This window comes from uncultured Roseibium sp. (assembly GCF_947494555.1).
Lineage (GTDB): Bacteria > Pseudomonadota > Alphaproteobacteria > Rhizobiales > Stappiaceae > Roseibium.
In genome coordinates, this window is the sequence record NZ_CANLVF010000003.1 from 1 (window position 1) to 57,671 (window position 57,671).

The following is a 57,671-nucleotide window of genomic DNA, read 5'->3' on the forward strand; positions in this document are numbered from 1 at the left end:
CCAATATTGAACTTTGCAATCGGTTGCCTAGCGCATCGCCTGCATGACGGAGACGAAGTTGGCGACGGTGGCGCCGCCCATGTTGAAGATGCCACAGGTCACTGCTCGCGCCGCGTTTTACTGTGAAGACGGCCGTGAATGTTCCTCTCACGGCAATCCAGTTGTCATCCCTGCGCAGGCAGGGATCTAGTAGCCACCGGTTTCAAAGTAGTGCCCATAACTTCAAGTCACAGACCACTGGATCCCGGTTTTGCCGCTGGTGCGTCAAACCGGGATGACAACAAAGGCTCAGTCATAAAGCGCAGGGAAATCGCCAATATTGAACTTTGCAATCGGTTGCCTAGCGCATCGCCTGCATGACGGAGACGAAGTTGGCGACGGTGGCGCCGCAAAATTGAAGACGCCACAGGTCACTGCTCGCGCTTCGCTTGGCCGGGATGACGGTGGATGTTTTTCGTCTCACGGCAACCCAATTGTCATCCCTGCGCAGGCAGGGATCCAGTAGTCACCGGTTTCAAAGTAGTGCCCATAACTTCAAGTCACAGACCACTGGATCCCGGTCTTGGCTAGCACCAAACCGGGATGACAAGGAAAACGGGTCTGACACAAAAAAGCCGGCGCAAACCGCCGGCTCTTCAATCGGAAAGACTTGTCGCTACCGCATCGCCTGCATGACGGAGACGAAGTTGGCGACGGCGGCGCCGCCCATGTTGAAGATGCCGCCGATTTCGGCGTCCTTGACCTGAATGTCGCCGGCCGTGCCGGTAAGCTGCATGGCGGTGAGGACATGCATGGAAACGCCTGTTGCACCGATCGGATGCCCCTTGGACTTTAGGCCGCCGGACGGATTGACCGGCAGCTTGCCGCCCATTTCGGTCCAGCCTTCCAGGATCGCCTTCGCTCCCTCGCCTTCCGACGCAAGGCCCATGGCCTCGTATTCCAGGAGTTCGGCGATGGTGAAGCAGTCGTGGGTTTCGACAAACGAAAGGTCTTCCAGCGCGAGATTGGCATCGCCAAGCGCCTCACCCCAGGCTTTCGAGCAGCCTTCGAATTTCAGAATGTCGCGGCGCGACATCGGCAGGAAGTCCTGGACATGAGCCATGCCGCGGAAGGCAACGGCCTTTTTCATGCCGAGCGCCGTTGCCGGGTCGGTGAGCACCAGCGCCGCCGCGCCGTCGGACACAAGCGAGCAATCGGTGCGTTTGAGCGGTCCGGCGACGTAAGGGTTCTTTTCGCTCTCCGCGCGGCAGAACTCGAACCCGAGATCCTTGCGCATCTGGGCGTAAGGATTGCCGGTGCCGTTTTTGTGGTTTTTGGCTGCAATCTTTGCAAGGGCGTCTGACTGGTCGCCATATTTCTGGAAATAGGAGTCCGCAATCTGGCCGAAGACGCCCGCAAACCCGGCAGGAATGTCGCCCTCTTCCTTCAGATAGGAAGCTTTCAAAAGGTTCTTGCCGATTTCCGGACCTGGCGTTGTGGTCATCTGTTCAACCCCGACGACCAGTACAATGCGGGCATCACCCGAAGCGATCGCACGCACGCCCTGATGGACTGCGGCAGAACCGGTGGCGCAGGCGTTTTCCACGCGCGTTGCCGGTTTGAAACGCAGGGCAGGATCGGCCTGCAAAACCAGCGAAGCGGTGAAATCCTGAACCGAAAATCCCGCGTTGAAGTGGCCAAGCAGGATCTCATCGACGTCTTCCGGTGCGATACCGGCATCATGAATGGCATCGACCGCCACCTTGACGATCATGCTTTCGACCGTTTCTTCCGCGTGCTTTCCGAAGGGCATATGAGCCCATCCCACCATCGCTGCCGTCATGAGATTTCCTCCAATTGCATCCAGTGTCCGGCAAGGGCGCGATAACGCGAACCGCATGCGCTGCGACCAACCTACCCTGACACTATGGAACCTTATCTGGTCCGGACAGTCCCAGCTTCCAAGAGTTATTGCAAGAAGAAATTGACCTAAACGTCATTATGCGTCTTTTTCTTGTTTTTTATCAAAGATATAATCGAAAAATAATTTCTCTCAATATTCTCTCGTAGCGATTTGGCACAACGTTCTTTTTTTTCGCGATTACAGGCTGCGTAGTTTTGTTCATACCCCTGTCATGTTTGGCGATTATCGGGAAAGCCGTTCAGAACAAATTCGTTTTTTGAGCTGTTTTATTGGCAATGCCGGTCCTGTTTTCGCAGGGCCGGTTTTTTCGTTTCAGAGCGGCTGATCGCACGCACTTTCAATCAATTTTGGTCATACGCACTGCTTTTTGTGCGTTGTAACTTGACCTCATGATCCGCGGCATATAGCCATTCAAAGCGCTTTGAGTACAACCCCGCTGCATATCGCGGAACGGAGACCGGCAATGTTTGAGGAAGCCGACACCGGCCACGAGGCCGTAATGCCTGAAAAGATCATCAAGGACCCGGACTGGTGGCGTGGAGCCGTTATTTACCAGATCTACCCGCGTTCCTTTAATGATTCCGATGGAGACGGCATCGGTGACCTCAACGGTATTACCGAACGCATGGACTACATCGCGTCGCTTGGTGTCGACGCGATCTGGCTTTCCCCGTTCTTCACTTCGCCGATGGCGGATTTCGGTTACGATGTTTCCGACTATGAGGACGTCGACCCGATGTTCGGGACACTCGCCGACTTCGACCGCATGGCCAAGGCCGCGCATGAGCGTGGCCTCAAAGTCATGATCGATCTGGTGATCTCGCACACGTCCGACCAGCATCCCTGGTTCAGGGAAAGCCGTTCCTCTAAGGACAATGCAAAGGCGGACTGGTTCGTTTGGGCGGATTCCAAACCGGACGGAACGCCGCCGAACAATTGGCTTTCGCTTTTCGGCGGCCCGGCATGGGAGTGGGACAGCCGGCGTTGCCAGTACTACATGCACAATTTCCTGACGAGCCAACCGGACCTCAACTTCCACAATCCGGACGTCCAGGACGCCGTTCTGGATGTGGCCCGGTTCTGGCTCGACCGCGGGGTCGACGGTTTCCGTCTGGATACGGTGAACTTCTATTTTCACGACGCGGAGTTGAGAGACAATCCGCCCTTGAGCGCCGACGAAGCACCTTCAACGGTTGACCCGACCAACCCGTATGGGTTCCAGGATCATGTCTACGACAAGACCCGTCCAGAGAACCTGGATTTCCTTGAGCGCTTCCGGGCGCTTCTGGACAAGTACCCGGGGTCGACATCGGTCGGTGAGATCGGTGCGGACGGCCAGGCGGTGGAGCTGACAGCGTCCTACACGGATGCGGACAAACGTATCCACATGGCCTACAGCTTCGATCTGCTTACGCCGCAACATTCGGCCGCCTATATCCGGCGGATCGTCGAAGAGATGAATTCCGGCATAGGCTCGGGCTGGGCCAGCTGGGCGCTGTCCAACCACGACGTCAAACGCGTCGGCAGCCGGTGGGGAGACGGCAAGGATCTTGCCCGCTTCGCGCCGCTCGAAACCGCGCTGTGTGCCTCCCTGCGCGGAACCCCGTGCCTTTATCAGGGGGAAGAACTCGGTCTGACGCAGGCTGAAGTCCCATTCGAGAAGCTTCAGGACCCCTACGGCATCCGGTTCTGGCCCGAATACAAGGGCCGGGATGGGTGCCGCACGCCGATGCCGTGGGTAAAAGACAATGGAAACGGCGGCTTTTCGGACGGTGACCCCTGGCTGCCGGTTGCCGCCGAACATCTGCAACTTGCCGCGTTCGAGCAGGACAAGGATGCCGGTTCCATCCTGAATCGTAACCGGACCTTTTATGCCTGGCGCCAGAGTGTTGCCCCGCTCAAGAAAGGAGACATGGTTTTCCTTGAGAGCGAAGGCGAAACCCTTGTCTTCACCCGCAGCTACGAGAATGAGACCGTCCTTTGCGCGTTCAATCTCGCCGAAACGCCGGCGACTTTGATCCTGGAAGGACTTGAGCTTGAAAATCTCAACGCTCCGGGCTTTTCCGGGACCGTTCACAAGGGCACTCTGGCCCTTGAAGGCCTGGACGCTGTGTTTGCCCGCGTAAAATCCTGATTTCTCTGCTTCAAAACACTTCCCGGTGCGGCTAAAAAGGCGCACCGGGCCCCTGCCGGCCCTTTCCATAACCAGCCGGACCCTGAATGACCGACCGCCTGCCCCTGTCCGCATTCATAATCTCCAAAAACGAGGCCGACCGGATCGCCCGCCCGATCCAAAGCGTCGTCGATTGGGTTGACGAGGTCATCGTCGTCGATAGCGGGTCCACCGACGACACGATCGCGGTGGCCGAAGGGCTTGGTGCCAGGGTCGTTCACAAGGAGTGGGAAGGTTATGGTCCGCAGAAGCGCTATGGCGAGGACCAGTGCCGCAACGACTGGCTCATAAACCTGGATGCAGACGAAGAAGTCACACCGGAACTTGCCGACGAGATAATGACAAAATTCGCGGATCGCAGTTATGCGAATGCCGACGGCTGGCGCATCATGATCCGGGACATGTATGCCCATGAAACGGCGCCTGCGCCGTGGGCCTATGGCTATCACCAGATCCGCCTTTACGACCGGCGCAAGGGTCGGTTTTCGGACTCAACGGTGCATGACACAGTCAGGCCACAGGAGGATGCCCGGATCGATAACCTTTCCGGCATCATGGCGCACCGTTCGATCCGCTCGCTTGATTTTCAGGTTGGCAAATACAATCGCTATTCCGGAATGCAGGTTGAGGACATGCGCGCCCGCGGCCGTTCATTGCCGCGTTCCCGCCTGTTGACAGAATTTCCGGTGAGTTTTTTCAAGGCCTATTTCGTCCGCAAGTACCGGAAGTACGGCTGGTGGGGTTTCATTCTTTCAGTGAACTACGCGCACGCACGTTTCCTGCGGGTCGCGAAGGCTTATGAAGCAGACTTGCTGGACAAGACTTCCAAGCGATAGCGCCGGTGGACCGGTCAGGTTCGCCCATTTTCTCACTCCGATCAGCTGACACGTATGACAAGCAATGGCCACTTTGATTGTGCATTCAGTGGTGGCGTGATCGGCCGATGTCGCCTTATAAGGCCTCATGCTTGACGTGCTTATCATTGGCGCAGGTCCCGCCGGGCTTTATGCGGCCGACCAACTCTCCGCCACGGGATACTCGGTGACTGTTGTCGACCGGATGCCGTCGCCCGCCCGCAAGTTTCTGATGGCCGGACGCGGCGGTCTCAACCTCACGCACAGTGAGGATCTACAGACGTTCGTTACGCGGTACCGCAACGCTGCCCCCTTTCTTGCCCCACTGATCGAGTGCTTTCCACCGGATGCCCTGGCCGCATGGTGCCATGAGCTCGGTCAGACGACATTTGTCGGCTCGAGCGGCCGGGTATTCCCAACCTCCATGAAAGCCTCGCCCCTGCTGCGCGCGCTGCTGCGCCGATTGCAAACCAACGGTGTCGAATTGCTGACGCGTCACAGGTTCGCCGGGCTGAGTTCATCCGGAGAAGCTCTGGTGCAATCCGGAGACGAAGATCCACACCCCTTTCCAGCGCGCGCCATGCTGCTTGCACTCGGTGGCGCGAGCTGGCCGAAGCTTGGTTCCACCGCGGAATGGGTTCCTATCCTCAAAGAACACGGTGTCGGCATCGCACCGTTTCAGCCGGCAAATTGCGGCTTTCACGTTTCATGGAGCCCTTATCTCAAGGAACGGTTCGCAGGTCATCCGTTAAAACGGGTCGAATTCAGGATGGGTGAGACAAGCCGGTTCGGCGAAGCGATTTTGTCGGAAAAGGGTCTTGAGGGAGGCGTTGTCTATGCCTTGTCTGCGGATATCCGCGAGACCATCAACACGGCCGGTTCCGCACGGCTTTTGCTCGACCTGCGCCCGGCCATGGATGCAAGCGTCATAACCGAAAAGCTCTCGCGCCCGCGGGGCAAGCAGTCTCTCTCCACTTTCCTGAAAAAGTGCCTCAAGGGGACACCGTTTGAGATGGCGCTGCTGCGGGAAGCAGGCCCCTTGCCCGAAACCCCCACGGGTCTTGCCGGCCTGATCAAGTCCGTGCCGATAACTTGCACGGCGCCCTACTCGATCGACCGCGCTATCTCATCGGCAGGCGGCATCACTCTCACTGAACTGACCCCGGATTTGATGCTCAAGAAACTGCCCGGTGTTTTTGCCGCCGGAGAAATGCTCGACTGGGAAGCCCCGACGGGCGGCTACCTCTTGCAGGCCTGTTTTGCAACGAGCCACCGCGCCGCTGAGGGCATCAAACGTTATCTCGAACAAAAAAGCTGTGTAACGAGCTCATGACGATCCTTTATGTAGATGCCGATGCATGCCCGGTGAAAAACGAGGCGATACGCGTTGGAGAACGTCACAATGTGACAATCACATTCGTCTCCAACAGCTGGATGCGGTTGCCCGACGGCGACCTTATCGAGCGCGTTGTCGTTCCCGAAGGTCCGGATGAAGCCGATAACTGGATTGCGGAACGGGCAAAGGCAGGCGACGTCGTTGTAACGGCCGATGTGCCACTTGCGTCGCGCTGTGTTAATGCCGGTGCACTGGTGATCGGCCCGACCGGCAAGCCCTTTCGCGAAGACGCAATGGGCATGCGGCTTGCGATGCGCGACCTGAACACGCATTTGCGGGAAACCGGTGAAATCCGTGAAAGCGGACCTTCCTTTACGAAGGCCGACAGGTCGCGGTTTCTCAATCAGCTGGAAACGATCATGCGGGCTGCCAAACGAATTTCCGGCGGCTAAACGAAAACTCCCTGCAAGGCTGGGAGGAGAACCTTGCAGGGAGAACGCCGGAAACACACGCGGGTGTCGTTTTCTTGCCGGCTTTGTTGCATTGTCATTTAACTGGCCGGAACCGGATGCCCGGTTCCTGAAAACCCGAAGCGCTTAGCGGCAGAACTTGTACTGACCGGAATACGCCAGGAAGTAGCCTGTGTTCGGGTTGAACGAACGGTATTTGGCGCGGCAATAGTTGTACCAGGCCGGGGACCACGGTGCCGGACGATAGGTCACGACCGGAGCTGGTGCCGGATAATATGCAGGCGGCGGAGCGTAGTAACGCGGTGCCACGTAACGGGGGCGGGACAGAGCAGAACCGATGATTGCACCTGCTGCGAGGCCACCGGCGATGCCGGCACCGACGCGCCAGCCATTGTTGCCGGCTTGAGCGGTTGTCGTCTGGGAGGTAAGCATGACACCGGCGACAAGAGCCAGCGCAGTGGATGTGGTTGCGATTTTCTTGAACATTCCGTGTCCCTTCATGGTTGCGAGGCAATCACTGTCTCTCCGCCTCACCTCATGAAAGGACAATAGCCGCACCGAATATTCCTCTCTGTGACTGGGGTCACAAGAGGTCACTTTACGGAAATTTGGTCGTCAGGGCCGAAAAACAGCGTCAGGGTGACACTCCTGCGACGCCATGTTTTCCTGGCATTCGCTGACGCGTGACAGGTAAGCCCGAAGATAGTCAACGTTTTCGTTTTTCGCATCCATGGCGTCGGTCAAAGACGCGGCGCGGGCCAACCACTCATCAGCAAGTTCGGTTTCGTCCGCAAGAGCAAGCGCATATCCCGTGATCGCCGCGACAAACGGCTTTTCTTTATCGACCCGGCCAAATTCACCCTCGGCCTCTACGACGAATTCCTTGAACAGGTCCCGATTTTTCAAAAGCTGTTCGTTCTCGAACCAAAAGGCCTGCAACAAAATCAGGAAAGCACTTTTCGTGCGCGTATGCTGCAAAACCTCTGCGAGCTTGTAAGCGCGCTGCCAAGGGGGCAGTTTCCGGATAACCTGATAATCCTCGGTCTCGACAAACGTCTTCAGCTGCTCAAGTTCCTGCTCCGAAAACTCCTGATAAAGGGGCAGGCCGTTTGAAGGACACACCGGCAATCTCGTAACGAAGTCACAAGATGTCACCTGTCGAAATGACATGGTTCTGCCCATGGTGGTGCAAGACACAGTCTCGACGATGTTAAACTTTTCGCCGCCGACGGGGCAGGTCTTCTCGGCTTGGACCGGACTTCCAGACATCGCCGGGCCGATCGAGACAGTCCACAAAACAGCCAAAAAAGCTAACCTGATCAATGCTTGTCCACCCTACATGAGCTGCAACCAGAAGCTTTGAACCGCAGCTTGTCAAAAAGATGGTGGGAACCGGACGACATTAAGAAATCTGCATTTCGCACAAACTAAGCGAAATCTCACACTTGTTTCACTTGCCACGCCACGGCCTCAGACCTACATTGTCGCGCATCGGCGCGCGTTGCGTCGTACGGGACATGACGAAAGACCCGGTGAGACTGACTTCGGCAGCGCTCCATCAAGCACTGCTCTGAATACCCAAGCTTTCCGTTTCTTGTTGACTTCTCGTATATCCGCGTTCTGCCGGGAACGGGCAGGCGCACACACTAACGGAAAGGTTTCTCCATGCGTGAGAACGGCACCATTAAGTTTTTCAACCACGACCGCGGTTTCGGCTTTATCACACCGGACAGCGGCGGCAAGGACGTTTTCGTCCACGTGACCGCATTCGAGCAGGCCGGTATCGGTACGCCAGTTGAAGGTGCGAAGATTTCTTTCGTCGCCGAAGACGACCGGCGCGGCCGCGGCAAGCAGGCAGCACAGCTCGAGCTGCTCTGAACCAGTTTCGCGGGACTTCATTCGAGTCCGCTTGAGACAAACGAAAACGGGGCCAAAAGGCCCCGTTTTTTGCGTGTCGTACTTCTTTCCCATGCAAACGGTCACTTGCTACAATGCAGTCAGCTTTGGGAAGAGAGAAAATATGACATTAAACATTTCAGATTCGCCACTCCCCCTGCAGATTGTGTCCATCGCCCTTCTTGTAGGTTTCATAATCGGATTCGTCATAGCGTTTACAGTTCTCGCAACGCTGATAATTAAAAGCATCTTTTTGTCAGACTACCCTCGTGCGAACTTCGCTGAGCGGGCAAAACACTCCAATGAATTTATGAATGACCTTATGCTTTCACCCAAAATGAAACGCACGAGGCTTTTTTTGTTCGGATCGTTTTCAATGTGCCTTCTCTGCCTATTGTCACTATTTTTGCTCACAGTCCTTTTCGGCACACAAAATACGAATTGAGCAAATTGTCCTTCTTCCTGAAGACTCGCCCACTTAAGCATTGACCGCACTTATTGGCTCACTCGAAATAAATTCAGAACAGCTTCAGACACTGAAAGCTTTCGATTTGTGCCGTATCGCCGGAATATCACAGACTGCAAAGACGAAAGCAGAGATACCTCTGGTCACTGGAGACCGCACCAGAGTACCTTCATTGGCAACCAATTGTTGCGTTGTAGTCCCGGTTTGGCAACGCCACAACCGTCGTCATCCCGGCCAAACGAAGTGCGAGCCGGGACCGGTGAGCCCAAACATGCATGATCATTACCCAGCCAGGGCCGTTTGTGGTTCTCCGATCCCGGATCTTCGCTACGCTGCGTCCGGGATGACGAAGGTGAGGCATTGCCAAAACATCGCTCGCGTTGATCTCGCATTCGGCCGCCACTTTGCTCCATATGCCACTCCAGATGATGGAATGGTTTCCATGCAACGCCACCATCGTCGTCATCCCGGCCAAACGGAGTGCGAGCAGGGAACGGTGAGCCCCAATATGCGTGATCATTACCCAGCCAGGGCCGTTTGTGGTTCTCCGATCCCGGATCTTCGCTACGCTGCGTCCGGGATGACGAAGGTGAGGCATTGCCAAAACATCGCTCGCGTTGATCTCGCATTCGGCCAACACTTTGCTCTGTTTGCCACTCCAGTTGATGGAATGGTTTCCATGCAACGCCACCATCGTCGTCATCCCGGCCAAACGGAGTGCGCGCCGGGAACGGTGAGCCCCAATATGCGTGATCATTACCCAGCCAGGGCCGTTTGTGGCTCGCCGGTCCCGGATCTCCGCTGCGCTGCGTCCGGGATGACGAAGGTGAAGTAGTCGAAATCAAGCAAGGCGACGCGAAGGCGTTCTTACCTGGCGTGCGTTTCCGCAGCGCCCTCCAGGCTCACCTTATGCTAGCGCAGCATCCACGCTTGCATCTTTCTTGGCCCATCCTTCGAGACAGCGCCTTTGCGCTTCCTCAAGATGAGGTCTTTAGATTTGGCAACTTCTTGTCCGAGGTTTGTTCTCAGCAACCTCATCCTGAGGAGGACCGGGAGGTCCGTCTCGAAGGATGGGCTGCGAATTTCCGGCGTATCGAACCATTCACAAGGAATTTGATCAGCGCCATGGCGTTGGTAGTCAATGCGTTGATGAGAGCGTTGGCGCCATGAAGAAGCGCCATGCGATCACACTCAGAGGCCGTTGAGCTGTTTCACATGACGAACGACGTCCAACATACGGGCCTCGCCAGGGTTCGATCTCTTGCGGTGACCCAAGTTGAATGTCGCAGCCGTCTTCCCATACCATCCTTGCCCTATCAGCATTGAACATGGGCGTTACAGGTGTTTCCTTGCCACTACCACCTGTGATAGCGTCGGAGTTGCAATGCTCAAGATTTATGAATTTTATCAAAGTCTAATGTTGCCCTATGAGGCCAAACTCAAGAAGGGTGGACTTCACAGACTAACGCTTCGCGTATTGACGATCGGCCCGCTGATCGTATTGGTATTTTTCCTCAATCGGGATTTCGTAAGCCATTCCGTGAATGACCTGCTTTTCGCGATCGGCTTTGGATATGCCGCCCTAACTGCGCCTTTTCTCTGGGTACTGTTCCAGGATCTCGTGAGCGGTGAAGGTGATTCATCGTTCGGCTTTTCGTTCGGCGACGACTCCGGCCATCTGGATAACAACGATTCCAGCGCATGCGAACCCGCCCAAGATCATACAGCAGACTTCGACACCGGTGGGTCTTGCGGCGACTCTGACTAGCGAAAGCCGCCGCACTCCTCACTTCAACATGCAATCCAGCAGTTCTTTCTCGCCGATGACGCCCACGATCGCTCCGTCATTGTGAACGACAACGGGTTCGGAGCTGGATTTCTTGAGCTTGGCGACTTCGCGCACGGGCGTGCCGCTTTCGCAGGTCGGACCATTGGCAAGAGATCCCGGAAGGCTTCCCGGAGGCACCATGATGTCGCGCGCGCGCAGCACATTGAGCGGGTTCATGTGGCTGACAAAGTCCGACACGTAGTCATCTGCAGGGTTCTTGACGATTTCCTGCGGTGTCCCGAGCTGAATGACACGGCCGCCTTCCATGATCGCGATGCGCGAGCCGATCTTGGCGGCCTCATCGAGGTCGTGGCTGACAAAGATGATCGTCCGGTTCAGTTCCTTTTGCAGATCCAGCAACTCGTCCTGAAGCTTGTCGCGGATAAGGGGATCAAGGGCCGAAAACGGTTCGTCCATCAGCAGGATCGGTGCGTCCGTGGCAAAAGCACGGGCAAGACCAACACGCTGCTGCATGCCGCCCGACAATTCGTGGACGTATTTCTCACCCCAACCGGACAGGCCGACGAGCTTGAGCTGAGTCTCTACCTTGGCCGCGCGGTCCTTGACCGACATTCCGGCAAGTTCGAGACCGAAGCCGACATTTTCAGCGACCGTGCGCCAGGGCAGCAGTCCGAATTGCTGGAACACCATGGCGATCCGGTGCCGCCGCAATTCACGCAGCTCATTGGATGAACAGGTTTCCGGATTCACATAGCGGCTATCATCGTAGACCTGTACTTCGCCGCGGATCACCGGGTTGAGACCGTTGACCGCGCGCAGCAAAGTCGACTTGCCGGAACCGGAAAGGCCCATCAACACCAGAACTTCGCCCTCGTGAATATCGAGGCTCGCTCCCGCAACACCGAGGATCTGACCTGTTTCAGCCTGGATTTCCTGGCGCGTCTTGCCGGCGTCAATCAGGGGCAATGCGGATTTTGGATCCTCGCCAAAGACGATGTCGACATCCTTGAAAGTAACAATCGGGGTTCCGGACATGTCGGTCATCGCTTGGCCCCCTCTTCTTTCCTGAAGAACCTGTCGAGCACGATGGCGATCAGAACGATACAGACCCCGACCTCAAACCCTTGCGCAATATTCACCGTGTTCAAGGCACGCAGCGTCGGCACACCAAGACCGTCGGCGCCAACCAATGCCGCAATGACGACCATCGACAGCGACAGCATGATTGTCTGGGTAAGGCCTGCCATGATCTGAGGCAGCGCATAGGGCAGTTCCACCTTCCACAGAAGCTGGGACTTGGTGGCACCAAATGCCTCCCCCGCTTCCAAAAGCGCCTTCGGGGTTGAGGATACGCCCAACTGCGTCAGGCGTATGGGTGCAGGGATTGCAAAGATAACCGTCGCGATCAACCCGGGCACCATGCCCAACCCGAAGAGGATCAACGCAGGGATCAGATAAACGAATGTCGGAATGGTTTGCATCAGGTCGAGCACCGGACGCATGACCGCGTAAAAGCGCGGGTTATGGGCTCCCAAGACGCCCACTGGCACGCCGACGACCATGCAGACAACAGCGGCTGCAAGAACAAGAGCAAGCGTTTCGGTCGTTTCTTCCCAATAGCCCTGATTTAAAATGAGCAGCAGCGCGATCGCGACAAATGCCGCAAACGCAATTTTCCGGTGGACAGCATAGCCGAGTGCAACCGCCAGGACGACAATGATCAATGGCGGCGGTGTTTGGAGAAGCCACAATATTCCGTCGATCAACGTCTCCAGAAAGATCGCAATGCCATCGAACACCCATGCGGCGTTATCGGTCAGCCAATCGAAAAAGGCCTTCGCCCATGGTCCGATCGGCAATTTGTTTTCTGTCAACCAGTCCAACCCGCTGCTCCGGTATTTTTGTTTTCCCAAAAGAAAAGCGCCGGGCAGATGATCCGCACCGGCGCCAGATTAGGCCTTACTCAACGCCAAGGGCGCCTTTCACTGCAGCGAAGCTATCGCCGCCATCGAAGGTTTTGACGCCGACCAGCCAGTTTTCAAACGTTGCCGGGTGTACCTTCAGCCACGCGGCGGCCGCCTTGTTCGGGTCTTCGCCATCATTGAGGATTGCACCCATGATCTCGTTTTCCATTGCCAGCGAGAACTCGAGGTTTTCAAGAAACTTGCCGACGTTGGGGCACTCTGTGGTGTAGCCCGCGCGGACGTTCGTGTAGACCGTCGCGCCACCGAAGTTCGGGCCGAATATGTCGTCGCCACCTTCTAGATAGGCCATCTCGAAATTGGCGTTCATCGGGTGCGGTTCCCAGCCGAGGAAAACAATGTCGTTGTCACGCTTTCCAGCGCGGGCGACCTGCGCCAACATGCCCTGCTCGGAGGATTCGACCACTTCGAAACCTTCCAGACCATAAAGGTTTTCGTCGATCATGCCGATAATCAGGCGATTGCCGTCATTGCCGGCCTCAATGCCGTAGATCTTGCCATCAAGATCGTCCCGGAACTTGGCAATGTCCTGGAAGCTCTTCAGACCCTTGTCATAGGTGTATTTCGGAACCGCGAGCGTGTACTTGGCTCCTTCCAGGTTGGCGCGAACGGTCTCGACCGACCCGTCTTCCCGATAAGCCTTGATGTCGCCTTCCATTGTCGGCATCCAGTTGCCGAGGAAGATGTCGATGTCCTTGTTCTTCAAGGATGCATAGGTCACGGGAACCGAGAGGATCTTCACTTCCGGCTCGTAGCCGAGGGCTTCGAGAACCACGGATGTGGCTGCCGTCGTCGCCGTGATATCCGTCCAGCCGACGTCCGAGAACCGAACCGTCTTGCAGGCCTCCGGGTCGCTGGCAAGTGCCGTGCCGGACAGCATCAGGCTAAGTGCCAGACCTCCAGCGAGTTTCGCTGCAATGTTCATGAGTATACCTCCTTCGGAAAGCTGACTTATCTATTTTACAGGGTGCGTGGTCCTGCGCGGCGCAAAGCGCCAGAACCCGCGAAGGACGGACATTTGAAGTGTCCGCGACAATCCTCCAAGACCCTGCCCCGGGGCAATCCAAACATCCACTGCAAAATTTTGCAAGTTTTCATTGATTGAACGTTCAATTAAAAATAATACTCGTGAAAGCCCGGAGATTGCGATGCCCAAAGTCGGAATGGAAGCGGAACGTCGGAAAAGCCTGATCGATGCGACCGTCGACGCAATTCACGAACGTGGTTACAGCGACATCACGATGGCCCAGATCGCCAAGCGCGCTGGCGTCTCCGGCGGATTGGTTCACCACTATTTCGGATCGAAAGATCAATTGCTTGCAGCGACAATGCGACATCTGTTGACCGAACTCGGCCGTGCAATCCGCAAGGACCTTGCCCGCGCGGAAACACCGCGTGAGCGCATTTCGGCAATCATCACCGGCAACTTTGCGACCGACCAGTTCCAGCCCGCCGTGATAGCCGCGTGGCTCGCTTTTTACGTGCAATCGCGCACGACGGAGAGCAACAGCCGGCTGTTGCGCGTTTATGCGGCACGGCTGGCTTCAAACCTGACATTCAATCTGCGCTCCTTCATGCCACGTGCCGAGGCGCAGCGAGTTGCAGAGGGAACGGCTTCGCTGATCGATGGTGTCTGGATCCGACAGGCCTTGAGTGATGCCCGTCCGGACCGGCAGGCAGCGATCGCTATCGTTGAAGACTATGTTGAAACCAAAATCGCCGCTTACACGAACCGTGCCGACAACGGCTGAGCCGGAGCTCCATCATGCTTGACCAGTTTGATTTCATTATCGTGGGCGCCGGCTCCGCAGGATGCGCCATGGCGAACCGCTTGTCGGAAGACCCGACCAACCGGGTGCTGGTTCTGGAATTCGGCGGAACCGATGTCGGCCCGCTGATCCAGATGCCGGCGGCGCTTTCCTACCCCATGAACCTGCCGATTTACGACTGGGGTTTTGAAAGCGAGCCAGAGCCCCACCTTGGCGGACGCCGGCTTGCGACACCGCGCGGCAAGGTGATCGGCGGATCGTCCTCCATCAACGGGATGGTCTATGTGCGCGGCCACGCCTGCGACTTCGACACCTGGGAAGAGATGGGGGCAAGCGGCTGGGGCTACCGGCATGTCCTGCCCTACTACAAGCGGCTTGAACAGAACCCGCACGGACAAAATGGCTGGCGCGGGACCGACGGCCCCTTGCATGTTCAGCGCGGCACAAAGTGGAACCCCCTGTTTCATGCCTTCCGAGACGCTGGCCAACAGGCGGGCTATGGCGTCACGGAAGACTATAACGGCGAAAAGCAGGAAGGCTTCGGCGACATGGAGATGACGGTCCACAAGGGCCGCCGCTGGTCTGCCGCCAACGCCTATCTGAAGCCTGCCCTCAAGCGCGGCAATCTGGAATTGATCAAGGGCGCACTTGTCCGCAAGGTTCTGATCGAAAACAACCGCGCCGTTGGTGTCGAATTCGAGACTGGCGGCGAAATCCGCGAAGCCAGAGCCGCGCGAGAAGTCGTTCTTGCCGCTTCGTCCATCAACTCACCCAAGATACTGATGCTCTCCGGCATCGGCCCTGCCGACCAGCTGTCCGAGTTGGGCATCGAAGTCGTTGCGGACCGCCCCGGCGTCGGCGCTAACCTGCAGGACCATCTGGAACTCTACATCCAGCAGGCATGTACGCAGCCGATCACACTCTACAAGCACTGGAACCTCTTCTCCAAGGCGATGATCGGTGCCCAGTGGCTGTTCTTCAAAAATGGCCTTGGCGCGTCCAACCAGTTCGAGAGCTGCGCCTTTATAAGGACGAAGCCGGGCATCAAATATCCGGACGTTCAGTATCACTTCCTGCCTTTTGCCGTGCGTTACGACGGCCAGGCGGCGGCGGAAGGACATGGGTTTCAGGCACATGTCGGCCCGATGCGGTCAAAGTCGCGCGGCCGCGTTTCGCTGAAATCCGGTGACCCGAAGGACAAACCGTCGATCCTCTTCAACTACATGTCGCATGAAGAGGACTGGAAGGATTTCAGAACCTGTATCCGTCTGACGCGGGAAATATTCGGTCAGGAGGCATTCGCGCCGTATCGCGGCAAGGAAATCCAGCCGGGAGACAATGTGCAAAGCGATGAAGCGCTTAACGACTTCATCCGCGAGCATGTGGAAAGCGCCTATCATCCTTGCGGAACCTGCAAGATGGGCGCAGTGGACGATGCGACAGCTGTTGTCGACCCGCAATGCCGTGTGATCGGCGTCGAAGGGTTGCGTGTTGCAGACAGCTCCATTTTCCCGCAAATCACCAACGGCAATCTCAATGCCCCTTCGATCATGGTCGGTGAGAAGGCCTCCGACCATATCCTGGGCAAAGACCCGCTTCCGGCCTCGAACCAGCAGCCCTGGATCCACCCGGACTGGGAAAACAGCCAACGCTAACGCCAGGCCGGATCAGCGGCCCAAGATCAATTTCAGGAGCACCTCATGCGCGCCCAACCGAAAGCCTCGCACTATGTCGGCGGTTCCTATCTGGAAAGCCAGTCCGGAACGCCTTTTGACTCTCTCTATCCGGCGACGGGTGAGGTGATTGCCCAAATCCAGTCGGCAGACGATGCGGTCATTGAAGCTGCTGTTTCAGCAGCGAAGGAAGGCCAGAAGATCTGGGCGGCAACATCCCCTGCCGAACGTGGCCGGGTTCTGCGGCGCGCCGCTGAGCTGCTGCGTGCGCAGAATCACGACCTTTCGGTGCTGGAGACACTCGACACAGGCAAACCCTTACAGGAAACGCTCATCGCCGACGCAGCATCAGGCGCAGACTGTCTTGAATACTATGGTGGTCTTGCCGCGACGCTTACCGGTGAGCACATCGATCTTGGCGGGTCCTTTGCCTACACGAAACGCGAGCCTCTCGGCGTCTGTTTCGGTATCGGTGCCTGGAACTATCCGATCCAGATCGCCTGCTGGAAAGCATCTCCGGCGCTGGTCTGCGGCAATGCCATGATTTTCAAGCCCTCCGAGGTTACCCCTCTCAGCGCGCTGAAACTGGCCGAGGCGCTCACGGAGGCCGGATTGCCAGATGGTGTCTTCAACGTGATCCAGGGCTTCGGCGACGTCGGCGCGAAGATGGTTGCGCATCCCGATATTGCAAAGGTCTCGCTGACCGGTTCGGTCCCGACCGGCGCAAAAGTCGCCTCGCTTGCCGGTGAATACCTGAAAAAAACAACGCTTGAACTCGGCGGCAAGTCGCCGCTTATCATCTTCGACGACGCCGACATTGAGAACGCGGTTTCTGCTGCCATAAACGCAAACTTCTATTCGACCGGTCAGATCTGTTCGAACGGAACGCGTGTTTTCGTTCACACGGCGATCAAGGAAGAATTTCTGGCCCGACTCGCCGAGCGTACAGGCAACGCGGTCCTTGGGGATCCGCTGGATGAAGCGACGAATATCGGCCCGCTGGTTTCCAGACAGCAATTCGACAAGGTCATGCACTACATGCAGATAGGTCAACGGGAGGGCGCCCGACTGGTATGCGGCGGCGGTGCTGCCAGTGTCGACAGTTTTCCAGATGGTTACTTCGTCCAGCCAACGGTTTTTGCCGATGTCAAAGACGACATGACCATCGCCAGGGAAGAGATTTTCGGGCCGGTGCTGAGCGTACTCGACTTTGACGATGAAGATGACGTCGTTACACGAGCGAACGCTACCGAATTCGGTCTGGCCGCTGGTGTTTTCACGCGAGACATTCAGCGTGCGCACCGCGTGATCGACAGGCTTCAGGCCGGAACATGCTGGATCAACACTTACAATCTCACGCCGATTGAAATGCCTTTTGGCGGCTACAAGAAATCCGGCATGGGCCGCGAAAACGGTCATGCTGCGATTGAGTATTACAGCCAGATCAAGAGTGTTTACGTCGAAATGGATGGCGTCGAAGCCGCGTTTTGATCTGCTCTTTTCGAATTCAAGCGAAAAATCCCCGGTTAATTAGCCGGGGATTTTTTGTTTTATTACGTTTCAAGCAGATTGAAGTTTGAACGGCTGAGACCAATTTAGCAGTGAACCGGGATTACGAGGAAACCGAATGACCCGAAACGTGCTCGACCCCGCGCCGCGCAGCTACGCCCCGCATGTCTATCTTCTCAACCGTTCCCAGCGCGGTGCCTCCTGTGCGCCCGCGCGGCAAACGCTCAGCGACGTTCATGACTGGCTGCTGCACCAGGCAACACGCATCGACAACGTCATGCTGATGTTCGAGGAGTTCATGTGGCGCTGCACCGCCGCTGATCTCGGCATCGATCGCTGCACGCTGCATATCGGGACGCTTCATCCCAGGATGATCGGGTTTTCCTGGTTCTGGAGCCGCCTCGATGAAATCTGTGATGAAATCGCAGCAGATGCGGGCGCTATTACGCAGACCGCCTTCACCCGCAATCCGCTTTACAAAGTCATCATCGAAGGACAAACGATCAAGGTAGACCTTGAGACCGAAGAAGGGCGCACGTCTGCTCCCCTGATGCAGGAACTGGCCGAGCAGGGTTTTACCGCCTATGCAGCCATGCCCCTCAGCGCTTCCGGCGAGACGTTCAATGGGATGACCTTCGCAACCACGCGCCCGGGCGGTTTTGAGACCAAGGACAAGGAACAGATCAAGCGGCTGATCGATCTCCTTGCCCTCCATGTGGAACGTCACATCGTGACCCGCATCGCGCGTAATGTCGCCGAAACGTATCTCGGCCCAATCGCAGGACGACGTGTCCTGGACGGTGAAATCCGGCGCGGTGACGGCGAGGCCATCGAAGCGGTGGTCTTCATGTCGGACATGCGCGGCTTCACTCAACTGGCGGACCGGCTCAGCGGACCTGAGGTCACTGCGATACTCAATGCCTATTTCGACCGGGTGTCCGTCGCGATCCTCAACCATGGCGGGGATATTCTGAAATTCATGGGGGACGGCATTCTAGCCGTGTTCGACCAGAAGGTTCTTGGCGAGGGTGCGGCAGCCTCCGCAGCAGTGAATGCCGCCAGAGCAGCACTTACGGCCATCGAGGACCTTAATGAAAACGCGCCCGAAGATCTTCCATCAGTGGACCTTTGGCATCCGCTCAAGATTGGAATTGGGCTCCACAGAGGCGAAGTTTTCTTCGGCAATGTCGGTGGAGAAGAACGGCTCGATTTCACCGTTATCGGACGGGCAGTCAACGAGACCAGCAGGGTGGAATCCCTGTGCAAACCGCTTGGCCGTGAGCTCCTGTTGACCGAACCTGTCCGCGCTGCTCTCACAGGTGAGCTTCAGACAGGTCTTAATGAAATGGGCGAGCATGCCCTGCGCGGTGTCGGCAAACCGGTCGCGATCTTCGCGGCTTGAAAGTCTGTCGTGCTGCCGGTCGTTCTTTTTAGCCTCCCTGTCATCCCGGCACGAACCGGGATGACACGAAAGACAATCATTCGTTCACTTCGTCAGGATCAACTTGCCCTGCTTTGTGATCGACAGGCGATATGTGTCCTCGTTGTGCTGGATCTGGATCTGACGCAGCCCGCTGAATAGTTCGCGCGAATCGAACTCGGTTTTCGGCTGCACCGCATTTGCGGCCAAGGCGCGTCGTGAGCTGCCTGGCACGCTTATCGAAAGGCGGCGCTTCTGGCTGTTGGCGGTAAGTGTCATTGGCGCGATTGGTCCCTGGCCTTTGTTTGTCCGCTTCGCGAAAAAGGTTCGCGAGAGCGTCCAGATGAGAACAATTAAAAGGTGAGTTTCTCACTCAACTTTATACTTGACACTCATACTCAAGTTTTCCTATCAAGGCAATGCCTGATCGAAACGGAACTGGAAATCGCGTCCTCCGGTTTTGTAAAGAACAGGGTCTGCGGGTAACCGGAGACGAAAAATGCCAGGCCAGCCAACCGCCCTCTCCTCTCCCTCAGCGGCCAGCCAGCCCGGCCTTTTCTTATTGGCGCACGTTCGAAGCGTCCTTTCACTCAAACGAAAAAAGCGCCAGCCAAATGGCGGCGCTTTCCAATGATCGTGGATTTGGATGCCTATGCGTTCGCCGCTATCGGCGCATCCGAAGAGTCGATTTTCAGCAGGTTGCGCATACCGAACCGGTCCTCGGAAAGATCCGCAATCGATTTTGCATCGAGCACTTCCATGAAGGCTTCCAGAGCTTCGTGCAGCAGCCCGTTAAAGCCACACGATACGATTAGCGGGCAATCTTTCCGCCCCGAATCGAAACACTCTGCCAGCAGAAAACTTTCTTCCGCAGCCCGGACGACCTCGCCAACCGTGATCTGTTCCGCAGGACGGCCAAGCATGACCCCTCCATTGCGGCCGCGAATGGTCCTGATCAGATTTGCATCAACCAGCACCTTCATGATCTTGAAGAGATGGGTTTCCGACATGTCGAAACTGGCTGCGATATCGGCAACCTTGCTCGGTTTGTCAGGGTTCACGGCGCAATACATGAGAGCGCGCACGGCGTAATTGGTCTGTTGTGTCAGGCGCATGAGTTAGATATGCGGCGCGTGACGTCAAAGGTCAATGTAAAAATTTGAGTGTACGAGTGGACTTTATCTGTTTCAGACACGTTCAAGACTGTGACGGCAGATTGTCCTTGAGAAAAACATCAATGCCAATGCGCTCCTGACCGTCAATAATCGGCGCGCCATCGCAAAGGGCCTTTAGAACCCTTATGGCGCTTCGGATTTCGTGACCGGGATCTTGTGCAATCACGGCGTCCATCACGTTGTTTCTAAGCGCATCGCTCGTATAAGGCGTCAATTCATGACCGATAAAGACGATCTTTTCCGCCCGCCTGGAGGCCGACAATGCGGCGATTGCTCCGCGGTTCCCCGCACCAATATTGTATAGACCTGCAAGGTCCGGAACGTCCTTGAGCAGCTTCGTCACCAGGTCCGCATTCTTGGCGTTGTCGTCCCGGCCCTCACGAACCTTGAGCAATTCCAGATGCGGAAACTCGGTTTCGATGACCTGCCGGCAGCCTTCATAACGCTCGGCATGATCCCGCAAGCCAAGCGAGCCCGCGATCAGGCCGATCTTGCCCGCTTTTTCGGGCAGGAACCGGCCCAGCAATCGACCCGCCGTGCGCCCGGCGGCCAGATTGTCGATCCCGACAAAGTGCTGGCGCGCCGAAGACGGATGATCCGATACAAGTGTCACCACCGGCACGCCGCGATCCTGAAGGCGATCGATGCTAGCCCTGACTTCCGGGAAGGCCGGTGCCACGACCGCAACGCCATCGCAAACGGATCCGTCCAGGATCGCCAGTGTCCCTGCAACGCGATGCCCGTCAAAGGCGTCGATCGGCTCCACATGTATGGTCATCCGGTCACCGCTCATCGTTTCGGCATGCGAGGCGGCTTCACGAGTGAGATCCTCCATGAAGGCGTTCGGGCCATTGGGGATGAGAAAGTGAAGCCGGTAGACACGTTTCTTCGCAAGCCCGGCGGCAAAGACATCGGGTTTGTAATTCAGGTTGTCGACGGCAAGCCTGACTTTTTCGATCGTTGCCTTGCGCACGCCCGGGCGGCCGTTGAGCACCCGGTCAACCGTCGCCAGACTGACACCGGCCGTCTCAGCCACATCATGAATTGTCACGCGCTTCATTCAAACCTCTCGAATGGAGACAGTATACAAGCGAATGAGGAACGGTCATCAAAAAATGCTGCAGCGCATTAAGATGCACCCTGCAAAGGCCTTTTCACACGAATTGACCTGCCGCGTGACCGGACGACCAGGCCCATTGGAAATTGAAGCCTCCGAGGTGGCCGGTCACATCCACCGCTTCACCTATGAAATAGAGACCCGGCACGCTCGTCGTTTCCATGGTCTTCGAAGAGAGTTCTTTAGTGTCGACCCCGCCGAGGGTCACTTCCGCCGTCCGGTAGCCTTCGGTACCGACCGGGGTCAATTGCCATCGATTGAGCTGTTCGGCAGCCCGGCGCAGGGCCTTGTCCGATTGATCAGCGAGCCGTCCCTTCAGCCGGAACGCCTGGGAGAGAGCGTCTGCGAGCCGGTTCGGCAAAAGCTGGCCGAGCGCTGTTTTCAAGTCCTGTTTCGGCGCTTCCTGCCGAGCCGCGCGCAGCGTTTCAAAGACGTCGGCTTCCGGAGCCAGATTCACCGAAATCGGCTTGCCCTCCTGCCAGTAGGAGGAAATTTGCAGGATTGACGGACCCGACAAGCCGCGATGGGTGAAGAGCAGACCTTCCTGAAACGTCGTTTTCTGAAATGACACCTTGGCGTCTACTGCGACACCGGAGAGAGAGCTGCACAGTTCCTTGTTGGCATCTGAAAAGGTCAGCGGCACCAGGGCGGCCCGTGGCGGGACGATCTTCAGATCGAATTGTTTGGCGAGGTCATAAGCAAACCCTGTCGCACCCATTTTCGGGATCGACGGTCCACCCGTCGCAACCACCAGCGTCTGCGCTCTTATGGGCCCTTTCGACGTTGCCACCGAGAAGCGATCATCAGGTTTGCTGACCGCCTTGATCCCGGTTTCCAATTGCAATGAGCCACCGGCCGCTTCAAGTTCGGTGAGCAGCATCCGGATGATGTCCTTGGCGCTCTCGTCACAAAAGAGTTGACCGAGTGTCTTTTCGTGCCAGGCAATGCGGTGCTTTTCCACCAGCTTGAGAAAATTCTGCTGGGTATAGCGCTTCAGGGCGGAGACGCAGAAACGCGGGTTCTGCGACAGAAAGTTCTCGGGCGAGCAATGCAGATTGGTGAAATTGCAACGGCCGCCGCCAGAGATACGGATCTTGTCCGCCGGCCGCCTGGCATGGTCGATGACCAGCACCTTGCGCCCGCGCTTTGCCGCCTCAATCGCACACATCAGACCGGCGGCACCACCACCAAGCACAAGAACATCCAGATCACGCATGGGCGGGCTTATAGCGGGTTTGGACCGGGTGAGTAAGGGCCATTTTGCTCTGTTTGCAGGCGTGGCAGGCGTGAGTTGTGCTGACCGATCCCCGGATATGAAATTCTCTTTTCGGCCAGGCGCAGCGCGCGCTTGAACAGAGGAGCCGCAAGCGATGCAGGACGATTGAGACTATAAGAGCGCACCGATCCCGGATCTCCGCTGCGCTGCGTCCGGGATGACGAAGGAAAACAGATGTCGCTGAAAGTCCCTCGTTCTGAGAGACCTCATTGGTGGCTGGTCACACTTTGCTTAGCGAAGACGGATGCGAGATCCGTACCAGCATGTCTGCAGCCAACCTTTGTTGTCATCCCGGACGTAGCGAAGCGCAGGTCCGGGATCCAGTAACCACAACTCTATTCTCCGAACTGTCACACATGCGTTTACTGGATCCCGGTCTCGGTGCCACCGAACCGGGATGACAAGGAATACGGGCTTATGCCCCAAGCCAAACAAAAAACCGGCAGTCCTTTCGGGCCGCCGGTCTCGTTGATTTCTTCCTCGAAGGAAAAAACTTACTTCATTTCGGTGATGACTTCGAAGCCGTTGGAGCCGACCTCAAAGAGGGCGTAGGTGCCCGGAACGTCGCCTTTTTCGTCGAAGTTGTGGTCGCCAGCCGCGCCCTTGTAGTCGATGGCGGTGCCGGCTGCGATCAGCTCTTTCGCCTTTTTCCACTCGCCCGGACGGATCGCTTCGCCTTCACCGTTGGAAACGTCGACGACTGCCGCCGCAACGTCGGCCTTGTTGCCGCCGGCCTTTTCAATGGCGAGCGCCAGCACGAAAGCCGCATCGTAGGAGGTGTTGGCAAAGATCGCGTCCGGATCGCCGCCAACGCCCTTGAAGGCTTCGTTGAACATATCGAGCGACTCGGACTGCTCACCAACCGGAGACGAAGACACGAAATTGGCCAGGTTTTCCGCACCCAGTTCGTTGATCACAGCGTCGGACTTCATGCCGTCGCCGCCGACAAACTTGTCGAAGAAGCCGTTCTCAAGTGCCTGGCGCAAAATGGTGAGGCCGGTGCCGTCGCCATAATCGAAGATGACCAGCGTGTCGGCGCCACCCTTGGCGAGTTCAGCCAGGTTGGAGCGGTAAGAAGCCTTGCCTTCTTCATGTGCGGCAAACTGGGTGATTTCGCCGCCGAGTTCATCGGCATATTCGGCTTTGAACGCATTGGCGAGACCAGTGCCGTAGTCATTGTTGAGGTAAGCAACCGCGACCTTGCCGTAACCCATCTCTTTCATGGTGCGTGCAAGCGCACGGCCCTGATAGTCGTCCGACGGAACGGTGCGGAACACGGTGCCCTTGTCTTCCAGACCAGAGATTTCGGGCGATGTGCCGGACGGCGTGATCAGCGCGATGCCAGCCGGAATGGTGACGGAACCGGCAGCTGCGAGGACTGCGCCCGAGCAATGCGGACCGACGATGCCGACGACACCTTCGATGTTGACCGCTTTGGTGGCAGCGTCCGTACCGCCTTGCGGGTTACAAGCACTGTCGCCGACGACGCCGACGAGGTTCTCGCCGTCACCGATACCGCCCTGTTCGTTGACCTGCTGAACGGCCAGCTGTGCGGCATCGATCATGGCAGGTGCCATTGCAGCGATCGGGCCGGAAACGCCGCCGATCAGACCGATTTTCACGTCGGCCTGCGCAGGTGCGGATGCCAGTGCTGTTGCGGCCAGCATGCCGGCAGCGAGTGCAATAAACTTGGTTTTCATAAGAGTACCTCCTCAATTATCCGGTCTTTGCCGGGTCTTTAGGAATTTCGGTTCCCGCACCTGAAAACAAATGCGATCCCCAAGGGAGCGGGCCTAGCGCGGGTCCGCCCCGGATTTTGTTGCCCGCTGGTCTCCCCTCAATGGCTCGGGAAGCAATCCTTCCGGCCGGAAGCGCAGAACAAGCTGCAGCATCAGGCCGATCAGGAACAAGCGGATGTATTTCGCCTGGACCGCATATTCATGCGGAAGGCGGTCAGTTGCAATCTCTGATACGGACCAAATGATCCAAACCACCGCAGCACCCAGGATCGCGCCGCGATTGTTGCCGGATCCACCGAGGATCAGCATGATCCAGATCAGGAACGTCGCGACCATCGGATCGATGGCCTCCGGTGTGATCGACCGGTTGAAATGGGCAAACAGGGCGCCGCCCAGGCCCATCAGTGCCGCCCCGAAGATAAAGGCTTCCAGCCGGCGGAACTCAACATCCTTGCCCATGGCTTTTGCCGCGTCCTCATTGTCGCGGATCGCCCGCATCATACGGCCCCAGGGCGCATTGAACTGGCGCTCGACGAGAACATAGGCGGCGATCAGAACGGCCAGCACTATGATCAGGTAGGCGATCTGCGATTCCATATAGGCTAGGTCGCCGGCCGGGCGCGGAATGCTGGAAATGCCTCGTGCGCCATTGGTCAGAACCGGCTCGGACTTGATCACCAGGCGAATAATCTCGGCGATGCCGATCGAGGCAATCGCCAGGTAATCGGACCGGAACCGCAGACAGATCTTGCCAATCGGCCAGGCCACCAGTGCCGCCGCGAGCATGGCCGCGATCCAGCCAAAGACAAAATGCAGATCGAAACCGCCTAGCCGGCCGTCTGCGGGCGGCGTCGAAACGATTGCCGAAGTGTAGGCGCCGACGGCGAAGAAACCGGCGATACCGGCATTAAAGAGCCCCGCAAAGCCCCACTGGATGTTCAGGCCCAGCGCCAGCAGCGCATAGATGCAGATAAAGATCCCCATGAAGAGGGCGTAGTTGACAAGACCCAGAAACTCCATCCTGCTCCCTCCTCCTAAAGAACCTTGCCCTTGAGCAGCCCGGTCGGGCGCACAAGCAGCATGAACAACAATATGGCAAATGCCATGGCGGCCTTGTATTCGCTTGGAATAACCAGAACCGAGAGTTCCTCCGCGATACCGACGATCAGGCCGCCTAACACCGCCCCCTCAACCCGCCCGACACCGCCGAGAATGGCGGCCGCGAACATGGGAAGCAGCATGTGCCAGCCCATCATGGATTTCAGTTCCGTATTGATGCCCAGGAAAAAACCGGAAGCGGCACACAGACCGCCGGCAATCACCCAGGTCAGCATCACGACTTTCTTGTTGTCGATGCCGGAAAGCAGGGCGAGGTTCGGATTGTCCGACATAGCCCGCATTGCCTTGCCCCACTTGGACCGGGTCAGGAACACATGCAGGACGCCGACCAGTGCCACCATTGCAAGGATCGTGTAAATCTCCCGGTCGCGGATGCGTATGCCGAAATAGTCTTCCGGGCGTACGATGCCGCGCGTATAGGTCTGCGTATCCACGCCCCAGACGACCTGAACCACCGCTCTGATCATCAGCGCGATACCGAGCGAGGCCATCACGGTCACGATCTTGGGTCGCTCGCGCAGATGCTCGTAAAAGACCTTGTCGATCCCCACCGCAACGGCTGCAGTTCCAAGGATGGCGATCGGAAGCGCAACATAGGGAGAGACCCCGAGGCTCGTGACGACCGCCAGGGCGATGAAGGCACCCAGAGTTGCCATGTCACCATGAGCCAGGTGGGCATAGCGCAGAATTGCGAAGATGAGCGTGATGCCAACGGCACCCAGAGCGTAGATCGACCCGAGCACGATGCCCGGCACAACGTAAAAATTGAGAAGTTCGAACAGATTCATACCGATCACCCACCCAGAAACATTTCGGCGACTTCACGGTCAGCCAGAAGGTCCGCACCGGTCCCTTCATGACGGTTTTTACCCGCAGCGAGAACATAACCACGGTCGGCAAAGGCGAGTGCCTGCTTGGCGTGCTGCTCAACCAGAAGGATGGCAACCCCAGTATCGCGCACGTCGCGGCAGATCTGGAAAATCTGCTCCATGTATTTCGGCGAGAGGCCGGCGGTCGGTTCGTCCAGAAGAAGCAGTTTCGGATCCAGCATCAAGGCCCGACCCATGGCAACCATCTGACGCTGACCGCCCGACAGGCTGCCGGCCAGCGTCTTGCGACGTTCCTTCAGATCCGGAAACAACTCGTAGACCCGGTCATAGGCAGCCGTCAGGTCTCCAGTCTTCAGAAAGCCGCCCATCTCGAGATTTTCCTGGATCGACATTTCCCGGAAGATGTTGTCGACCTGCGGCACATAACAAATACCGCGCTGCACGATCCTGTTCGGCGCCCAGCCGGTGATGTCGTCACCGTCGAAGAGGATCTTGCCGCCGCGTATCGTCAGCAGGCCGAAGACGGATTTCATCGCGGTGGATTTGCCCGCACCGTTCGGGCCGACAATCACGACGATTTCGTCCTGCGCGACGCTCAGCGAAACCGTTTGAAGAATGTCCGCCTCGCCATAGCCACCGGTCAGGCTTTCCATCGACAGAAGCGCGGTCATGCAGCATCTCCCGTGGTTTCGCCGAGATAGGCTTCAAGCACCTGCGGATCGGAACGCACGGTCTGGAAATCACCTTCGATCAACACCCTGCCCTCTGCCATGCACACAACCGGATCGCACAGTTTTTCGATCATCTCCATGTCGTGCTCAATCAGGACGAAGGTATAGCCGCGCTCCTTGTTGAGGATGTCGATCTTGGTCTCCAGTTTGCGCAACAGGGTGCGGTTGACACCCGCCGCCGGTTCATCGAGCAAGACCAACTTGGCGTCGGTCATCATGGTTCGCCCGAGTTCCAGAAGCTTTTTCTGGCCACCGGACAGATTGCCGGCCCGCTCGTGCGCGACGTGGCTCAGTTCCAGAAAATCGAGCGTTTCATAGGCTTTACGCTCAACGTCGTTTTCCGAGGTCTTCACGCGGCCCCACGCCACCCAGTTTGCGAACAGGCTTTCGCCCGGCTGTGATGGGGGCACCATCATCAGGTTTTCCAGCGCTGTCAGCTTGTGGAATTCATGGGGGATCTGGAACGTGCGCACCAGCCCCTTGTGAAACAGCTGATGACTGGCAAGGCTCGTCACGTCCTCGCCCTGGAAACGGATGGCACCACTTGTTGGATGAAGCGCTCCGGCGATCAGATTGAAGAGCGTTGTTTTCCCGGCGCCATTGGGTCCTATAAGTCCTGTGATGCTGTTTGCTTCGACGCGAAAGGTGCAGCCGTTGACTGCTTTGAAACCGCCAAAATCCATAACGAGCTGATCAAGCTCTAGCATTCAAGCTCCTCGCCGCCCCCCAAAAGCGGTCTTTCTTCTTTCATCTTGGCTGCGCCCCGCCTTTCCGGCTCTTTTGACAAACGTTTGACGCCTGCCCGTCGCAACAAGATGACCTTCTAACTTCATTGGCTCAGCAATCAACCGATAATCACCCGCTTACACAGCAGAAAGGGCAAGATATTCCAGAATTTGCCCGTCCGTGAAACGTGTAATTCTGAAACCTGCCAAATCTGCTAGGGGTTTCTTTAAAGCGCGTCGGGCAAATGCCGGTTTTCGCCTAACCCATGACTTTGACAGCGTACTTCGATGACCCGCCGACGCCCAAAAAATCGCTTTTCCTGCCAAGTGTGGCACCAAACGGGTCATATTGCGCCAGCTTATACGTATTTCTGCCAATAAATTTCAGACTTTTCCTCAACGAATTCAATTTGAAGGAATATTCTTAGGTCCACTTCAGGGTTTCTCGATTACAGTCGAACTTCTGTTTTGTGCTTCGCCATTAATACTGCGAGCACGCATGCAATAGAACTACAGGCAGGTGAGCCGACGGCCCGCAAAGCCCTTAAACGGAGTTTGGAGGAAAAACTGGCAAGCCAACCCGATCCGTCCCCGGATAGACATGACGTGACACCTCTTTTTCCGGTCACCATTGCCGACGGCAAAGTTGATATGGACCTTGTCCTCCAGTTGTACGACAGGCTCGATACGGCAGTCTGGATCTTCGATTTTGACCACAAAAGATACTTGTGGGCCAACAAAAAGACGCTTGAAATCACCGAGGCGGAATCCCTTGAGGAATTGCAATCGCGCGACCTTGCGGCCGACATGTCGCCGGCAGTCGAGCAGCGCCTCAGACAGTATCAGCAAGACTTCAAGAAAAGCGATACGAGCTTCTCCGAAATCTGGACACTTTATCCGAAGGGCAAACCAAAGGTATTGCAGATCGCCATGAGCGGCGTCCGGCTGAGAGATGGTCGGATGGGTTTGCTGTGCGAAGGTCGCGAACATCACGAACAGCAACCCGAAACGCTGCGAAGCGCCGAAGCCCTTCTGCACACGACGGTGATGATTTCGCTGTTTTCAAGACAAGGCGAGCCGCTCTACAGGAACACCGCCTCGCGCGCGGCCTGTGTCTCGCTTGAAACACAGTTCCAAGACCAGTTTGTGCATCCGGAGGATGTTCAGAGCATATTCGATGTGGTTGATCGCGAACGATCGCTGAAATTCGTCGCGCAAATGAAAACGAATGCCGGAGCGAAGTGGCACGAACTGACCATTCGCGCCTGCCACGATGCGGTTTCCGGACAAGATGCCTATCTCGTCAGCGAAATCGACGTTACCGAACTCCACGAGACCAAGGAACGTGCGCAGTATCTTGCGAGCCACGACACGCTCACGGGCCTTTCGAACAGGACCTATCTCCAGGAACGGCTGACGCAGATTCTCGACGTGGCGAAACGGAATGACCAGACAGCCACACTTTACCTCTTGGATCTGGACGATTTTAAGCTGGTGAACGATTCCCTCGGTCACGCGGCAGGTGACGTCCTGCTCCAACTGGTGGCCGAAGAACTCAAGGCTCTTGCCGGACCGGACGATGTCATCGCCCGGCTCGGCGGTGACGAGTTCCTCATGTGTCACCTGGAGAAACCCGGCGAAGAGGAACCCGGCTGGTTTGGGCGCGCGCTCCTCGATTCATTTTCAAAGCCACGCATGATCGAAGGCAAACAACGCCAGATCGGTCTCAGCCTTGGGTACGCGCACTTTCCCGATGATGGCGAGACGGTCGATGAACTCATGCGGCATGCCGATCTTGCGCTCTATCAGGCCAAGTCGGATCCCAACAACAAGTGCATTCAGTTCCGTGACCGAATGCGGCGCCTCCGGGACGAACACCGGGCGATAAAGAAAGATCTCGAGCGTGCGCTGAAGGAAGACCAGTTCGTTCTCTACTACCAGCCGATCGCCTGCACGCGCACCGACAGAGTGGTGTCGGGCGAGGCGCTGTTACGCTGGCAGCATCCAGAGCGAGGTCTCATTGGTCCGGACGAGTTCATTCAGATTGCAGAAGACACCGGTCTGATAAATGACATTGGGACCTGGGTCGCCGAGCAAGTCGCTAATTTACAGCGGCGCATGCACAATCTCCAAAACAGCGTGCCGCTGGCTCTTAACGTATCGCCGCGCCAACTCTCCGACTCTGCGTTTCTCACCCTGATGCAGTCGCTACCGTTTGAAACGGGATGCACGCCGGGCAGAATCTCGCTTGAAATTACCGAGTCCGTCATTCTCGGTGATATTCCGAACGCGCGCGAGACGCTGACTTCGCTGAAAAATTGCGGCTACCAGATCGTTATCGACGATTTCGGCACCGGCTATTCGAACCTTGCGTATCTGCACAACTATCCGATCGACGGCATCAAGATCGACCGCATGTTCATGGAGGACGTGGAGTCCGGCGGCGAAATCGTCAAATTGATCCTGTCGCTCGCGAACGCACTCGGAGCCAACGTCGTTGCCGAAGGCGTCGAAAGCATCGAGCAACGCTCGTGGCTTTCACAGAACGGCTGCAACCGGTACCAGGGGTATCTCTACTCAAAGCCGGTCCCGGAAGAGCGTTTCCTGTCCATGCTGGAAACGCAGAGCAAGATCGCTGCTATGTGACCTTTGCCCGCGTTTTGTATTCCGGCCGATCCCAACTGCGGGTCTTCAGGATCTCCGCCAGAATATCGACTGCATCAACCACGTCCTGATGCGAAAGATACAGCGGTGTGAAGCCGAAACGCATCACATCGGGCGCCCGGAAATCGCCTATCACGCCGCGCGCAATCAGGGCCTGCATGGCGGCATAGCCTTCGTCGAAACGGAACGAAACCTGGCTGCCGCGCTGCTGTGGGTCTCTGGGGCTGGCCAGCGTCAAGTCGGGACATTTCGTTTCAACCTGCGAAATGAAAAGCTCGCTCAGCGAGATCGACTTGGCGCGCAGATCGGCCATATCTACGTCTTCAAAAACGTCCAGTGCCGCGTGGAGACTTGAAAGCGCCAGAATGGCTGGCGTCCCGACCGTCATGCGCATGATCCCGTTCACCGGTCTGTAGTCCAGGTCAAAGGCAAACGGTGCCTCGTGGCCCATCCATCCTGTGAGGGGCGAACTGACGTGGTCAAGATGCTCCGGAGCCACATACAGAAAAGCCGGGGCACCGGGGCCGCCATTCAGATATTTGTAGCCGCACCCGATTGCGAAATCCGCCTTGGCCCCAACAAGATCGACCTCGATGGCCCCTGCAGAATGCGCCAGGTCCCAGACGGCGAGCGCACCGGCCTCATGCGCCTTGCGTGTTAGTTCTTTCATGTCGTGAAGGCGGCCGGTCCGGTAATCGACCTGCGTCAGCATCATGACCGCGACTTCGTCTCCAAGGGCCGCTTCAACGTCCTCGGGAGCTACGATTTTCAGTTCGTGTCCTTTGGAGAGCAGTTCCTTCAAACCTGAGGCCACGTATAGGTCAGTCGGGAAATTTCCGCTGTCGGACAGGATTACCTTACGCTCCGGGCGCAGGGAGAGCGCCGCAGAAAGAACCTTGAACACGTTGACCGACGTGCTGTCGCAGGCAACGACGGTTCCCTTTGGCGCTCCGACAAGCCTGCCGATGCGATCACCCGTGCGAAGTGGAAGATCAATCCAGCTGTGAGCATTCCAGGCCCGGATCAGGCTGCTGCCCCACTCGTCCCTGACAACTTCGGACAGCCTGTCCGGGACATGTCTTGGCAAGACGCCCAGTGAGTTTCCATCAAGATAGATGACACCTTCCGGGATCAGGAAGGCATCTTTCTTGTGCCTTGGATCATCATTCAAATCGGTCACGTTTTGTGAGGTCATTGCAGGCTCGTTCCGGAAACGCATTTGAAGAAGAGGCCGCACGCTATCAAAGGCCTCCCTTTCAAACAACACCGCCTGTCTTCCCAAATCAGTATTGAAAGATGCCGTTTGAGAAAGGTTGCCAAATCCGATGTCGCAATCAGCACAGAATTGCCCGCTTCAGCGCCGGATTACCGAAACACATCTGGTAGCTTGAGCCTCACGGATGCCCCGTTCAGCAGCGCGTCAAATTTGGTGTTAGTCCATGTTCATCAGCGTCTTCGACATATTCAAGATCGGTATTGGTCCTTCCAGTTCGCATACTGTCGGACCGATGGTGGCCGTTCACCGTTACCTGGACAGGGTGCGTGGCCTTGCCGGAGCTCAGATGGATGCGGTGCGCCTCACCGTTACCCTGCACGGCTCGCTTGCTTTCACCGGCAGGGGTCACGCAACCGACAAGGCAGTCTGTCTCGGACTTCTGGGTGCAAAACCCGACACGCTCGATCCAGACCGGGTGGAGCCGATGCTTCAGGGATTGCAGCAGGCTCAAAGACTCGCCATTCCAGGTTTGCCGGAGATCGGTTTTAGTCCGGACAAAGACGTGATTTTCGACTACGGCCCATCGTTGCCGCTGCACGCGAACGGGATGACATTCAACCTTCTCGACGCGTCCGGAGCACTGATCGACACGTTCGTCTATTTTTCAATCGGCGGAGGTTTCGTCGTCAGCGAAGACGAACTGCGCAAGACAACGAACGCACCTGTCAACGAACTGGCCGTGCAGCCTGTGCCGTTTCCGTTTTCGTCTGCCCGCGAAATGCTGGACATGGGTCGGGACGCCGGTCTTTCCATTGCCGAAATGAAACTTCAAAACGAGTGCTGTGACAGCCTGCGTGAGGATGTCGAAAAACGTATCGATACGCTTTGGGCAGCCATGGACTCCTGCATCAACAGAGGGATAACCCAGGCCGGGATCCTTCCCGGTGGCCTGAAGGTCAAGCGACGTGCGGCCGACATATACCAGCAGCTTATTCGCGAAGGGCGCAGCAATCCGCCATTCGAACATAGCGTGGTCGATTGGCTCGGCGTTTACGCCATGGCCGTCAATGAGGAAAATGCCGCCGGCGGACGCGTCGTGACCGCTCCGACCAATGGCGCTGCAGGCGTCATTCCAGCCGTTACGCGTTATTATCTGGATCATTGCCCGGGAGCTGACCAGGCAGGGGTACGTGTGTTTCTCCTGACGGCTGCAGCAGTTGGCGGCATCATCAAGGCCAACGCGTCGATCTCAGGCGCTGAAGTGGGCTGCCAGGGCGAAGTCGGCTCTGCATCGGCGATGGCGGCTGCGGGTCTATGCGCCGCACTTGGCGGCACCAACGAGCAAGTCGAAAATGCTGCCGAAATCGCTCTGGAACATCATCTGGGAATGACCTGCGATCCGATTGCTGGTCTGGTGCAGGTCCCTTGCATCGAACGCAATGCGCTTGGCGCGGTCAAGGCGGTCACGGCCACGTCGCTCGCTTTGCGGGGCGACGGTACTCATTTCGTGCCGCTGGATGGTTGCATCGAGACAATGCGCCAGACAGGCATGGATATGATGGAGCAATACAAGGAAACCTCGCGAGGTGGCCTGGCCGTCAATATCGTCGAATGCTAAACCATTGATAATTTTTACGATTTACTGAAATCAATTGCCGCCACGCTGAAAAGAGGTAATAGTCACCCGCAAAACTGGTGCATCCATTGGTTGCGCCATTCGCGGGGGATGCGCATGGAAATTCTCAAGTGGCTGGCGACGCAGTCTTCGCTGGTGTTTCTGTTTGTCGCCGTTGCGCTCGGATATTTCGCCGGAAAACTGAAGATCGGCAATTTTGTTCTCGGCGGCATCGCCGGGACGCTGATCATGGGTGTTATTCTCGGTCAGGTGGGCGTCACGATAGACAGCGCCGTGAAGGACATCTTTTTCGCGCTCTTCATCTACGCAGTCGGTTATCAGGGCGGCCCTCAATTCTTCCGGGCGCTTTCTCTGAAGTCGCTCAATCAACTGCTATCGGCGGCCGTCATGTGCCTGCTCGGGCTGTTTACCGTCCTGGCCTTTGCCTGGGGCTTCGGTCTTGACCGGGGAACGGCTGCTGGTCTTGCCGCCGGCGGACTGACCCAGTCCGCGATCATCGGCACCGCGGGCGAGACAATTCAGAAACTGAGCGTGTCGGCGGACCTCAAGCAGGTCATGGAGACCAATATCGCAGTCGGCTATGCGGTCTGCTACATATTCGGCTCAATCGGTCCGATCATCATGGTCACCTGGTTTTTTCCCACCGTCATGCGCTGGGATATCCGCAAGGAGGCACTGAAACTCGCAGAGAAAATGTCCGGTGGCGCGGCAGAATTGGAGCCCGGTCAGTTCAACGCCGCCCGCCGTATCGACACGCGCTTTTTCCAGCTGAATGCGGGCAGCGACTGGTTGGGAAAATCAGCGCAGGATCTCGATAATTCCATTGACGATGCGGCGCTCGAAGCCGTCCTGCGCTCCGGAAGCGAAATTCATCTTGATGATGCGAAGGCCTTCCAGGAAGGCGACGTGATCGCCCTGACAGGACTTGTCTCCGCGCTGGACAGTCAAGCGGCTCAGCTTGGCGTAGAAACAGAGGCCCCGGACGGCTACAGGCTCGTCCTGGAAAATAGGCACCTTGTCCTGACGAACCCGGACTTTGCGGGCAACAGGCTCAAGGGAATACACGACCACACGAAGTCGAATGCGCTGCGCGATGTGTTCGTGACGGGCGTGAACCGGATGGGACGTGATCTGCCGCTCTTGCCCGATCTTGAGATACACAAGGGCGACGAGCTGCAGCTGACGGGAAGCCCGCGCGACCTGAACAAAGTTCAGAAGTCGCTCGGCTATCCGATCAGCTCCGCCGCGGTTACCGACTTCATCTTCTTTGGCATGGGCATGACGCTCGGCCTGTTGCTCGGCCTTATCGAATTCAAGATTGGCGGCGTTCCGGTCTCTGTCGGAAGTGGTGGCGGCTGCCTGCTTTCAGGCCTACTGTTTGGCTGGCTGCGCAGCACGCATCCGCGCTATGCGGCCCTGCCGACTGGCGCAGTCAACTTCCTGCGAGACTTCGGACTGGCCGTTTTTGTCGGTGTTGTCGGGATCAGCGCCGGACCACAGGTGCTCACGACCCTTCAGCAGCAGGGCATGAGCATCTTCCTGTTCGGGATCGGTGTCACCCTGATCCCTCAGTTCATCGGCTTTTTCTTCTCCTACTATGTGCTGCGGATCCAGAACCCGATCGAGGCACTGGCTTGCGTGGCGGGTGGACGCAGTGCCAATCCGGCCTTCGCCGCTCTGCTGGGCAAGGCTCAAAACGCCACGCCTGTGGTCACATTCACTGTGACCTACGCTGTTGCAAATGTTCTGCTGACCCTTTGGGGACCTCTCATTGTCGGCCTCGTTTCAACCAATCCCGCTCAATAGCGTCACGGGAGACTTCAGATGAGCAAGCAAGACTATTCCGAATTCCAGGATCTCAGCCCGTTTGAACTCAAGGACAAGCTTATCGAAATTGCATCGTCCGCCGCACAGCGCATCATGCTGAATGCGGGACGTGGCAATCCGAACTTTCTGGCGACGCATCCACGGCGCGGTTTTCTACGGCTCGGCGACTTTTCGGTCGAAGAGGCCGAACGGTCCTATTCCTATCTGGACAGCGGCTTTGGCGGTCTTCCCGACAAGGAAGGGCTGTTGCTGCGTTTTGAGGATTTTCTTCATCGCCATGAGGACCGGGAGGGAACAACATTCTTGCGCGCGGCCCTGTCCTTTGCCAAAGACCAGCTCGGAATTCACCGGCATGAGCTTCTTCACGAAATGGTCGAAGGATTTTTGGGATGCAACTATCCGGTTCCCCCGCGCATGCTGACGAATGCGGAGAAAATTGTCGGGGCCTATCTTGGCAAGGAGATGTTCGGCAACGAACCTCAGCACGGCCCCTATTCCGTTTTCGCGACCGAGGGCGGAACGGCGGCAATGACCTACATCTTCCAGACCCTGAAGTTCAACGGACTGGTCAAGCCGGGAGACAAGGTCGCACTAGGCACACCGATTTTTTCGCCCTATCTGGAGATCCCTCCTCTGCCAGAATACGATATGCCAATCGTCGACATCCGCATGGAAGAAGGGGCCGACTGGCAATTCAGTGACGCTGAGCTGGCAAAGCTCGAAGACCCTGATATCAAGGTTTTCTGCATCGTCAATCCGAGCAATCCGCCGTCCGTCAAGCTCTCGCCCGATGACCTCGACAGAGTCGCGGCGGTGATCAACGAAAAGCGTCCGGACCTGTTTGTCGTCACCGACGACGTCTACGGGACCTTCGCGGACGATTTCGTATCGCTGTTTGCAAAGTGCCCGCGCAATACCTTGTGCGTCTACTCCTTTTCGAAATACTTCGGAGCGACTGGCTGGCGTCTTGGCGTGATCGCGCTTCATGAAGACAATGTCTTTGACGAAGCGCTCGCTGCGCTCTCACAAGACACAAAAGTGGCTCTGGACAGGCGTTACTCGTCGCTCACCACCACCCCACGGGATATCAGGTTCATCGACCGTCTTGTTGCCGACAGCCGCGCCGTTGCGCTCAATCATACGGCCGGCGCATCGACCCCGCAGCAGATCCAGATGATGCTGTTTGCCCTTGCCGGATTGCTGGATCGCGACGACCGCTACAAGGACGCAGCAAAGAGCCTCATTCGCAAACGTTTCAATACGCTGGAACTCAACATGGGCGTCAAACCGCATCGCGAACCTGAGGACGTCAATTACTACACCCTGATCAACCTCCAGCATCTGAGCGGACGTCTTTACGGCGATGCATTTGCCGACTGGTTCGTCGCGCAGAAGAAGGGATACGATTTTCTGTTCCGCCTTGCGGAAGAAACAAGCGTCGTCCTGCTTCCCGGCAAAGGATTTGAAGTGGTTGATGCGTCCGCGCGCGTGTCCCTCGCCAACCTGACTGAAGCGGAATATGCGAAGATAGGTGCTTTCGCGCGCAAAGTGATCGCCGAGTATCACGACGAGTACATGAAAAAGTAGAGCTTTCCCGACTTCGAAAGAATTTTCGGACATTTAAACTCTATTACGCTGAACTGTGTATTACGGTTCGGCGTACTTTTTATGTGAAGACTACGTGGGTCCGCCACTCTTTGAACTCGGTCCTTGGGCTTTGGAGGCAATCGTGAACATCGTCATTACGCCACTCGTTGCAAGTCTCCTGGCATTTTTGTATCTCGCCCTCAGCATGCGCGTAATCCGCGCGCGCAACACCGAGCGCATCAGCATTGGCGACAAGGGCAACGATCTGCTGCTCAGGCGCATGCGCGTGCACAGTAACTTTGCTGAATACACGCCGCTCGCCCTTGTCCTTCTGCTCACGCTCGAGCTTATGGGCGGAGCCCACTGGCTGCTTTACGGCCTCGGCCTGTTTCTTCTGGTCGGGCGCGCCGTGCATGCCTATGGAGTCAGCTGTGTACCCGAACCGATGAGCTTCCGGGTCTCGGGCATGCTGCTTACGTTCACCGTGATCGGAGTTGCTGCTTTGGCGAACCTGGTTCTCGCCGTGAACGCGGCTTTTGTCACATAGGGACTTGCTCCGACGCTGTTGCGCCCATCTTGTCCGAACGTTGTCTTGGGGGGCACTGGCTGCCAATCTGTCCCCGCTCTCTGATGATTTTCGCATGCGAATATGATCTAACGGGTTCAATCGCCTTTCCCGTTGTTGGTTTGCGGGCAGACGTTTGACCGGAAATACGCATTCTATTCGTACATTTAAGGTCCTCGTGAAGATCACGCTGATCTCAGCGGGGATCGGCGCGATGATCGGACTTTTACGCGCCGACGCGAACGGCTTTGCCGTTGAGGCATTGCTCGGCGCCCTGGTCGGAACCGTCATCGGCTTTGGCTGTTCGTTGAGTGAAATTCTCGTTTTTTCAAACGCGCAGCTGCGAACAGTCCGCCGGCTCCCCCCTGTCAGTCTCGGAGTGCTTCGCGCTGTTGCTTTTGGCGGTATTATCGTCCTGGGCTTATGCGTGCCATCGCTACTGACGGCCCATGCACCGCCGTGGCGGCATCCCGACTTCACGGAGGTTTTCGCGATTTCCGCAGGTGTTGCGATCGTCATGTCTATCGGCGTGGAGATCATGAGGTTTCTTGGTGCCGAGGCAGCACTTTCCCTTGTCTCAGGCCGCTATAATCGGCCTCGCTTGGAAGAACGGGTCGTGCTTTTCGCCGATCTGATCGGATCAACGGCCCTGGCGGAACGTATCGGGGAACTCGAGTTTCATGTCTTTCTTCAAAATGTCGCGCTTGATCTCGCCGCTCCGATCGAAAAGGCGCGTGGCAACGTCCACCGTTATGTCGGCGACGCGGTGATTGTGACCTGGCCGATTGACCGGGGGATCGAAGACGCTGCCTGTCTTGTCTGTGCCAAGGAGATGCACAAGGTGCTCAATCGACATGCGCCAAACTACCGAGAGCGTTTCAACACAGAACCGATGCTCAGGATCGCGTTGCATTGCGGCCCCGTTGCCGCAGGTGAAATTGGTGACTGGAAAAAGGAAATCGCCCTGCTTGGCGACACGATGAACACGGCCGCCAGACTGGAAACAGCTGCCAAGGTCCTGAATGAAACCACCGTGCTTTCCGATGCGCTCGTCGAACGACTACCGGCCGGGATGTCTGCAGGGCTGCGGCAACTGCCGCCTTATTCAGCGCATGGCAAACGAGAAGACCTGATGCTCTGGGCGCTCAAAAAGTCGCATTAACGCCATCTTAGATCTGTTGCGCGCAGCCCGCGAGACAATGCCGTGTTGAATTTAGTATATACATAAAGTCTTTTTTTGTATAAAAAGTCTAGATGAAGTTCTCTTCCGAGCTCTCCAGTTTCAAACCAGTTTGCAAGGCGATCACGCTGTTGTTTCCTGACATGGTCGAGGTCGTGCTGCACGATCTTGCCACAGGAAGGATCGCCTGGATTGAAAACGGATTTTCAGCGCGTGCTGTTGGTGACGATTCCCTTATGGAAACCGAAAATTATGCATCCGATCTGCGCGCAGACGGAACGATCGGTCCCTATCGAAAATCCGGACCGGACGGTGCCAGGCTAAAATCCGTTTCAGCCATCATTCGCAACGATGATGGGGATCCCGTGGGCCTTATTTGCATCAACTTCAAAACGGGTGATCTCGAGCTTGCCGGAACGTTGTTGCGGAAAATGACGGACTTCGAAGCGGGGCCAGAAGTGACGCTCCTCAAGAATGACTGGCGCGAACTGACCAATACGATCATCGAGGACACGCTCAAGGATCTGAAGATTTCGTTCAATCAGCTGCGCAGGCCGGGCCGTGTGGAAATCATCAAACGGCTTTTACGCGCCGATATACTGTCCGCCAGGGGGGCCGGTGACTATGTGGCCCAGGCGCTCGGGATCTCGCGCGCAAGTTTCTATGCAATGCTGCGCGAGGCGCGGGATCAGGAAAGGCACGGCTTGCAATGAGCCAGACTGTAGCATCACCCAGGAAAATGCGGGACTTTGGTCTGGAGGTGTTTTTCTCCGAATGGGAGTTTACCGCCAAACACCACATGACGGCATCCGATCTTGAAAGCGTGTCGCTGGCGGAGTTGCTGGCGCTGGCGTCGGACGAGGACCGTTCCGCCTTCGAAGAGCTCTGGCTTGGCTATACCGAAACCTGGGGCGCGCCGGCGCTGCGCGATGAAATCGCACGCACCTACGAGCGCATGACAAGAGACAACATTCTTTGCCTCGCAGGCGCGGGTGAGGGTCTCTTCGCGGCTCCGAATGTCCTTCTCACAAAAGACGATCACGCCATCGTCCCCACGCCCAACTACCAGGGCGCCGAAACGATCCCGCTTTCGATCTGCGAAGTGACGGGTGTTCCGATGAGCTATTCGTCGCCGGATGGGCCCGGTTCAAACTCAGGCAAAGGTGGATGGCGGATCGATCTGGATCGGCTGCGGGACGCAATCAGACCGAACACGAAACTGATTTCCCTCAATTTTCCGCACAATCCGACGGGTTATCTCATGACTGGCGAAGACTTGACCGAGCTCGTTGCTTTCGCAAGGGAAAGGGGAATTTACATATTGAGCGACGAAGTCTATCGCGGCGTCGAACTTGACCCGAATGACCGGATGCCTCAGATCGCTGATGTTTACGAACGCGGTATTTCGCTGAACGTGATGTCGAAAGCCTATGGCCTGCCGGGTCTTCGCATCGGGTGGATTGCGTCTCAGGACCATGCCCTTCTTCAGAAAGTGGAGCGGTTCAAGCATTACCTTTCCATCTGCAATTCAGGGCCGTCGGAAGTCCTGGCGCTCATTGCACTGAAGTCGCGTCATAAAATCCTGTCGCGCAATCACGCCATCATGCTTAAAAATGCAGAGGCGCTGGAACAAGTGTTCAACGATTTTCCATCGCTTTTCGAATGGCAAAGGCCAATGGGCGGCTGCGTGGCGTTTCCCAAGTACCTCGGACCCGACGGGGTCGAACAGTTTTCACGGATGCTTCTGCAGGAGAGCGGGGTCATGATCCTGCCCTCTTCAATCTACGCCAGCGAACTCGGCACAGTTCCCCAAGATCACTTCCGGATCGGGTTCGGAAGAGATCAGGTCTTCAAGGACGGTCTCAAGGCAATGCGGCACCACCTGGAAAAGCACTATGCCGAATTCACTGTGGAACGTGCCTGAAACGCGTGTTTTCCTCACAAAGCAAACCGCCGAACTTGACGCAAAGGACCTCGCGTGCCGGAGAGCCTCACAACAATCGAAGAAGACGCCTGGAGCGCTCTTCATGACGCAACGACGGGCCGCGACAGGCCCTACCGGTATCTGACACTGGCTTCCCTTGGCCGGTGTGACTTTCCCGAGGCACGCACAATCGTGCTGCGGTCCGTCGATCGCACGACCCGCACACTTGAGTTTCATACCGACACGCGCAGTCCCAAATGGCTGGAGCTGCAGCAAAACGGCAATGCGACCGTTCTGGGATATTCCGATCAGACCCGCGTGCAATTACGCCTGCGAGGCAGCGTGCGGCTTGCGTTCCCCGGATCAGAGCAGGCCGAACGGGCCTGGAACACGCTGCCATCGCATACGCGCGCGACCTATACCGGCGGACCACCCGGGGATGCGTTACCAGATGAAACTGCGGTTTCTGATACCGAAGGCCTCCATCCAGTAGACGCGAGCGGAAAAACGTCTTTCGGAGTACTCTTCTTCAAAACTTTGGCGCTCGACTGGTGCCGCCTGGAGCGGCAAAACAACCTGCGCGCAAAATTCAGCTACGACGACGAAGGCAAGCTGGAAAGCCTCGGCTGGATCGCGCCTTAGACACCCGGTCTCTGGTGGTATGCACAAGCGTCAGATTTGCTGAAGGCGCGTCTTGTGGGCATGCGCGATATGCTGCCGGGCCGCGGCCTCGGCTGCGTCGCTGTCTCCCCGGGCAATCGCTTCCACCACGGCAGCATGCTCCTCCACCGCCGTTTCCCGGCGCTCGGGCGTATCCAGCGTCGTACCGGCCATAAGAATGAGCGACAGGCGAAGGTGTTCGATGAGGTCGACGAGATAACGGTTGTGGGAGGCCAGACACAGCCGCCGATGAAAATCCCTGTTCGAGCGGACGAGACTGTCCTTGTCGGCAATGCGCTGTCTGTCTGATTTGACCAGATCCTGCAGGATCTCGATTTCGGGCTGCGAGGCATGTTTTGCGGCAAGTCCGGCCGCCGTTCCCTCCAGGACCTCGCGCATGAAATAAACCTCGTTGATCTGACCGTGGTCCAAGGTCGGCACGACCATGCCGCGATTGGGTTCATGGACGGCGAGACCTTGTGCCTCAAGCCGCTTGAGCCCTTCGCGTATCGGCGTTCTGGAGACACCGAACTCTTCGGCGAGATCCGCTTCTCTCAGCCGATCCCCGGGCTTCAGCACGCGTTCCTCGATAAGCCCGATCAGGCGCTTGTAGATTTCAGATCCGTTCATGCTCTCTGGTTAGCCGCAAGACACCATGTAAGCAAGTGAAGGTACCGGGAAGGAGGTTCATAAACCTCCTTCCCCAAACCGTTAGACACCTGCTTTCAGATCACTGAACGCAAGTCCGTCTGCGCCCTCATCGGTCTCGAAAACACGCGTTACGGACCATGTTGAGGTGTCGATCTCCGCGACCCTTGCGCCATCCTGCGCTCCGGTGAACAGCGACTTGCCATCCGGAGAGAACAACAGCGATGCGGGTCCGTGTGCGCCATGTGGGGCAAGATCTACCGCCGACACAACCTCAAAGGAAGACGGGTCATAAACGACGATCCGGTCTCCGTTCAGATCTGCGACCGCAACGACCGTTCCAGCAGGATCGAACTGCGCACGGATCGGAAGGTAACCCGTCTCGATCACTTGCTGACGCTCCATTGTCGCAGTATCGAGCACAATGATGGTTTCAGACTGGTTGTTACCAACCCAAAGCGTCTTTCCGTCAGGACTGACATCAACGGCCTCCGGGCCGGTATCCGCCTTCACCGTGTTCAAAATGTCCATCGTTTCCACGTCGATCACCGAGACCTTGTCCGACCCGCGGCTGGTGACGTAAGCCGTTGCATCATCAGGTGACATTGCAAGCAGATGTGTCCCAATCAGACCCGGGGCAACGTGACCTGTCACCTCTCCCGTGACGACATCGACCTTGATCACGTCACGCGTTTCCTCGGTTGTCACGATCACGCTGTCCGTGTCGCCGAGCCAGGCAATTCCGTGCGGCGCCATGTGAGGCGAAATGTCGATTGTCTTCAGGTGTTCGGCTGTCGCGACATCGAACACGTTAAGCTCGCGGCCGATGTAACCGTCTTCCAGATAAGACACGACAACCACCTTGTCTCCGTCCGGCGAAACGGCCAACTCGTGAGGTGATCCACCCGTGATCGGCCGCTGGACTTCCTGGCCCGTGTCCAGGTCGACAAAGCTGACGGTGCCAGCATATTTGTTGCCGACCATCAGTGTCGCCGCGCTTGCAGAAAGCGTGGTGCCTGCGAGAAGGCACATTGCTATGGACGTGCGAGACACAAATTTCGTGAATGACATTTTTAACCTCCAGTCTGTTTCAGTTTATCGACAGACACCCCTCGTCTTCTCAAAGCAAAGAAACGTCCTGGAGGTTATTTGATTTCGATTTCAGTATTTTCAAATTAAACTTCAGTAATAAATCCATTCCCGCTCATGCTGAATAAATTTAACAACAATAATAAAATTATTATTCTTTTATCCATACAGCGTTTTCATGATTTATACATGCTGCAAACACTGCTTTCATTTGAGGCTTTGTCTTATTTTGACAGATCCTGCGCCAGCATGAGGGCATTGCCGTCCGGGTCGTAAAAGGTTGCCGTGCTGACCATGCCTTCGATGGTTTCGGTTTCCCCATCAAACTTCACGCCTTCGCCTTCGAGCGCCGTGCGAGCGACTGCGATATCCGCCACCCCGAATACGGGAACGGTGTTTCCAGGCGAAGGCTCTGCCTGTTCGCCCAGCCCCAGCGTGACACCTTCTGTTTTGGTCTGCAGTTCGCTCCAGCCGGCTTCGTCCGCATGATAGAGAACTTCAAATCCAAGGTTCTTCTCGTACCACGCGGCACTGGCGTGCCTGTCACGCACCGACAGGGCCAAAGTGATTGTGTTTTCCAATGAAACGACCGGCATCACGCTTTCCTTTGTATCAAAAATATATTAAATATACTTTATGGATTTAGACCTGCTTGTCAAGCTCACATCCAAAGCCTGGTCGCTAAAGATACTGGCGCTTCTCAATGATGGCGTTCCCGGACGGCAGGCGCCTTTGATCGCGGCAACGGGAGCCAGCCGGACATCGTTCGCAAACAGCCTGGAGCACTTGATACGGCTTGGAATGATCGAGAAAAACCCCGGACACGGACACCCATTGCGGCCGGAATTCCGATTGACGCCACAAGGTACCGTCGTCGCGGCCATGGCGCAGAGGATCTTGCGCAGCGTGCCGGGAGACGACGCTTTTTCGGTTCTCAAACGGAGTTGGGCAGTCCCTATCCTGGCCGTCACACAGAGACCGACGCGCTATTCGGTGATCAAATCGGAACTCGGCAGGATAACGGACCGTGCGTTGTCCCAATCCCTCGGCGTTCTGGAGGACCGGGACTGGCTCAAACGCGACTTCGACCTCTCCCAGCGCTCCCCGTTTCCGACTTATCACGCCGTCAACGATGGTCTGAAAGTCAATCAGGCCGTCAGTCTGAATGATCTGCCCGGCGTCAATCTCTAGGCGGTTTGTGGCCTGCGAAAGGCCTGCGTTTCAATGAACGGAATCGTGCGAAAATCAGTGAAGGCGGACACCCTGGCGCTTCAACTCCTGTTGCAGGCGTTGAACATCCATCTGCTCAAGCTCCAGGCCGTGTTTAACGGCAAGCGCTGCTGCAACACCAGCCCCCTGTCCCGTCACCGTGCAGCACATCATGTTGCGCGTGGCGGCATGGCTGACCTTGTCGCCGCCCGTTGCCCGGCCCGCAACGAGCAGGTTCCGGACACTTCTTGGCAGCATCGTCCGGTAAGGCAGCTGGAAATAGCGGCCGGTCGTTGGCAGGATCAAGATGCCGTATCCGTCGATGAACTCCGGGAAGATTCCGACACTGTCTTCAAAGCGTCCTTCTTCGCGGACATCCAATTCGGTCATGTCATAGGCCGACAGGATCTTGCGCGTATCGCGGATGCCGATGGTCATGCCGAAATTTCTGAGCTTGGCGCCGCCGCAGCCGGGGTGAAAGCGCTTCAGCGCCTCAACCGCCATCATCGCCTGACGCCGGCCCTCGATTTCGTTTTTCGTCATGGACGCCGGGTCGGTGCCGTCGCATTCGGGAAGATGCACGAGGTTCAGATAGGTGAGATCACCGCTGTCATAGACGGCGCCCCAGGTTCCGGAAATGGTCGACAGTGCGCGCGGGATGATGCCCGCTTCCATCGCCTTTTCAAAGGGCTTGCGCAGGAAGGGCGAGAACATCTGGTCTTCCTTGCCTGTGGTCTCGACGGACCACTCGCCGCTTTCCCAATCCTTGTAGGTCTGCGGATCGGCCTTGACCGCCTCGATGAACTTCGACTTGTCGACGCCGTTCATGGAAAACATCACGGATGCCGCCTGCATTTCCTCGACAGGCGTCTTTTTGGTGGCCGCGCCTGCGCGATGGGCAACATCTGCGTCACCGGTCGCGTCGATCACCTTCTTCGCCAGGATCGCCTCGCGGCCCGCCTTGCTCTCTGTGATGATGCCGCGAATTTCGTCACCCTCCATGATGGGGGCAGCGAAAGCCCGGTGCAGCATCGGATGAATGCCGGCTTCTTCGACCAGCGTATCGGCGACCAGCTTGAAGCCTTCGGCATCGATCGCATCGCTGTCGGACTGCGGTTCAGGTGTCGTCGCACCGGCATCGCGGGCGCGCGCTTCAAACTCGCGGCCAACGCCTTCCGTATCGATGGTTTTCTCGTGCCGGTACCAGGCGAAGCCTTCAACGCCGACCGCCGTGATATTGCCGCCAAAACAGCCAAAGCGCTCGACGAGCGTGACTTCGACACCGGTGCGGGCCGCGCCGAGAGCAGCGGACAAACCGCCGGGTCCGGATCCCACCACAAGCACATCGGTCTCGTGGATGACGTCAATTTCGCGGGCGGGCTCTAGGATTTTTTTCACGCTCACTCACATGGTTGGAGGCTACTCAACGGTTGGGCTTCTGGAGATATCCGACGATGAAGGCTGACTAGCACCAGTTGCTGTAGTGTTTTCGGCGATCCAGCCTTTTGTCTCGCGCTCGAAAACGTCATCAAATACGCTTCTAACGTAATGTTTATGAAACTTAAGTGATTACGAGCTTCAGACTGAAGCACTGGATTACAAAATCTTCTTTAGAAAGGGAAGAAAACCACCGAAAAACAAAGCGCTCAATACGACCGCACCAATAATTAACACGATTATCATTCCAATAAATCTACGCCGCCCACGCGAAGGCAATTCTGCGGCATGATCTCCGTCATAAATTTCTACAGATTCCTTTCTTATTTGGTTTAGATCCCATCCATTTTTCGCATAAAAAACAACATCTTTAGCAAATTCATACAGAAAATAAGAAAAGCAACATCCAAAAAATAAGAATAAAATCGAAACAACTAATTCTTCAATAATCATCTCAACAATTCGCAACCATCTTTTTCAACTTCAATACTTTTTGTTGTCAATTTCACTCTTTCAAAGACCATAAAAATTCTTAATTCCAATCAGGCTATCTCCTTTCGCGCGCGCGGCAAATACATGTTGCCACCCGTCACGGGACGAGCGGCGCCGGTTGTTTCGGGAAACGTTGTCGGCAATCCAGCTTTCAGCCGAGCGCCTAAAAACGCCATTGCCTGTGCTTCAAGCGCATCCCCATCGATTTTGTAGTCATCTGCCGAAACGACGTCGCCGGAAAGCCTGTCGGCAAGCGCCCGCATCAAGACCGGATTGCGGCGCCCTCCTCCGCAGACAAGCCAGAAGCGGGGCGCAACGGGCAAAAGTGCCTCCGCCTTCGCAATTGCGTCCGCCGTGAACCTCAACAGCGTTGCTGCGCCGTCCTCAAGACTCATTCCCCTTACGAATTCGCCGGAGAAGCTGTAGCGGTCGAGCGACTTCGGCCCCGGCTCTGAGAGGAAAGAATGCGTTAGCGCTTCGGCCAGCTTTGCCTCGTCAACCTGCCCCCTTGCCGAGATTTCGCCGCCTGCGTCGTAGTCACCCGCGCCGTGCGAGCGGACCCAGTCATCCAGCAGTGCATTGCCCGGACCGATGTCGAAGGCCAGCAGATGATCGCCGTCGATAAATGTGAGGTTGGAGACACCGCCGATATTCAAAAAACAGAGCGGTTCCCTGTCGGCACCAACCAGCGTCTTTGCAAGGGCCTGATGGTAAACCGGCACGAGCGGAGCCCCCTCACCGCCCGCTTCCATATCCGCGAGGCGAACATCGCCAATCACCGGAAGAGCCAGCTCGTCCGCCAGTGCCTGCGGATTGCCGAGTTGCACGGTTTCCCCGGCTTTCGGATCGTGCCACACCGTCTGACCGTGAAAAACGACGGCGTCCGGCGTCAAATTGTGCCGTCGCATGAATGCGCGGATGGCAGACGTATGATCCGAGGTCACAAGCCGCGCAATCTCCGGCCAGCTTCCCCGGTTCCCGCCCTTGTGACCAGCCGCTTCCAGAACCCTCGCTCTTGTGTCTGCCCGGTAATCTGTCGTTTCACTCGGTCCGAAATGGCTGACCGTCGCACCATCCGTCTTGATCTCGGCAATATCGATCCCGTCGGCGGAAGTACCGCTGATGGTACCGACAATCGACCACCCAGTCATTGGGTGTCGGCCACTTTCTTCAGGCTTTCCTGCGCGATGTCGAACATCTCATGGATCTGCTGCTCTTTGATTATCAGAGGAGGGCAGAATGCCATGGCGTCCAGCATGGCGCGTGAAATCAGTCCATTTTCGTGGAAAATCACATTCGCGGCCGCGCCGAGAGAACCGGGCGTATCGGAATGGGCCGGATGATGCAGTTCTGCCGCGCCGATCAGACCGATACCGCGGGTTTCAACAACAAGCGGGTTTTCGGCAAGACCCGCCAAACGGGACTGGAAGGTGGGCGCGATGTCGCGCACGTGGCCGACAAGGCCCTTTTCTTCAATGATCTTCAGATTTTCCAGGGCAACAGCTGCCGCAACCGGGTGCCCGCTGCCGGTATAGCCATGCCCGAGTACCCCGATCCGATGAGACTCGTCTGCTATCGGTTCGTAGACGTTATCGTTGATCAAAAGCGCTGAAATCGGTTGATAGGACGACGACAACGCTTTCGACAGGGTCATCATGTCCGGCTGCAGATTGTAGGTCTGCGTCCCGAACATATTGCCGGTCCGTCCAAACCCGCAAATCACTTCGTCGGCCACGAACAGGATGCCATATTTCTTGAGGATTGGTTGAACGGCCTCCCAATAGCCTTCGGGCGGTACCACGACACCGCCGGCCCCCATGACGGGTTCAGCGAAAAAGGCAGCAATCGTCTCCGGACCTTCGGCAAGGATCAGATCTTCCAGATCCTGCGCGCATCGTCTGGCGAAGTCCGCTTCGCTCTCGCCGTCCTGCTTCATGGTGCGGTAATGCGGACTTGTCGTGTGCAGGATCTGCGGCAGGGGCAGATCGAAGGACTTGTGGTTGTTGGGCAGGCCCGTCAGGCTTGCCGAGGCGACGGTGACGCCGTGATAACCGCGCATGCGGGAAATGATTTTCTTGCGTTCCGGTTGGCCCAGCGCGTTGGAGCGGTACCAGATCAGCTTGATCGCCGTGTCGTTAGCTTCCGAACCTGAGTTGGTGAAATAGACTTTCGACATCGGCACGGGCGCCATCTCGATCAGCTTTTCAGCGAGTTCGATCGATGGTCCGTGGGTCTTGTACGTGAAGGTGTGATAGTAGGGCAGCTTTTCCATCTGGCGCGCGGCCGCCTCGACCAGACGTTTTTCACCGAAGCCGACGGCAACACTCCATAGACCCGCCATGCCTTCGATATAGCGCTTGCCGTTGATATCCTCGACATAAATCCCGTCTCCCTTCTCAATGACAAGAGAGCCGGTGTCTTCCTGGCGCCGGGCGTCCGCATAGGAATGGAGTTGAACAGCGATATCGCGGGCTTCGAGTGAGTTCGGCAACTGCGCCATGAAACGCCTCATATTAAGTGAAGAGATTAGGCAAGCCAGCCTGGCGTCTTTTCTGCAAGGCGGCATTCACATGCAAGCTAACCATTTCAACCGGCGTATACAATGGCGTTTGACAAGACGTGGAACACGCAGATGCCGCGACCCGTTTAAGGGTGGTCAGGCCGCCGGGCAATGAGGGCGACGTGGTCATTCAGCGTTTCAAATGGCCCATCCCCAAAAGGTGACAAGGCGTCTTTCAAGGCGGCCTCGAACGCGGCCAGACCCTTTGAGCCCATCACTTCCGGCCTGCAGCCGGAGCGCGACAGAAAATGACCCAGCAGGCTGTCATAAGTCCAGCTGTGCCTCGCTAAGACAGATATTCGCCGCAAGTCGCTGAAAGGAGATGCGAGCAATACCGTCTCATGCGGTTCCCAGGCATCGGTCATTCGATGGAGGCTGATTGGATCCGGCCTTGCATGCGCCTTGCCAACCTCCTGAACCGCCCACCACCAGAGATTTTTCGGCGCTTTTATCGGTTTGTCGTCCAGAAAGGACAGTGCCCCATTTTGTGCAACAAGCGTATCCAGATCCTTCAGTGTTGCAGGGCGATCCTTCCAGTGAAAGGACCTGCCCATCGTCACCAGATTGATCGGTCCCTCCACGATCGACAGATCCTCGGAAGATCCCTCGACATAGGTGACGTTGTCCGGTGCTTCCGCCTCTGCCGCTGTAATCATAGATGCACTCGGATCCACACCGGTGACGCGGGCAACCCTTGGCCCGAGCGCGTTAGCGATGAAGCCGGGCCCGCAGCCCAGATCCAGAACGTGCGCCTCCTTGCCTGTCCGCGTTTCGGCCAACAGCCAATCGATCAGGCCCGGGGCGTAGCGCGTACGAAAAGCGGAATACATCTCAACCACGCTGTCGAAGCGGTCGGGTATTGAGAGGTCACAGGTCATGCGCGGGGTCGTATCAGGCAACTGCGAACCAGGTGTGACACGCTGCAAGAAACGGAACCACCTGGTCGGACACCACAGCATACCGGCCGTGCCTTTCGCAGCCCAAAAACAAAAAACCGCGCCGAGGCGCGGTCAAAAGACTGTCGGTGAGCTGTGGCCGGGAACCACAGCGCGCATGTCACAGTCGGTGGGGGGCACGGGACGTGACGAACGACCGACAGCCTGGAGTTTGACGTTATTCCGCGATGACTTTTGTTGTTGTTCGACGGTTACATCGCGCGGAATTGCTATTTTTGTTTTCGTGTCCGTTCGTTCTATTTTTATTTAGGCAGGCAATGACGCTTCCGATTGTCCGCGTCAGCCAATATGCTGTCATTTGGTGCCAAATTGCCCGGGGGAGGTCATTTTGAGCGAAGCCGAAGTTGATGCCGCATTGATCAGGGCCGCCGTCAAGGCGATGGAGAGCCGTGGTGAGGATCACCTGGAAGCTCTTGAAACATCGGGGCTCACGCCAGAAGACCTGGAAGGGTTCGACCAACGCGTCCCGCTCAAGAAATCAGACGCCTTTCTGGAACAGGCGGCAAAATATCTGGACGACGACCTTTTCGGTTTCGATGTCGGCAAGGCGACGCCCACCGGAACATTCGGCGTTATCGCCTATCTCGGCATCTCGGCCGCAACGCTGGAACAGGCCATCCTGAACCACGTCAAATACGTGAATATCTTCGTCGACAGCTATCGCCTTTCGCTGGCAAAGACCGAAACAACCGCGAGACTTTCCTATCAGGGCGTGGACCGGAGCTCTTATTTCAAACGTCAGGCCAACGAGGCGGGCATGGCAGCCATCCTGTCCAACTACCGCTTTGGTACCGGCAGGATCCTGCGGCCGTCGGAGGTTCATTTTCATCATCAGCGCGCCGAAGCTCCTGCGGAAATGAAGCTCTTTTTCGGCTGCCCGATTTACTTCGGCAGCGACATGCACGGGATCGTGTTTCACGCCTCGGACCTGGCAACACCGCTTGTCCATTCGGACCGCGATCTGCTCGCGCTCATGTCGAATGTTGCCGACAGGATGCTGGAAGAGCGGCGCTCTGCTCCAAAGTCTTTTCTTTCCAGTGTCGAGTTTCACGTAATCGACGGCTTGTCGAAAGGTCAGAGCTCGGCAAGTGTCGTTGCCGGCAAACTGGGCATGACCGAACGGACCTTCGCGCGGCGGCTTGGCGACGAAGGCACTACATTTTCGGAAGTCCTTGAGGATGTGCGGCGCAACCTTTCGGAGGAATACTTGAAAAAAAGCGATCTCTCTCTACCGGAGATCGCCTATCTGCTCGGCTATTCGGATTTGCCGGCTTTCATTCGGGCGTATAAGCGCTGGTTCGGCGTCACTCCCGGTGCGCGCGCCTCAGAAGTCCGGCGGTTGAATGCGGGCTAGGTACATCAATCGGTCTCAGGCACAGACTACCGGGTCAGTTCATCGTGTCGCAACCTAACACGGCTTACTTCGGCCCGGAATTTTTCGGCAAGGTGCAGGGCCGCGCCTTTTCGTCAATCGGCCCCGAGCCGCGGAACAGGTGGCTGACAAGATTGAGCGGCAGGGAGACCACCTCGCCGATGGCACGCCCCGGACCTGCGTCCTTCACCGTCACGTCCGGTTTGCCCAGCGTGCCATGGATCTCGAAGGGTGAGACGATCTCGACCAGCTGCTTGCGTTTGGCTCGTGGAACGAAGGACAAGTCCAGCGCCCCGGACCTCAGATTGACACTGCCCGCACCGACAATCTGAACATTCTCGGTTTCGACAATCATTTGCCTGGACGTTGCAACACCGTTTTTGAAATGCAGCGGAAGCACCGCGCAGACCAGCTTGCTCGTATGTTCCTTGTTGCTGGTCACCAGCCAGGTAAAGACATTCAGGCCGGTCAGGTCAATGAGCCGGTTCGGCAGCGTCCCGCCCCAGAGCGAGGCTGTTACACTGCCGGAGAGCGATCTCAGAAATGCTGTCTCTGAGACGGCACTGCCCGTCACGTCAAAGCTGGCGTAAACCGTACTGGAGATCGGCGCTGTCAGCCCGAATTCACTCATGAGGCTCTTGAGCGGAAACTTTTCCATGCGGCCATTCGCGGTGGCAGGCCGATTTTCGGATCCAAGATTGACGCCGAAGTCACCTTTCACGGTGCCGCCAATGAAGTCGAGCTTGAACCCGGCCAGGCGCACCTTGTCGTCATCGTATTTCAAGGCGCCGGTGAGATTGCCGGCGTGTTTGTTTCCGGAGACGATTTTCTTCACGTTCAAGGCGATGTCGGCCCTCAAGGCCGCTTCGAATTCCCTTGTCAGTTCGATATCGTTGTCGTTTTCCAGGCCAGTTGCACCGAGCTTTGCAAACTCCACAAGGTCCGACAGGTCCGTAAAGTCCATCTCATCCGATGAAATTGTGCCGACCACCATCCAGCCCGACCCGTTATCGTCATTCTCCAACTTGAGATCGGTCGTGATGTCGGTCGCACCGGTGCTCAACTTGCCTTTGAGCTTCGCGCCCTCCGGCGCAAGACCACTGGACCCCGAAAAACTGATGGCAGGAAACGTCTTCTCTGTTTTCACTCCAAGAGCGGCAAGAACGTTCGCCGGCTTTGGAATAGTCAGGCTGGTCGCAAAATCCAGCTCTTCGACCACGCGAAACTCAGGAATTGCCAGATCGAAATCTAGATCGAGCAGCTCGGTCCCCCCGATTTCTCCACTCAACTCTTCAAGCCCGAACGACCCCGACGCCTCGTTCAGCGAAACCTTGCCCTTCACATATCCAAGCTCCGGAGCATCTGTTGCAGGCCGGTTCAACAAGATGGCGGTTGGAAACCGGTAGGATCCCGTAAAGCTCGCGCCAGAAAAAGCGAGGATATCCTCCACCTCGCCTGTCATTGTGAGATACGGCGCGTCGTCAGGTCCGTCGAGAATGGTGACCTCTTTCAGCCCGACCTTGTCATCCGCGCTCTTGATGACCCTGCCGACCGTGATCGGCCCGATTTCATCGAATTCCAGAAGAACAGCGTTCGTTGTGATGCTTGTCTGGTCGACTGACAGAGCCCTGAGCGGGCCGCTTACATGTCCTTCGATTTCTTTCACATTGACGGCAAACGATCCGGCCGGCTCCTGCTTGAGGGGCGCAAGCACCGTTTTGAAATTCACGTCTATCAATGTCTGCTGGAAGAGGTCGGAGAGCGCACCGGTCACCGTGACCCGATCGTCATTTTCACCCTCGTAGTCGAGTTTAAGAGCCGTCACATCGAGACTGTCGACAGGGCCGGCATAGGACCAGCTCGAGGTGGCAGTCCCTTCGACCGCACTTTCCAGGCCAAGAGAGGCGAGCAGCTCCGTTATCGACTGCGAGTTCGCGCTCAGATCACCCTTGATATGTGCAATTTTTTGCGACGTGTCGACGGTCCCGTTCAAACTCGTTTCCAGGCCGGGAAACGTGATCGTCAGGTTGAACGGACCGGACTTTTCCTCCTGTGCGACCGTCGATGAAGGCACCTCACCTGCCGCCGTCAACCGTGTTCCGTTTAGCGCGGCATCAAATTCGATCCCGGTCGACTTTGAATCGGTTCCGGTGGTCAGCTTCAGGGTGTTGATCGCAAAGGTTTCGTCCCAGCCGTCGGCCTCGTCGATGAAACGGAACACGACATCCGTCAATTCCATATTGTCCAGGACGGGGTTATTGATGAGCGTCGACGGCAGCTCGAACGCGGATGACCTTTGACTTTTTCCGTCGGGGCGATACTCGATCTCGGCCCCGCTCATATGAAAGTTTCGGATGCCGGAAACCTGGCCGCGCAAAAGGCTGTAGGGTGCATTGAACTCCACGGTGTCGAACACGCGTGCCTTGCCATCTCCCCCACCGGACGAGCGTTCAATATAGGAATCTTCAATCTTGACGCCCAACCTCAGGCCAGGGACCAGGGTCACCGGACCCCGCACTTCCACTGGCCTTCCCAGGACGCGGCTCAGAATCTGAGCCGCCTGCTCCTGGCGCACCGAAGCATAAAGATCGAGCGTTGCCAGCGAATAGGTGACGGCAAGCGCCGCGAAGACAACAACAATGAGACCGAACGCGAATAGTCTCACAAGTCTGGCATACCCCCTCGATGGTTTTCGCTTCGCATTGTCCAAAGCTGCCAGCCTTTCATCCGTCTTCAAGGTAAAACGTCATTCCGAGTGCCGTTCAATTCTGACGCCTTACAGTATGACGCCAAATCAAGTTTCCTGTGGTTTTCTTCGACCTGCACAATCGGGCGGCTGCTTCCAACGCTGTTCGCACTCTACGAATGTCGTGCAAAGACGATAAGACCTGAACACACAACACATTGACCCGGCAAAACAAACCTCATCACAACAAAGGCAGGTGCAGCGCCCTGGCTCTTGTCTGGCACGCCCTGTTCGCGCCGATCAATAATCCTTATCATAAGGGTATTCAAATCAGATCACGGAATTACTTTTAAGCAAAACGCGAACGCGTATCCCGACTGTGAGTAACAGCGAGTTCTCAAGGTCCGTTAACGCAATATTCACCATGCGAAATTACTGTTTTAATTCATTAAAAACTGGAAACACCGGCTTTTCTTAAGAACGAAACGCTTTCGGTGTCTTAAGCACAGTTGAGCCAGAATGAAGATTAGACTGTCCAACTTTTTGCCTGCTACGGCGATCGCATGTGCCGGTCTGGCAATCGGCGTGTTCCTGTTGCTTTCGATACTGAATATCAAGGCTGAATACCGGCAAAGATCTGAAATACTGATGAAACAGATCGCGACCGCAAACGCTGAAAATACCGCTCACATTCTGAAGACCGCCCGAGACGAAATCGTCTACCAGGCGGGAACGACACAATTTGAAAAAGCAACGATCGACTTCGCCTCAGGGTGGGACTCCAGCGATGCCGCGACGGTGAAGGACATTTTTCTCAAATCGGACGGCGATCGAAGCGAGATCGTCATGGGCGATGGGATCGAGATTTTTGAATTCATGCACGAGGCTCACCATAACCTCATCAAGGACTACCTCAATCAGTCGGTCTACAAGGACATAGCGCTGCTTTCGCCTGAAGGTTTCGTTTATTACTCCGTCCACAAGGGGGATGCCTTCGGATCTTCGGTTGCGAATGACTCGCCGTTGGAGGAAAGCCGGAACCTGGCGCTGGCTCTTGCCGGGGCGCAAGATGCACAGGGGTATCTGACGCCCTTCGTCCGCACCGAGAACGGTTCGGTCGTTGCCATGCTGGCAGCAAGAATTGAAAGCGAAGGCGCTCATATCGGCTATTTCGTCGGCACCCTCGATGCAGAGGCGCTTTCTACTCAATTCGACACACTCGACATGCTCGGTGAAACAGGGCGCATCGCCTTGCTCGATCAGGAGATGCAACCGGTCGCCGCGTCAATGGACGATCCCGCAGGCGCGCTCGTCTCCGGCTCCAACGTTGCCGATACAAGCGGCATCCTGTCCGTTGCCTGGCTTGAGGGCAAAGACGTTTTCTACGTTGCGACACCGATGCAGGGTTCTGCCGGATCCTTCTTCCTGGTTGCCCAGCAGGACACCGCTGAAATCTATGCACCCGTAAACGCGTTGTGCGTCCTTTTGTTGTGGATGGCGGCGGCGGTTCTTGGTGTTACCGGCGGTCTCGTCTACCTGGTCTTCGGCCGCGCATTGCGTCCGCTGAAGGAAGTTTCTGGAACGATTTCCAACGTTTCAGCTGGTGTCCTTGAAGGCAACAAAGTCAAGGAGAGCAAGTTCTTCGAAATCCAGCAGATCTCCCAGGCCCTGTCTGTCTTTATCGAAAACCTCGCGGAGAAGAAACGCCTGGAGGAGGACCGGGAACTCAAGCAGGCGCACCAGGAAGAAAATCGTGTCAGGATCACGTCCGAGATCACGAATTTCAAAACCTCGATATCTTCCATCATCGAGGAGTTGAAAACCGAAGCCAATGAAATGAAATCGAGTGCCGACCGGCTGGACCGCGTCGCCAGCGCTTCCAACCAGTATGTCGACACTGTCCGGACCGCTTCAAGCGATGCGACCCAGAATGTCTCCCTGGTGGCTCAGTCGACAAAGGAACTTGCCCTGACAATTTCCGAAATCACGAGCCAGACCCAAAAGACCAAGGTCACCGCGGAACAGGCATCGGAACTTGCCATAAGCACCGGAAACGGTATCGATCAGTTCATTTCGACAACGGCGAACATCAGCGAAATACTCGAGTTCATCAACGAGATTTCCGAACACACAAGTCTGCTTGCACTTAACGCAACGATCGAGGCGGCAAGGGCCGGTGAAGCAGGCAAAGGGTTCGGTGTTGTTGCATCCGAGGTCAAGCAATTGGCTGTCAAAACAGCAAGCGCGACCGGGCAGATCTCCGATCAGATCGCGAATGTCCAGGCCTCTTCAAAAGAGATGATGGATGCGGTCAAGCAAGTGACGAGTGCGATCGACCAGGTCAACGAGTTGGCAACCTCAATCGCCGAAGCCGTTCAGTCGCAAAGCGACTCCGCCAAGGAAATTTCACACAATCTCGACGTCGCGACCGACGGCAGCCGTGTCGTCGATACGAATATCGAAACGATGTCGGAGCGAATTGAAGAAACCAACAGGGAAGCGGAGACTATTCTCTCACTCTCTGAAGATGTCGACCGCCTGAATATCAAACTGGACGAGGCCGTCGACCATTTCCTTAAGCAGGTCGCTTAATTTAAGTCTCCAGGAACTTCATGCTGCAAAAGGCGGACGTTGTCCGCCTTTTGCCTGAATTCGCCGGGCGTGCGATGCATACCCGGACCGATCTGGATCCTTAGAGGCCCAGGACCCTGTTTCTCTGGTTTGAATAGGCGATCTCAGCACCCTTGCGAAACGCGCCAAGTTCGGTAAGGGCCGCCCGGTAATGATCATCGACTTCCGCGACCAATGCGGATTGCCCACGCGTTTCTTCAAACACTTCCTGTGCCGCCTCGCCAAAGGCATCCCAGGTTTCGTCGTTGAACTGTCTCAACTCCGTCCCGTGCTCGTCGACGAGCTTCTTCAGATATACGCCGTTGTTTGCGAGAAACTCTTCGTTCATCGCAGCGTTCTCTTCCATGCATGCCGCTTCGATGACTATTTTTTCCCAGTCGGACAGACCCGTCCACCAGGCCTTGTTCATGCCGAATGAATTGCCACCGCCCGGCTCATGCATTCCTGCCATGTAGTAATATTTAGCCGCCTCATAAAACTTCATGAAGTAGTCGTTGTAGGGCCCAACCCATTCGGCCGCCTCGATCGCACCCGCGACAAGATTTTCGTAAATCTGTCCGCCCGGCAGCGAGACAACAGAAACACCGAGCTTGGTCATCACCGTGCTGCCAAGACCCGGAATACGCATTTTCAGGCCCTTCAGGTCGTCAACGGATTCGATTTCAACGTTGAACCAGCCTCCCATCTGGGTGCCGGTTCCGCCGCATGGCAGCGCCTTCAGGTCAAAGTTTCCGGAGACCTTGTCCCACAGTTCCTGACCACCCTTGAATTTTATCCAGGCGTTCCATTCCGGCATGGTCATGCCGAATGGCACAGAAGTAAAATAGGCGAAGGCCGGATCTTTCCCCACCCAGTAATAGTCGGCGGAGATATAGGCCTGCGCGTTACCCGAGGCGACCTCATCGAAAACATCAAAGGCTCCGACGCGCTCGCCGGCCGCATAGTATTCCGTCTGAAGACGGCCGTCCGACAAATCGTTGATGCGTTGTGCCAGCCGCTGTGCAGACATGCCCAGTCCAGGAAAGTCCCGCGGGAAGCTCGAAACGATTGTGAGTTCTTTGCGCTCCTGCGCAATCGCGGGCGCAGCCAGCATCGCAGCACCGCCGGACCCGGCAATGCCTGCATTTCTCAAGAATGAACGACGATCCATTTTTTTCCCCTCTGATTTTCACTCAAATGCAGGACACGGTGGTCACCTGCCAGGCTCGGATTTTCCTTTGGGGCCCGTATCACGGCAAATAGCCTTGGGCTATGCCTCCGATAGGAATTGAAATGGCGATGGTGTCGGCGTGGCCTGCACGTATTCCCCTTGCAAGGTGGAAGCATATGCACGGCGCGAGGCACTTTGCCTGCCGTTTACCTGGCTGTAATTCCGCAAAA

The 57,671-nt window shown here is 56.7% G+C and carries 49 protein-coding genes; 22 read left to right on the top strand and 27 right to left on the bottom strand.

Features of this window, described 5'->3' with window-relative positions; translation table 11 throughout:
- Positions 1–655: 655 nt before the first annotated feature.
- Positions 656–1,822 (bottom strand): acetyl-CoA acetyltransferase, encoded by a 1,167-nt coding sequence (locus Q0915_RS14775; protein WP_299484408.1) that lies wholly within the window; start codon positions 1,820–1,822, stop codon positions 656–658.
- Positions 1,823–2,366: 544 nt separating this feature from the next.
- Between Q0915_RS14775 and Q0915_RS14780 the strand changes: the two genes are divergently transcribed.
- The 4 genes from Q0915_RS14780 (at position 2,367) to Q0915_RS14795 (ending at position 6,718) form a co-directional block, all read left to right on the top strand.
- Complete coding sequence (locus tag Q0915_RS14780; protein WP_299484409.1) at positions 2,367–4,037, top strand: alpha-glucosidase family protein; 1,671 nt, start codon at positions 2,367–2,369, stop codon at positions 4,035–4,037.
- Positions 4,038–4,123: 86 nt separating this feature from the next.
- Positions 4,124–4,912 (top strand): glycosyltransferase family 2 protein, encoded by a 789-nt coding sequence (locus Q0915_RS14785; RefSeq protein WP_299484410.1) that lies wholly within the window; start codon positions 4,124–4,126, stop codon positions 4,910–4,912.
- A gap of 127 nt (positions 4,913–5,039) precedes the next feature.
- Positions 5,040–6,263, top strand: a complete 1,224-nt coding sequence (locus Q0915_RS14790; protein WP_299484411.1) for a TIGR03862 family flavoprotein — start codon at positions 5,040–5,042, stop codon at positions 6,261–6,263.
- Positions 6,260–6,718: a YaiI/YqxD family protein gene (locus Q0915_RS14795; RefSeq protein ID WP_299484412.1), complete on the top strand. Its 459-nt coding sequence runs from the start codon at positions 6,260–6,262 to the stop codon at positions 6,716–6,718. Before Q0915_RS14790 ends, Q0915_RS14795 begins: the two co-directional genes overlap by 4 nt.
- A 144-nt stretch (positions 6,719–6,862) precedes the next feature.
- Here Q0915_RS14795 and Q0915_RS14800 read toward each other — a convergent pair whose 3' ends face one another.
- Both Q0915_RS14800 and Q0915_RS14805 read right to left on the bottom strand, forming a co-directional pair.
- Complete coding sequence (locus Q0915_RS14800; protein WP_299484413.1) at positions 6,863–7,222, bottom strand: BA14K family protein; 360 nt, start codon at positions 7,220–7,222, stop codon at positions 6,863–6,865.
- A 129-nt stretch (positions 7,223–7,351) separates the two neighbouring features.
- Positions 7,352–7,906 (bottom strand): hypothetical protein, encoded by a 555-nt coding sequence (locus tag Q0915_RS14805; protein ID WP_299484414.1) that lies wholly within the window; start codon positions 7,904–7,906, stop codon positions 7,352–7,354.
- A 495-nt stretch (positions 7,907–8,401) separates the two neighbouring features.
- Between Q0915_RS14805 and Q0915_RS14810 the strand changes: the two genes are divergently transcribed.
- A complete protein-coding gene (locus Q0915_RS14810; protein WP_299484415.1) occupies positions 8,402–8,614 on the top strand; it encodes a cold-shock protein in 213 nt (70 codons plus the stop codon).
- A gap of 653 nt (positions 8,615–9,267) precedes the next feature.
- Here the strand turns inward: Q0915_RS14810 and Q0915_RS14815 are convergent.
- On the bottom strand, positions 9,268–9,855 hold the full coding sequence (locus tag Q0915_RS14815) for a hypothetical protein (protein WP_299544334.1): 588 nt from the start codon (positions 9,853–9,855) through the stop codon (positions 9,268–9,270).
- Between the two features lie 627 nt (positions 9,856–10,482).
- Here Q0915_RS14815 and Q0915_RS14820 point away from each other — a divergent pair.
- Positions 10,483–10,866, top strand: coding sequence for a hypothetical protein (locus tag Q0915_RS14820; protein ID WP_299474799.1), 384 nt, complete (start codon positions 10,483–10,485; stop codon positions 10,864–10,866).
- A gap of 18 nt (positions 10,867–10,884) precedes the next feature.
- On the opposite strand, the gene choV is transcribed toward Q0915_RS14820, so the two are convergent.
- From choV to Q0915_RS14835, 3 genes are all read right to left on the bottom strand, one after another.
- The gene (gene choV / locus Q0915_RS14825) at positions 10,885–11,931 is read right to left on the bottom strand and encodes a choline ABC transporter ATP-binding protein (protein ID WP_299474802.1); all 1,047 of its coding nucleotides are present in this window, start codon (positions 11,929–11,931) and stop codon (positions 10,885–10,887) included.
- Positions 11,928–12,770 (bottom strand): choline ABC transporter permease subunit, encoded by an 843-nt coding sequence (choW, locus tag Q0915_RS14830; RefSeq protein ID WP_299474805.1) that lies wholly within the window; start codon positions 12,768–12,770, stop codon positions 11,928–11,930. The genes choV and choW overlap by 4 nt, the downstream gene beginning before the upstream one ends.
- Positions 12,771–12,846: 76 nt before the next feature.
- A complete protein-coding gene (locus Q0915_RS14835; protein ID WP_299477011.1) occupies positions 12,847–13,800 on the bottom strand; it encodes a choline ABC transporter substrate-binding protein in 954 nt (317 codons plus the stop codon).
- 217 nt (positions 13,801–14,017) lie between these two features.
- On the opposite strand from Q0915_RS14835, the gene betI reads away from it, so the two are divergent.
- The 4 genes from betI to Q0915_RS14855 all read left to right on the top strand — a co-directional run bounded on the left by betI (position 14,018) and on the right by Q0915_RS14855 (position 19,222).
- Complete coding sequence (gene betI / locus Q0915_RS14840) at positions 14,018–14,620, top strand: transcriptional regulator BetI (protein ID WP_299474808.1); 603 nt, start codon at positions 14,018–14,020, stop codon at positions 14,618–14,620.
- A 14-nt stretch (positions 14,621–14,634) separates the two neighbouring features.
- Positions 14,635–16,293: a choline dehydrogenase gene (gene betA, locus Q0915_RS14845; RefSeq protein ID WP_299474811.1), complete on the top strand. Its 1,659-nt coding sequence runs from the start codon at positions 14,635–14,637 to the stop codon at positions 16,291–16,293.
- A gap of 45 nt (positions 16,294–16,338) precedes the next feature.
- The gene (betB, locus tag Q0915_RS14850) at positions 16,339–17,802 is read left to right on the top strand and encodes a betaine-aldehyde dehydrogenase (RefSeq protein WP_299474814.1); all 1,464 of its coding nucleotides are present in this window, start codon (positions 16,339–16,341) and stop codon (positions 17,800–17,802) included.
- A 136-nt stretch (positions 17,803–17,938) separates the two neighbouring features.
- Entirely contained in the window at positions 17,939–19,222 is a 1,284-nt protein-coding gene (locus tag Q0915_RS14855; RefSeq protein ID WP_299474817.1) for an adenylate/guanylate cyclase domain-containing protein, read from the top strand.
- A gap of 84 nt (positions 19,223–19,306) precedes the next feature.
- Here the strand turns inward: Q0915_RS14855 and Q0915_RS14860 are convergent, their stop codons facing one another.
- The 9 genes from Q0915_RS14860 to Q0915_RS14900 all read right to left on the bottom strand — a co-directional run bounded on the left by Q0915_RS14860 (position 19,307) and on the right by Q0915_RS14900 (position 27,934).
- Entirely contained in the window at positions 19,307–19,519 is a 213-nt protein-coding gene (locus Q0915_RS14860; RefSeq protein ID WP_299474820.1) for a hemin uptake protein HemP, read from the bottom strand.
- Between the two features lie 371 nt (positions 19,520–19,890).
- Complete coding sequence (gene rirA, locus Q0915_RS14865; RefSeq protein ID WP_299474823.1) at positions 19,891–20,355, bottom strand: iron-responsive transcriptional regulator RirA; 465 nt, start codon at positions 20,353–20,355, stop codon at positions 19,891–19,893.
- Between the two features lie 82 nt (positions 20,356–20,437).
- On the bottom strand, positions 20,438–21,475 hold the full coding sequence (locus Q0915_RS14870; RefSeq protein ID WP_299474826.1) for a LacI family DNA-binding transcriptional regulator: 1,038 nt from the start codon (positions 21,473–21,475) through the stop codon (positions 20,438–20,440).
- Between the two features lie 94 nt (positions 21,476–21,569).
- Positions 21,570–22,748: an NAD(P)/FAD-dependent oxidoreductase gene (locus tag Q0915_RS14875; protein ID WP_299474828.1), complete on the bottom strand. Its 1,179-nt coding sequence runs from the start codon at positions 22,746–22,748 to the stop codon at positions 21,570–21,572.
- 554 nt (positions 22,749–23,302) lie between these two features.
- Entirely contained in the window at positions 23,303–24,508 is a 1,206-nt protein-coding gene (locus tag Q0915_RS14880; protein WP_299474831.1) for an ABC transporter substrate-binding protein, read from the bottom strand.
- A 93-nt stretch (positions 24,509–24,601) separates the two neighbouring features.
- Entirely contained in the window at positions 24,602–25,567 is a 966-nt protein-coding gene (locus tag Q0915_RS14885; protein ID WP_299474834.1) for a branched-chain amino acid ABC transporter permease, read from the bottom strand.
- Between the two features lie 14 nt (positions 25,568–25,581).
- Complete coding sequence (locus tag Q0915_RS14890) at positions 25,582–26,454, bottom strand: branched-chain amino acid ABC transporter permease (RefSeq protein WP_299474836.1); 873 nt, start codon at positions 26,452–26,454, stop codon at positions 25,582–25,584.
- Between the two features lie 5 nt (positions 26,455–26,459).
- Positions 26,460–27,167, bottom strand: a complete 708-nt coding sequence (locus Q0915_RS14895; protein ID WP_299474839.1) for an ABC transporter ATP-binding protein — start codon at positions 27,165–27,167, stop codon at positions 26,460–26,462.
- Positions 27,164–27,934, bottom strand: a complete 771-nt coding sequence (locus Q0915_RS14900) for an ABC transporter ATP-binding protein (RefSeq protein WP_299474842.1) — start codon at positions 27,932–27,934, stop codon at positions 27,164–27,166. Before Q0915_RS14900 ends, Q0915_RS14895 begins: the two co-directional genes overlap by 4 nt.
- Positions 27,935–28,558: 624 nt before the next feature.
- Between Q0915_RS14900 and Q0915_RS14905 the strand changes: the two genes are divergently transcribed.
- Positions 28,559–30,598 (top strand): EAL domain-containing protein, encoded by a 2,040-nt coding sequence (locus Q0915_RS14905; RefSeq protein WP_299474845.1) that lies wholly within the window; start codon positions 28,559–28,561, stop codon positions 30,596–30,598.
- On the opposite strand, the gene kynU is transcribed toward Q0915_RS14905, so the two are convergent.
- Positions 30,591–31,811 carry a kynureninase gene (gene kynU / locus Q0915_RS14910; RefSeq protein WP_299474848.1) on the bottom strand — a complete coding sequence of 407 codons (1,221 nt, stop codon included), beginning with the start codon at positions 31,809–31,811 and terminating at the stop codon, positions 30,591–30,593. The two genes, Q0915_RS14905 and kynU, sit on opposite strands and share 8 nt — an antisense overlap.
- Before the next feature lie 244 nt (positions 31,812–32,055).
- On the opposite strand from kynU, the gene Q0915_RS14915 reads away from it, so the two are divergent.
- The 8 genes from Q0915_RS14915 (at position 32,056) to Q0915_RS14950 (ending at position 41,193) form a co-directional block, all read left to right on the top strand.
- Positions 32,056–33,450, top strand: coding sequence for an L-serine ammonia-lyase (locus Q0915_RS14915; protein WP_299474851.1), 1,395 nt, complete (start codon positions 32,056–32,058; stop codon positions 33,448–33,450).
- A gap of 114 nt (positions 33,451–33,564) precedes the next feature.
- Positions 33,565–35,274 (top strand): aspartate-alanine antiporter, encoded by a 1,710-nt coding sequence (gene aspT, locus Q0915_RS14920; RefSeq protein WP_299474854.1) that lies wholly within the window; start codon positions 33,565–33,567, stop codon positions 35,272–35,274.
- A gap of 18 nt (positions 35,275–35,292) precedes the next feature.
- On the top strand, positions 35,293–36,882 hold the full coding sequence (locus Q0915_RS14925) for a bifunctional aspartate transaminase/aspartate 4-decarboxylase (RefSeq protein WP_299474857.1): 1,590 nt from the start codon (positions 35,293–35,295) through the stop codon (positions 36,880–36,882).
- Positions 36,883–37,024: 142 nt separating this feature from the next.
- Entirely contained in the window at positions 37,025–37,429 is a 405-nt protein-coding gene (locus tag Q0915_RS14930; RefSeq protein ID WP_299474860.1) for an MAPEG family protein, read from the top strand.
- 196 nt (positions 37,430–37,625) lie between these two features.
- Positions 37,626–38,609 carry an adenylate/guanylate cyclase domain-containing protein gene (locus tag Q0915_RS14935; RefSeq protein WP_299474863.1) on the top strand — a complete coding sequence of 328 codons (984 nt, stop codon included), beginning with the start codon at positions 37,626–37,628 and terminating at the stop codon, positions 38,607–38,609.
- 92 nt (positions 38,610–38,701) lie between these two features.
- A complete protein-coding gene (locus tag Q0915_RS14940) occupies positions 38,702–39,340 on the top strand; it encodes a PAS domain-containing protein (RefSeq protein WP_299474866.1) in 639 nt (212 codons plus the stop codon).
- Positions 39,337–40,551 (top strand): aminotransferase class I/II-fold pyridoxal phosphate-dependent enzyme, encoded by a 1,215-nt coding sequence (locus Q0915_RS14945; RefSeq protein WP_299474869.1) that lies wholly within the window; start codon positions 39,337–39,339, stop codon positions 40,549–40,551. The genes Q0915_RS14940 and Q0915_RS14945 overlap by 4 nt, the downstream gene beginning before the upstream one ends.
- A 54-nt stretch (positions 40,552–40,605) precedes the next feature.
- Entirely contained in the window at positions 40,606–41,193 is a 588-nt protein-coding gene (locus tag Q0915_RS14950) for a pyridoxamine 5'-phosphate oxidase family protein (RefSeq protein WP_299474872.1), read from the top strand.
- Positions 41,194–41,223: 30 nt separating this feature from the next.
- Here the strand turns inward: Q0915_RS14950 and Q0915_RS14955 are convergent, their stop codons facing one another.
- The 3 genes from Q0915_RS14955 to Q0915_RS14965 form a co-directional block, all read right to left on the bottom strand.
- A complete protein-coding gene (locus tag Q0915_RS14955; protein WP_299474875.1) occupies positions 41,224–41,841 on the bottom strand; it encodes a GntR family transcriptional regulator in 618 nt (205 codons plus the stop codon).
- An 81-nt stretch (positions 41,842–41,922) separates the two neighbouring features.
- A complete protein-coding gene (locus Q0915_RS14960) occupies positions 41,923–42,930 on the bottom strand; it encodes a YncE family protein (protein ID WP_299474878.1) in 1,008 nt (335 codons plus the stop codon).
- A gap of 242 nt (positions 42,931–43,172) precedes the next feature.
- Entirely contained in the window at positions 43,173–43,544 is a 372-nt protein-coding gene (locus tag Q0915_RS14965) for a VOC family protein (protein WP_299474881.1), read from the bottom strand.
- Positions 43,545–43,584: 40 nt separating this feature from the next.
- Here Q0915_RS14965 and Q0915_RS14970 point away from each other — a divergent pair, with 40 nt between their 5' ends.
- Positions 43,585–44,139, top strand: coding sequence for a transcriptional regulator (locus tag Q0915_RS14970; RefSeq protein ID WP_299474884.1), 555 nt, complete (start codon positions 43,585–43,587; stop codon positions 44,137–44,139).
- Positions 44,140–44,193: 54 nt separating this feature from the next.
- Here the strand turns inward: Q0915_RS14970 and Q0915_RS14975 are convergent, their stop codons facing one another.
- The 5 genes from Q0915_RS14975 to Q0915_RS14995 all read right to left on the bottom strand — a co-directional run bounded on the left by Q0915_RS14975 (position 44,194) and on the right by Q0915_RS14995 (position 49,524).
- Positions 44,194–45,555 carry an FAD-dependent oxidoreductase gene (locus Q0915_RS14975; protein WP_299474887.1) on the bottom strand — a complete coding sequence of 454 codons (1,362 nt, stop codon included), beginning with the start codon at positions 45,553–45,555 and terminating at the stop codon, positions 44,194–44,196.
- Between the two features lie 198 nt (positions 45,556–45,753).
- The gene (locus Q0915_RS14980; RefSeq protein ID WP_299474890.1) at positions 45,754–46,047 is read right to left on the bottom strand and encodes a hypothetical protein; all 294 of its coding nucleotides are present in this window, start codon (positions 46,045–46,047) and stop codon (positions 45,754–45,756) included.
- 89 nt (positions 46,048–46,136) lie between these two features.
- Entirely contained in the window at positions 46,137–47,237 is a 1,101-nt protein-coding gene (locus Q0915_RS14985; protein WP_299474893.1) for an anhydro-N-acetylmuramic acid kinase, read from the bottom strand.
- Entirely contained in the window at positions 47,234–48,586 is a 1,353-nt protein-coding gene (locus Q0915_RS14990; RefSeq protein WP_299474896.1) for an aspartate aminotransferase family protein, read from the bottom strand. Before Q0915_RS14990 ends, Q0915_RS14985 begins: the two co-directional genes overlap by 4 nt.
- Before the next feature lie 146 nt (positions 48,587–48,732).
- Positions 48,733–49,524 (bottom strand): class I SAM-dependent methyltransferase, encoded by a 792-nt coding sequence (locus Q0915_RS14995; RefSeq protein WP_299474899.1) that lies wholly within the window; start codon positions 49,522–49,524, stop codon positions 48,733–48,735.
- Between the two features lie 406 nt (positions 49,525–49,930).
- Between Q0915_RS14995 and Q0915_RS15000 the strand changes: the two genes are divergently transcribed.
- Complete coding sequence (locus Q0915_RS15000) at positions 49,931–50,956, top strand: AraC family transcriptional regulator (RefSeq protein ID WP_299474902.1); 1,026 nt, start codon at positions 49,931–49,933, stop codon at positions 50,954–50,956.
- 64 nt (positions 50,957–51,020) lie between these two features.
- Here Q0915_RS15000 and Q0915_RS15005 read toward each other — a convergent pair whose 3' ends face one another.
- Positions 51,021–53,639 (bottom strand): AsmA-like C-terminal region-containing protein, encoded by a 2,619-nt coding sequence (locus Q0915_RS15005; RefSeq protein ID WP_299474905.1) that lies wholly within the window; start codon positions 53,637–53,639, stop codon positions 51,021–51,023.
- Positions 53,640–54,179: 540 nt separating this feature from the next.
- Here Q0915_RS15005 and Q0915_RS15010 point away from each other — a divergent pair.
- On the top strand, positions 54,180–56,252 hold the full coding sequence (locus Q0915_RS15010) for a methyl-accepting chemotaxis protein (protein ID WP_299474909.1): 2,073 nt from the start codon (positions 54,180–54,182) through the stop codon (positions 56,250–56,252).
- Between the two features lie 100 nt (positions 56,253–56,352).
- On the opposite strand, the gene Q0915_RS15015 is transcribed toward Q0915_RS15010, so the two are convergent.
- Entirely contained in the window at positions 56,353–57,441 is a 1,089-nt protein-coding gene (locus tag Q0915_RS15015) for a TRAP transporter substrate-binding protein (RefSeq protein WP_299474912.1), read from the bottom strand.
- Positions 57,442–57,671: the final 230 nt, after the last annotated feature.

Excerpts from the sequence above, each read along its gene's own strand:
- Q0915_RS14790 (WP_299484411.1), top strand. The coding sequence starts at position 5,040 with ATGCTTGACGTGCTTATCATTGGCGCAGGTCCCGCCGGGCTTTATGCG.
- Q0915_RS14965 (WP_299474881.1), bottom strand. The coding sequence starts at position 43,544 with ATGCCGGTCGTTTCATTGGAAAACACAATCACTTTGGCCCTGTCGGTG.
- Q0915_RS14880 (WP_299474831.1), bottom strand. The coding sequence starts at position 24,508 with ATGAAAACCAAGTTTATTGCACTCGCTGCCGGCATGCTGGCCGCAACA.
- Q0915_RS14960 (WP_299474878.1), bottom strand. The coding sequence starts at position 42,930 with ATGTCATTCACGAAATTTGTGTCTCGCACGTCCATAGCAATGTGCCTT.
- Q0915_RS14915 (WP_299474851.1), top strand. The coding sequence starts at position 32,056 with ATGTTCATCAGCGTCTTCGACATATTCAAGATCGGTATTGGTCCTTCC.
- Q0915_RS14775 (WP_299484408.1), bottom strand. The coding sequence starts at position 1,822 with ATGACGGCAGCGATGGTGGGATGGGCTCATATGCCCTTCGGAAAGCAC.
- Q0915_RS14995 (WP_299474899.1), bottom strand. The coding sequence starts at position 49,524 with ATGACCTGTGACCTCTCAATACCCGACCGCTTCGACAGCGTGGTTGAG.
- Q0915_RS14795 (WP_299484412.1), top strand. The coding sequence starts at position 6,260 with ATGACGATCCTTTATGTAGATGCCGATGCATGCCCGGTGAAAAACGAG.
- Q0915_RS14785 (WP_299484410.1), top strand. The coding sequence starts at position 4,124 with ATGACCGACCGCCTGCCCCTGTCCGCATTCATAATCTCCAAAAACGAG.
- Q0915_RS14900 (WP_299474842.1), bottom strand. The coding sequence starts at position 27,934 with ATGCTAGAGCTTGATCAGCTCGTTATGGATTTTGGCGGTTTCAAAGCA.
- Q0915_RS14990 (WP_299474896.1), bottom strand. The coding sequence starts at position 48,586 with ATGGCGCAGTTGCCGAACTCACTCGAAGCCCGCGATATCGCTGTTCAA.
- Q0915_RS14955 (WP_299474875.1), bottom strand. The coding sequence starts at position 41,841 with ATGAACGGATCTGAAATCTACAAGCGCCTGATCGGGCTTATCGAGGAA.
- choV (WP_299474802.1), bottom strand. The coding sequence starts at position 11,931 with ATGACCGACATGTCCGGAACCCCGATTGTTACTTTCAAGGATGTCGAC.
- Q0915_RS14815 (WP_299544334.1), bottom strand. The coding sequence starts at position 9,855 with ATGATCACGCATATTGGGGCTCACCGTTCCCGGCGCGCACTCCGTTTG.
- Q0915_RS14985 (WP_299474893.1), bottom strand. The coding sequence starts at position 47,237 with ATGACTGGGTGGTCGATTGTCGGTACCATCAGCGGTACTTCCGCCGAC.
- Q0915_RS14875 (WP_299474828.1), bottom strand. The coding sequence starts at position 22,748 with ATGCGTGATCTGGATGTTCTTGTGCTTGGTGGTGGTGCCGCCGGTCTG.
- betB (WP_299474814.1), top strand. The coding sequence starts at position 16,339 with ATGCGCGCCCAACCGAAAGCCTCGCACTATGTCGGCGGTTCCTATCTG.
- Q0915_RS14885 (WP_299474834.1), bottom strand. The coding sequence starts at position 25,567 with ATGGAGTTTCTGGGTCTTGTCAACTACGCCCTCTTCATGGGGATCTTT.
- betA (WP_299474811.1), top strand. The coding sequence starts at position 14,635 with ATGCTTGACCAGTTTGATTTCATTATCGTGGGCGCCGGCTCCGCAGGA.
- betI (WP_299474808.1), top strand. The coding sequence starts at position 14,018 with ATGCCCAAAGTCGGAATGGAAGCGGAACGTCGGAAAAGCCTGATCGAT.
- Q0915_RS14860 (WP_299474820.1), bottom strand. The coding sequence starts at position 19,519 with ATGACACTTACCGCCAACAGCCAGAAGCGCCGCCTTTCGATAAGCGTG.
- Q0915_RS14810 (WP_299484415.1), top strand. The coding sequence starts at position 8,402 with ATGCGTGAGAACGGCACCATTAAGTTTTTCAACCACGACCGCGGTTTC.
- Q0915_RS14945 (WP_299474869.1), top strand. The coding sequence starts at position 39,337 with ATGAGCCAGACTGTAGCATCACCCAGGAAAATGCGGGACTTTGGTCTG.
- Q0915_RS14800 (WP_299484413.1), bottom strand. The coding sequence starts at position 7,222 with ATGTTCAAGAAAATCGCAACCACATCCACTGCGCTGGCTCTTGTCGCC.
- Q0915_RS14890 (WP_299474836.1), bottom strand. The coding sequence starts at position 26,454 with ATGAATCTGTTCGAACTTCTCAATTTTTACGTTGTGCCGGGCATCGTG.
- Q0915_RS14925 (WP_299474857.1), top strand. The coding sequence starts at position 35,293 with ATGAGCAAGCAAGACTATTCCGAATTCCAGGATCTCAGCCCGTTTGAA.
- Q0915_RS14855 (WP_299474817.1), top strand. The coding sequence starts at position 17,939 with ATGACCCGAAACGTGCTCGACCCCGCGCCGCGCAGCTACGCCCCGCAT.
- Q0915_RS15010 (WP_299474909.1), top strand. The coding sequence starts at position 54,180 with ATGAAGATTAGACTGTCCAACTTTTTGCCTGCTACGGCGATCGCATGT.
- Q0915_RS15015 (WP_299474912.1), bottom strand. The coding sequence starts at position 57,441 with ATGGATCGTCGTTCATTCTTGAGAAATGCAGGCATTGCCGGGTCCGGC.
- Q0915_RS14780 (WP_299484409.1), top strand. The coding sequence starts at position 2,367 with ATGTTTGAGGAAGCCGACACCGGCCACGAGGCCGTAATGCCTGAAAAG.
- Q0915_RS14895 (WP_299474839.1), bottom strand. The coding sequence starts at position 27,167 with ATGACCGCGCTTCTGTCGATGGAAAGCCTGACCGGTGGCTATGGCGAG.
- rirA (WP_299474823.1), bottom strand. The coding sequence starts at position 20,355 with ATGCGCCTGACACAACAGACCAATTACGCCGTGCGCGCTCTCATGTAT.
- Q0915_RS14970 (WP_299474884.1), top strand. The coding sequence starts at position 43,585 with ATGGATTTAGACCTGCTTGTCAAGCTCACATCCAAAGCCTGGTCGCTA.
- kynU (WP_299474848.1), bottom strand. The coding sequence starts at position 31,811 with ATGACCTCACAAAACGTGACCGATTTGAATGATGATCCAAGGCACAAG.
- Q0915_RS14870 (WP_299474826.1), bottom strand. The coding sequence starts at position 21,475 with ATGAAGCGCGTGACAATTCATGATGTGGCTGAGACGGCCGGTGTCAGT.
- Q0915_RS14940 (WP_299474866.1), top strand. The coding sequence starts at position 38,702 with ATGAAGTTCTCTTCCGAGCTCTCCAGTTTCAAACCAGTTTGCAAGGCG.
- aspT (WP_299474854.1), top strand. The coding sequence starts at position 33,565 with ATGGAAATTCTCAAGTGGCTGGCGACGCAGTCTTCGCTGGTGTTTCTG.
- Q0915_RS14805 (WP_299484414.1), bottom strand. The coding sequence starts at position 7,906 with ATGTCATTTCGACAGGTGACATCTTGTGACTTCGTTACGAGATTGCCG.
- Q0915_RS14820 (WP_299474799.1), top strand. The coding sequence starts at position 10,483 with ATGCTCAAGATTTATGAATTTTATCAAAGTCTAATGTTGCCCTATGAG.
- Q0915_RS14980 (WP_299474890.1), bottom strand. The coding sequence starts at position 46,047 with ATGATTATTGAAGAATTAGTTGTTTCGATTTTATTCTTATTTTTTGGA.